Source organism: Nocardiopsis chromatogenes YIM 90109 (genome assembly GCF_000341185.1).
Taxonomy (GTDB): Bacteria; Actinomycetota; Actinomycetes; order Streptosporangiales; family Streptosporangiaceae; genus Nocardiopsis_A; species Nocardiopsis_A chromatogenes.
The window spans coordinates 1-50,357 of record NZ_ANBH01000104.1 but is presented as its reverse complement, the minus strand read 5'-3'; the positions used below and the strand labels follow the sequence as shown (position 1 = coordinate 50,357).

44 protein-coding genes and 2 pseudogenes are annotated in these 50,357 nt (G+C 74.3%); 28 read left to right on the top strand and 18 right to left on the bottom strand.

Going from position 1 to position 50,357, the window contains the following annotated elements; translation table 11 throughout:
• Positions 1-1,116: 1,116 nt before the first annotated feature.
• A pseudogene (locus tag D476_RS32820) lies at positions 1,117-2,355 on the top strand (lysylphosphatidylglycerol synthase domain-containing protein); the annotation flags it as partial.
• 107 nt (positions 2,356-2,462) lie between these two features.
• On the opposite strand, the gene D476_RS0110305 reads toward D476_RS32820, so the two are convergent.
• Positions 2,463-3,179 (bottom strand): creatininase family protein, encoded by a 717-nt coding sequence (locus D476_RS0110305; protein ID WP_017623870.1) that lies wholly within the window; start codon positions 3,177-3,179, stop codon positions 2,463-2,465.
• Between the two features lie 409 nt (positions 3,180-3,588).
• Here D476_RS0110305 and D476_RS0110300 point away from each other — a divergent pair, with 409 nt between their 5' ends.
• Both D476_RS0110300 and D476_RS0110295 read left to right on the top strand, forming a co-directional pair.
• Complete coding sequence (locus D476_RS0110300) at positions 3,589-4,236, top strand: hypothetical protein (protein ID WP_017623869.1); 648 nt, start codon at positions 3,589-3,591, stop codon at positions 4,234-4,236.
• A gap of 105 nt (positions 4,237-4,341) precedes the next feature.
• Positions 4,342-5,085: a PIG-L deacetylase family protein gene (locus D476_RS0110295; protein WP_026123398.1), complete on the top strand. Its 744-nt coding sequence runs from the start codon at positions 4,342-4,344 to the stop codon at positions 5,083-5,085.
• A 222-nt stretch (positions 5,086-5,307) separates the two neighbouring features.
• On the opposite strand, the gene D476_RS0110290 is transcribed toward D476_RS0110295, so the two are convergent.
• Complete coding sequence (locus tag D476_RS0110290) at positions 5,308-6,483, bottom strand: 4-hydroxybenzoate 3-monooxygenase (protein WP_026123397.1); 1,176 nt, start codon at positions 6,481-6,483, stop codon at positions 5,308-5,310.
• A 111-nt stretch (positions 6,484-6,594) separates the two neighbouring features.
• Between D476_RS0110290 and D476_RS0110285 the strand changes: the two genes are divergently transcribed.
• The gene (locus D476_RS0110285; RefSeq protein WP_017623866.1) at positions 6,595-7,458 is read left to right on the top strand and encodes an IclR family transcriptional regulator; all 864 of its coding nucleotides are present in this window, start codon (positions 6,595-6,597) and stop codon (positions 7,456-7,458) included.
• A 355-nt stretch (positions 7,459-7,813) separates the two neighbouring features.
• Here the strand turns inward: D476_RS0110285 and D476_RS32815 are convergent, their stop codons facing one another.
• Entirely contained in the window at positions 7,814-9,046 is a 1,233-nt protein-coding gene (locus D476_RS32815; protein WP_017623864.1) for an AI-2E family transporter, read from the bottom strand.
• A 483-nt stretch (positions 9,047-9,529) separates the two neighbouring features.
• Positions 9,530-10,342 (bottom strand): class I SAM-dependent methyltransferase, encoded by an 813-nt coding sequence (locus D476_RS0110270; protein WP_017623863.1) that lies wholly within the window; start codon positions 10,340-10,342, stop codon positions 9,530-9,532.
• A 70-nt stretch (positions 10,343-10,412) separates the two neighbouring features.
• On the opposite strand from D476_RS0110270, the gene D476_RS0110265 reads away from it, so the two are divergent.
• From D476_RS0110265 to D476_RS0110210, 12 genes are all read left to right on the top strand, one after another.
• Positions 10,413-10,985: a CGNR zinc finger domain-containing protein gene (locus tag D476_RS0110265; protein ID WP_026123396.1), complete on the top strand. Its 573-nt coding sequence runs from the start codon at positions 10,413-10,415 to the stop codon at positions 10,983-10,985.
• Between the two features lie 483 nt (positions 10,986-11,468).
• Positions 11,469-11,771 carry a peptidase inhibitor family I36 protein gene (locus D476_RS32810; RefSeq protein WP_017623861.1) on the top strand — a complete coding sequence of 101 codons (303 nt, stop codon included), beginning with the start codon at positions 11,469-11,471 and terminating at the stop codon, positions 11,769-11,771.
• A gap of 67 nt (positions 11,772-11,838) precedes the next feature.
• Entirely contained in the window at positions 11,839-12,696 is an 858-nt protein-coding gene (locus D476_RS0110255; protein WP_017623860.1) for a hypothetical protein, read from the top strand.
• Between the two features lie 204 nt (positions 12,697-12,900).
• The gene (locus D476_RS0110250) at positions 12,901-13,860 is read left to right on the top strand and encodes an MBL fold metallo-hydrolase (protein WP_017623859.1); all 960 of its coding nucleotides are present in this window, start codon (positions 12,901-12,903) and stop codon (positions 13,858-13,860) included.
• 27 nt (positions 13,861-13,887) lie between these two features.
• Positions 13,888-15,567 (top strand): FAD-dependent monooxygenase, encoded by a 1,680-nt coding sequence (locus D476_RS0110245; protein WP_026123394.1) that lies wholly within the window; start codon positions 13,888-13,890, stop codon positions 15,565-15,567.
• Positions 15,542-16,744 (top strand): homogentisate 1,2-dioxygenase, encoded by a 1,203-nt coding sequence (locus D476_RS0110240; protein WP_017623857.1) that lies wholly within the window; start codon positions 15,542-15,544, stop codon positions 16,742-16,744. The genes D476_RS0110245 and D476_RS0110240 overlap by 26 nt, the downstream gene beginning before the upstream one ends.
• The gene (locus tag D476_RS0110235) at positions 16,741-17,652 is read left to right on the top strand and encodes a hypothetical protein (protein WP_026123393.1); all 912 of its coding nucleotides are present in this window, start codon (positions 16,741-16,743) and stop codon (positions 17,650-17,652) included. The genes D476_RS0110240 and D476_RS0110235 overlap by 4 nt, the downstream gene beginning before the upstream one ends.
• A 53-nt stretch (positions 17,653-17,705) precedes the next feature.
• Positions 17,706-18,929: a fumarylacetoacetase gene (fahA, locus tag D476_RS0110230; RefSeq protein ID WP_026123392.1), complete on the top strand. Its 1,224-nt coding sequence runs from the start codon at positions 17,706-17,708 to the stop codon at positions 18,927-18,929.
• Between the two features lie 154 nt (positions 18,930-19,083).
• Positions 19,084-19,563, top strand: coding sequence for a VOC family protein (locus tag D476_RS0110225; protein ID WP_017623854.1), 480 nt, complete (start codon positions 19,084-19,086; stop codon positions 19,561-19,563).
• Positions 19,564-19,669: 106 nt separating this feature from the next.
• Complete coding sequence (locus D476_RS0110220) at positions 19,670-20,701, top strand: zinc-binding alcohol dehydrogenase family protein (RefSeq protein WP_017623853.1); 1,032 nt, start codon at positions 19,670-19,672, stop codon at positions 20,699-20,701.
• 125 nt (positions 20,702-20,826) lie between these two features.
• The gene (locus tag D476_RS0110215) at positions 20,827-21,381 is read left to right on the top strand and encodes a hypothetical protein (RefSeq protein ID WP_017623852.1); all 555 of its coding nucleotides are present in this window, start codon (positions 20,827-20,829) and stop codon (positions 21,379-21,381) included.
• Between the two features lie 164 nt (positions 21,382-21,545).
• Positions 21,546-22,682, top strand: coding sequence for an alpha/beta fold hydrolase (locus D476_RS0110210; protein ID WP_017623851.1), 1,137 nt, complete (start codon positions 21,546-21,548; stop codon positions 22,680-22,682).
• A gap of 14 nt (positions 22,683-22,696) precedes the next feature.
• Here D476_RS0110210 and D476_RS0110205 read toward each other — a convergent pair whose 3' ends face one another.
• Together D476_RS0110205 and D476_RS32805 are read right to left on the bottom strand one after the other, a co-directional pair.
• Positions 22,697-23,401, bottom strand: a complete 705-nt coding sequence (locus tag D476_RS0110205) for a haloacid dehalogenase type II (protein ID WP_026123391.1) — start codon at positions 23,399-23,401, stop codon at positions 22,697-22,699.
• The gene (locus D476_RS32805) at positions 23,391-24,314 is read right to left on the bottom strand and encodes a S1 family peptidase (RefSeq protein ID WP_083939474.1); all 924 of its coding nucleotides are present in this window, start codon (positions 24,312-24,314) and stop codon (positions 23,391-23,393) included. Before D476_RS32805 ends, D476_RS0110205 begins: the two co-directional genes overlap by 11 nt.
• Positions 24,315-24,503: 189 nt before the next feature.
• Here D476_RS32805 and D476_RS37900 point away from each other — a divergent pair, with 189 nt between their 5' ends.
• Positions 24,504-24,935, top strand: a complete 432-nt coding sequence (locus tag D476_RS37900; protein ID WP_017623848.1) for an AraC family ligand binding domain-containing protein — start codon at positions 24,504-24,506, stop codon at positions 24,933-24,935.
• On the opposite strand, the gene D476_RS0110190 is transcribed toward D476_RS37900, so the two are convergent.
• The gene (locus tag D476_RS0110190; protein WP_017623847.1) at positions 24,928-25,401 is read right to left on the bottom strand and encodes a small multi-drug export protein; all 474 of its coding nucleotides are present in this window, start codon (positions 25,399-25,401) and stop codon (positions 24,928-24,930) included. The genes D476_RS37900 and D476_RS0110190 overlap by 8 nt on opposite strands.
• 300 nt (positions 25,402-25,701) lie before the next feature.
• Here D476_RS0110190 and D476_RS0110185 point away from each other — a divergent pair, with 300 nt between their 5' ends.
• From D476_RS0110185 to D476_RS0110170, 5 genes are all read left to right on the top strand, one after another.
• Positions 25,702-26,841: a sensor histidine kinase gene (locus D476_RS0110185; RefSeq protein WP_017623846.1), complete on the top strand. Its 1,140-nt coding sequence runs from the start codon at positions 25,702-25,704 to the stop codon at positions 26,839-26,841.
• A complete protein-coding gene (locus tag D476_RS0110180) occupies positions 26,838-27,440 on the top strand; it encodes a response regulator transcription factor (protein ID WP_017623845.1) in 603 nt (200 codons plus the stop codon). The genes D476_RS0110185 and D476_RS0110180 overlap by 4 nt, the downstream gene beginning before the upstream one ends.
• Complete coding sequence (locus tag D476_RS40055) at positions 27,431-27,706, top strand: Scr1 family TA system antitoxin-like transcriptional regulator (RefSeq protein WP_394296927.1); 276 nt, start codon at positions 27,431-27,433, stop codon at positions 27,704-27,706. Before D476_RS0110180 ends, D476_RS40055 begins: the two co-directional genes overlap by 10 nt.
• Positions 27,693-27,863, top strand: coding sequence for a DUF397 domain-containing protein (locus tag D476_RS36200; protein WP_017623844.1), 171 nt, complete (start codon positions 27,693-27,695; stop codon positions 27,861-27,863). Before D476_RS40055 ends, D476_RS36200 begins: the two co-directional genes overlap by 14 nt.
• Positions 27,864-28,684: 821 nt before the next feature.
• A complete protein-coding gene (locus tag D476_RS0110170; protein WP_017623843.1) occupies positions 28,685-29,839 on the top strand; it encodes a hypothetical protein in 1,155 nt (384 codons plus the stop codon).
• Between the two features lie 56 nt (positions 29,840-29,895).
• On the opposite strand, the gene D476_RS0110165 is transcribed toward D476_RS0110170, so the two are convergent.
• Together D476_RS0110165 and D476_RS35545 are read right to left on the bottom strand one after the other, a co-directional pair.
• Entirely contained in the window at positions 29,896-30,393 is a 498-nt protein-coding gene (locus D476_RS0110165; RefSeq protein ID WP_017623842.1) for a hypothetical protein, read from the bottom strand.
• Positions 30,394-30,656: 263 nt separating this feature from the next.
• The gene (locus D476_RS35545; protein WP_051061677.1) at positions 30,657-33,875 is read right to left on the bottom strand and encodes a serine/threonine-protein kinase; all 3,219 of its coding nucleotides are present in this window, start codon (positions 33,873-33,875) and stop codon (positions 30,657-30,659) included.
• A gap of 1,147 nt (positions 33,876-35,022) precedes the next feature.
• Between D476_RS35545 and D476_RS39680 the strand changes: the two genes are divergently transcribed.
• Entirely contained in the window at positions 35,023-35,154 is a 132-nt protein-coding gene (locus D476_RS39680; protein ID WP_275041546.1) for a hypothetical protein, read from the top strand.
• 20 nt (positions 35,155-35,174) lie between these two features.
• Here the strand turns inward: D476_RS39680 and D476_RS0110155 are convergent, their stop codons facing one another.
• From D476_RS0110155 to D476_RS0110145, 3 genes are read right to left on the bottom strand one after another with little or no spacing between them, the layout of a single operon-like run.
• Entirely contained in the window at positions 35,175-35,906 is a 732-nt protein-coding gene (locus D476_RS0110155) for a cupin domain-containing protein (RefSeq protein WP_017623841.1), read from the bottom strand.
• Positions 35,903-36,808 carry a DUF6807 domain-containing protein gene (locus D476_RS0110150; RefSeq protein WP_017623840.1) on the bottom strand — a complete coding sequence of 302 codons (906 nt, stop codon included), beginning with the start codon at positions 36,806-36,808 and terminating at the stop codon, positions 35,903-35,905. Before D476_RS0110150 ends, D476_RS0110155 begins: the two co-directional genes overlap by 4 nt.
• Positions 36,801-37,928: a Gfo/Idh/MocA family protein gene (locus D476_RS0110145; protein WP_017623839.1), complete on the bottom strand. Its 1,128-nt coding sequence runs from the start codon at positions 37,926-37,928 to the stop codon at positions 36,801-36,803. The genes D476_RS0110150 and D476_RS0110145 overlap by 8 nt, the downstream gene beginning before the upstream one ends.
• A gap of 153 nt (positions 37,929-38,081) precedes the next feature.
• Between D476_RS0110145 and D476_RS0110140 the strand changes: the two genes are divergently transcribed.
• A complete protein-coding gene (locus D476_RS0110140) occupies positions 38,082-39,071 on the top strand; it encodes a LacI family DNA-binding transcriptional regulator (RefSeq protein WP_017623838.1) in 990 nt (329 codons plus the stop codon).
• Between the two features lie 56 nt (positions 39,072-39,127).
• On the opposite strand, the gene D476_RS39675 is transcribed toward D476_RS0110140, so the two are convergent.
• The 3 genes and pseudogenes from D476_RS39675 to D476_RS0110130 form a co-directional block, all read right to left on the bottom strand.
• Positions 39,128-39,592 (bottom strand): SAM-dependent methyltransferase, encoded by a 465-nt coding sequence (locus D476_RS39675; RefSeq protein WP_204366974.1) that lies wholly within the window; start codon positions 39,590-39,592, stop codon positions 39,128-39,130.
• 115 nt (positions 39,593-39,707) lie between these two features.
• Positions 39,708-40,010: pseudogene (locus D476_RS40050) on the bottom strand (class I SAM-dependent methyltransferase); the annotation flags it as partial.
• Positions 40,011-40,136: 126 nt separating this feature from the next.
• Positions 40,137-40,742 carry a TetR/AcrR family transcriptional regulator gene (locus D476_RS0110130; protein WP_026123389.1) on the bottom strand — a complete coding sequence of 202 codons (606 nt, stop codon included), beginning with the start codon at positions 40,740-40,742 and terminating at the stop codon, positions 40,137-40,139.
• 410 nt (positions 40,743-41,152) lie between these two features.
• Here D476_RS0110130 and D476_RS38450 point away from each other — a divergent pair, with 410 nt between their 5' ends.
• Entirely contained in the window at positions 41,153-41,761 is a 609-nt protein-coding gene (locus tag D476_RS38450; RefSeq protein WP_204366973.1) for a hypothetical protein, read from the top strand.
• A gap of 52 nt (positions 41,762-41,813) precedes the next feature.
• Complete coding sequence (locus tag D476_RS0110120) at positions 41,814-42,704, top strand: hypothetical protein (protein WP_017623833.1); 891 nt, start codon at positions 41,814-41,816, stop codon at positions 42,702-42,704.
• Between the two features lie 628 nt (positions 42,705-43,332).
• Here the strand turns inward: D476_RS0110120 and D476_RS37355 are convergent.
• Positions 43,333-43,779: a hypothetical protein gene (locus D476_RS37355; protein ID WP_152529300.1), complete on the bottom strand. Its 447-nt coding sequence runs from the start codon at positions 43,777-43,779 to the stop codon at positions 43,333-43,335.
• A 569-nt stretch (positions 43,780-44,348) separates the two neighbouring features.
• On the opposite strand from D476_RS37355, the gene D476_RS0110105 reads away from it, so the two are divergent.
• Complete coding sequence (locus D476_RS0110105; RefSeq protein ID WP_239648660.1) at positions 44,349-44,762, top strand: C40 family peptidase; 414 nt, start codon at positions 44,349-44,351, stop codon at positions 44,760-44,762.
• A 94-nt stretch (positions 44,763-44,856) separates the two neighbouring features.
• On the opposite strand, the gene D476_RS0110100 is transcribed toward D476_RS0110105, so the two are convergent.
• Entirely contained in the window at positions 44,857-47,157 is a 2,301-nt protein-coding gene (locus D476_RS0110100) for an FdhF/YdeP family oxidoreductase (protein WP_017623829.1), read from the bottom strand.
• A 375-nt stretch (positions 47,158-47,532) separates the two neighbouring features.
• Here D476_RS0110100 and D476_RS0110095 point away from each other — a divergent pair, with 375 nt between their 5' ends.
• Positions 47,533-48,204 (top strand): GntR family transcriptional regulator, encoded by a 672-nt coding sequence (locus D476_RS0110095; protein WP_083939470.1) that lies wholly within the window; start codon positions 47,533-47,535, stop codon positions 48,202-48,204.
• Between the two features lie 215 nt (positions 48,205-48,419).
• On the opposite strand, the gene D476_RS0110090 is transcribed toward D476_RS0110095, so the two are convergent.
• Positions 48,420-50,006, bottom strand: a complete 1,587-nt coding sequence (locus tag D476_RS0110090) for a BCCT family transporter (RefSeq protein WP_017623827.1) — start codon at positions 50,004-50,006, stop codon at positions 48,420-48,422.
• Between the last annotated feature and the right edge of the window lie 351 nt (positions 50,007-50,357).

Sequence of the window (50,357 nt, the reverse complement as noted above, 5' to 3'; positions counted from 1 at the left end):
GGGCGCTTCCCCGGCCCCGCCTGCCGGGCGGTGAGCCCCTCGCGGTCTGGGCGGGGCGGCGCGGCACCAGGGTTCGCGCTCTTCGACCCCCGGGGCGGCCTCCGGGCCTGCGCAGCGAACCCCGTCAGGGGTGTGAACTGGGAGAATACTCCGCGTTAGGTGCGGGCGGGGGCGGGATGCGCGCCCAGCGACGTTCCTGGCGGCCCCGGAGCGACGAAGAGCGCGATTCCAGAACATGTTCTGCAAACGGTATGCCCGGTTCGTGCCCGATTAGGGGGTTCGGTCCGGGTGCGGCGCCGGGCGCGGGCCCGCCCAGGCGTCCCTGTCGGACCTCCGGGGCCCGCGCGGGGCCGATATCGGCTACACGCGGTGATGCCGGGCCCGGCAAACGGCCACGGTGTGCCGTTTGGGGCCCTTCTGGAGGCAGAACCCGTTCTGGTATCGCGATGAACGCGCACCCGCACCGCCCGCGGGGCCGCCCCGGGCGTCGAACAGTGCGCAGAAGGGGTCCCGGCGGCCAGGGAACCGGGCGAAGCGGACACCGGCCCGGTACCGGCCGCCCCGGAACCCGCCTTCCGGCCCCCACGAGCACCCCGAGGGCATCCTGCGTGGCGGAGCCGCCGCGCAACCGGCAGTCGGGGGCGGCTCCGCCACGCAGGACCACCGACCCCCTCCCGGTGCCCGTTATGTCCGCTTCTCGCTCCCCAGGGGCAACGAGTGTGCAGTTCGGGCCACTCTGGCGCATCCAGTGTGCACTTTCGTGCACACTGGATGCCCGAACCGGCCCTCCCGCGCCCCGGCAGGCCCCGAATCCGGCCCCGGCGGGCGCACCGGCCCGGCGGCCGCCACGAGCGCGGACGAGCACCCGCCCACCCCGCCGCGCCGGCCACCCGGACCACGAGGGGCCCGCCGCCCGGCAAGCAGGGCCCGGAAACCGCCCCGCTCACCCCGTCGCCGCCATCAACGGCGACCACCCGCACGCCCGACACCCGACAGCGCTGCGGCGAGGGCCTCTGACCTTCGTCGTCGCTGCTGCTTTTCCTTGCGCTCCGGCGGCCCGCCGCCCGGCCGGGGCCACCGAGCGGGGCACCTGCTGGGCCGCTGCTTGCCCGGACCATGAGGAGCCCGCCGGACGGCAGACAGGACCCGGGAACCGCCCCGCTCGCGCCGTCCCCGCCCCACCGCACCCACCGCACCGGCCGCGCCCACGCCGCGCGGTCGACAGCGCTGGGGCGAGGGCCTCCGACCTCCGTCGGCGTCGCCTTGCCGCCTGGAACGCCGACGGCCTGGTGGCCGGGTGGGGGCGTGCGCGGGGTGGCGGCTGTTCCACCGCGATGCCATGGCCTGCATCGATCCGGGCCTGCCGGGGCAGGCAAGGAGAGAGGGGCGGTGAATGTTCGCGAATCGGGGCGATCGGTGCGGTTGTCGGTGGCATCATGGCCCCCTGGCCCGCCGCAGGGCGGAGTGCCGGACGGGGGCGCGATGGTGACCGAGCCGACCGATGTGACTGAACCTGAGCACCGGCGGCGCAGCGGGGCGCCGTCCGCATTGTGGCCGTGGGTGCGGGTCCTTGCCGCCTTGGCCGTGCTCGGCGTCCTGGCCTGGCGGCTGGACCTCGCCGCCGTGGCGGCGGCCCTCGGCACGGTCGGCGCCGGACCCGCGGCCGCGGCCACCGCCGCGGCCCTGGCCATCGGCGCCGCCACCACCCTGCTCAGCGCCCGGCGCTGGGTCCTGGTCGCCCGCGCCCTGGGCCTGCCCCTGCGCACCGGGCCCGCCGTCGCCGCCTACTACCGCGCCCTCTTCCTCAACGCCGTCCTGCCCACCGGCGTCCTGGGCGACGTGCACCGCGCCGTCGACCACGGCCGCCGCAGCGGCGCCCTCGGCGCCGGGGTCCGCGCCGTCGTGCTGGAGCGCACCGCCGGGCAGGCGCTCCTCATCGCCGTCGGGGTCCTGCTCCTGGCCGTGCTGCCCGCCTGGTGGGGCCTGCTGGACCCGGAGGCGGCCGCCGTCGCCGTCCTCGCCGCCGCCGCGGGCGCGGCCGCCCTGCTCGCCTGGGCGCGCCGGGGCACCGCGCTGCCGCGCGTGCGCCGCGCCGTGCGGGCCGTTGCCGCCGACGCCCGCGCCACCCTGTTCGCGCGCCGCTTGGGCCCGCGGGTCGCCGTGCTCTCGGCCGCCGTCCTGGGCGGGCACGTCGTCCTCTTCCTGGTGGCCGCCCGCACCGCCGGAGCCGCCGCCCCCGCCGTCGACCTGGTGCCCCCGGCCGTGGTGGCCCTGCTCGCCATGGCCATCCCCGCCAATGCCGCAGGCTGGGGCCCGCGCGAGGCCGCCACGGCCGCCGCGTTCGGCACCGCCGGGCTCGGCGCCGAACTGGGGCTGGCGACCGCCGTCGTCTACGGCCTGCTGGCGCTGGCGGCGAGCCTGCCCGGGGCCGTGGTCCTGGCCCTGAGCCGCCGGGCGGGGGATCAGCCGCCGCGCGGCGACAGCGGCGGCAGCGCAGCGAAGGACGCGCACAGGTCGGCCAGCACCGCCGCGCCCTTGTGCGCCGTGGCCAGCGAGGGGCGCCCCACCACCCCGGACGCGGTGTAGGCGCGCAGCCCCAGCGTCAGCAGGTGCGGCCGGTCCTCGGCGTCGTGGTCGGCATCCGCGTAGCCCGGCCCCACCAGCTCGGGGTGGGCGTGCAGCAGGATCGACGTCTCGACCTCGCCCGCGTGCATATCGGCGTCGGCGCTCGTCTCCAGCCCGGCCGCGCGGCGCGCGGCGGCCCAGTCGGACGGCCCGGGGAACAGCGCCAGCTCCCCGCGCGCCTCCTGCACCGCGTTGCCCAAGGCGTAGTTGCCGCCGTGCCCGTTGACCAGCACCAGCCCCGCCGCACCCGAGCGCCGGACCGAGGCGGCGACGTCGCGCACCACCGCCAGCAGGGTGGACGCCGAGATGCTCACCGTCCCCGGCCAGTCCTCGTGCTCGTGCGAGCAGGACAGCGTCAGCGGCGGGAGTACCTGCACCGGGTGCTGCGCGGCGATCTCCCGGGCGATGGTGCAGGCGATGACGGTGTCGGTGGCCGAGGGCAGGTGGGGGCCGTGCTGCTCGAAACTGCCGATCGGCAGCAGGGCCGTGCGCCCCTGCCGGTGTTCGGCGTCGGCGGAGGTGTCCATGGGCAGCAGGTGCCGGTGAGCGTCCATGGCATCCCGATTACCACAGTGAGCCGGGCCCGCGGCACCGGGCGGGGCGCGGGTCGCGGCCGCGTCACCGGAGCGGTGCCACTTGCGTCCGCCCGGGGCGGCGCGGCGTCCGCGCCGGGCAGGGCGGGTCACCTGCCGGGCGGCCGAAGGCCTCCCGGCGTAGGGCGGTCGCGGCCGCGAGAGGTTCCACCACTCCAGCGGACGCAGCCCGGGGCGCCCCCTGGGGGGCGGTGCGGGGCGCGGTCGGAAGGGCTGTAGTCTGCCGGACGCGTTCGGTGTTCGACCGTTCCGAGCCGCCCCACGAACGCTCGCCCCCCGGAAGCGAGAAAGGACCGCCGTGCCGTCGCCCACCCCTCCTCGCGGTCCCAGGCGTGCCTCCGGGACGGTCAAGGCCGCGGCCTCTGCGGCCGTGCTGTCCCTGCTCGCGGGCGGCTGCGCCGCCGTGCTGCCGTCCTCGGTCCGGGGCGCCGTCGGCGGCGAGGAGTTCGTCGAGTACTCCCTTGAGGAGCTCGGGCGACTCTGCGACGCCCCGGAGGGCCGGTACACCCAGGCGCGGGAGGCGGCGCCCGAGCCCCCGCACACGGTGGCGGTGTTCCTCAACGCGCCCGAGGACGACCGGGCCCCGGACCGGTTCGAGTTGGCGGACCTGGAGGGGGAGTCGTCCGTGTCCAGTCAGAACACGGTGTCCGGCTGGACCCCCGAGGCCGCCGAGGACGTGGAGCTCTTGGCCTGCGTCGAGGGGCAGGGGCCGGGGGAGCGGCTCGGTGAGTGCCTCTACCGGGACTCCTCGTACGACTCGACGAATCCGACACAGCGCACCGTGGCGATGTACTCGCAGCGGTTCACCGTGGACGTGCGGGAGTTGGCCACGGGGGAGCCCGTGCACGAGGCCGAGTTCGAGATCGAGCGGGACCCGGACACCGTCCTGGGCGGGATGTACGGCGGAGCCTGCCCGACGACCCTGGAGGACGGCGCACAGACGCCGAGCGAGCTCTACTCGATCCCCGGCGAGGGCCGCTTGGTGTCGGAGCTGTGGGAGACGGTCGAAGGCCGCTGATGCCCGCTCCGGCCGCACGGTGTCCGCAACCGGCCACGGGGGTTCTCGCCGACGGGCGGGCGCTGGAGCGGGGCCGGGACGGGCCTCGCCGCTAGAGTCGCCCCTATGGCTGCTCACGACATGAACGACAGGCACCTGAAGCCCTTCGACGAGGACTGGACCCGCGCGCTGGCCGTGGTCGCGCACCCGGACGACTTGGAATTCGGTGCCACGTCCGCCATCGCCAAGTGGGTGCGCCAGGGCAAGCAGGTCTCCGAGCTGCTGGTGACCAGGGGCGAGGCCGGGATCGAGACGGTGCCGCCGAACGAGGCCGGTCCGCTGCGTGTGGAGGAGCAGCGCGCGGCCGGGCGCATCGTGGGCGCCGAGCGCGTGGAGTTCCTGGACTTCCCCGACGGCACCCTGGAGTACGGCCTGGACCTGCGCCGCGCGCTGGCGCGCTCCATCCGCGAGCGCCGCCCCGAGGTGGTGCTGTCCATCAACTTCCGCGAGCACTTCCCGGGGCAGGGCTCCTACAACCACGCCGACCACCGGGTGCTCGGGCCCGCCCTGATCGACGCGGTCCGCGACGCCGCCAACACGTGGGTCTTCCCCGAGCTGGCCGAGGAGGGGCTCAAGGCGTGGAAGGGCGTGCGCGCGGTGGCGTTCGCCGCCTCGCCCCGGGCCACCCACTACACCTCTTTCGGGGAGGACGACCTGCGGACGGGGATCGCATCCCTGGACGCCCACGAGGTGTACATGGCGGCGTTGGAGGGCTTCGACCACAAGGCCATGCTCCGCAGGGCCGCCACGGAGGCCGGTGTCCGCAACGGAGTCGACCTCGCGGTGGAGTTCGAGGTCCTGGACGCCTGAGGGGCCGTGCCCGGCCGCCGCCCCCGCCCTGGGCCATCGCAGCTGAGGGCCGCGTAGCGGTCCGCCGCCGCGGTCCGGGGCGGATTCGGGGCTCGCCGCCCCACTCGCCGTTGAGGCCGTGCCCCGGGGCGGCCTGTGCGGCCCCGATCCACCCAGCACTCCCCCGCCGGTCCGCAGAGCAGGGCGTGTCGCGATCCGTGAGGTTCGCCGGGCAGGCGCGCCTCACGCCTCCAACGGCCACCCCGTATACGCCTCGGCCAGGTAGGCCGACCCCGCCCTGCTTCCCGTGACCATATCCAGCTCGCCGAGCTGGCGCCGGATGTCGAACGGGGACGCGTCCGGGGGCGTGTGCAGCATCGAGGTCATCCACCACGAGAAGTGCTGCGCCCGCCAGACCCTCCTCAGAGCCGTCGCGCTGTAGTCGTCCAAGCCCGTCTGAGCGCCGGTCGTGAAGAACTCCGTCAGCGCGCGCGCCAGCACGGCCACGTCGGCCACCGCCAGGTTCAGCCCTTTGGCCCCCGTGGGCGGGACCACGTGCGCGGCGTCCCCGGCGAGGAACAGGCGGCCGTGCCGCATCGGCTCGCACGCGAAGCTGCGCATCGGGATCACCCCCTTCTGGAAGATCGCCCCCTCCTGCAGGGAGAAGCCGCCCCCGGCCACGCGCGCCTGCAGCTCGTCCCAGATCCGCGCATCGCTCCAGGAGTCGGCGTCCTCGTCCGGGGCGCACTGGAAGTACATCCGCTGCACCTTCGGACTGCGCGTGCTGATCAGCGCGAACCCCCGTTCGGAGTGCGCGTAGACCAGCTCCTCCGAGGACGGCGGCGCCTCGGCGAGGATGCCGAACCATCCGAAGGGGTAGGCGCGGAAGTGCTCGGTCCGCGCCGCCTCGGGGATCGACCGGCGGCTGACCCCGTTCGACCCGTCGCACCCGGCCACCACCGCGCACTCCAGCTCCTCCCGCGCCCCGTCGGCGCCGGTGAAGGCGATGGCCGGGCGGTCGCCGCCGATCCCGCGCAGCTCCACCTCAGAGCAGCCGAACCGGATGTCCGCCGATGCGGCCAGGCGCGCGGCGATCAGGTCCTTGAGTACCTCGTGCTGCGGGTAGAGCCACACCGACCGGCCGACCAGCCCGGCGAAGTCGATGCGGTGCGGCGCGCCGCCGAACCGCAGCTCGACCCCGTCGTGGCGGGCGCCCTGGGCGAGCGCGCGGTCGCCGACCCCGTGCCGCACCAGCAGGTCGACGGTCCCCTGTTCCAGGACACCGGCCCTGATGGTCCGCTCGATCTCCTCGCGCGTGCGCGTCTCGACGATCACGGACGCGATGCCCTGTTCGGCGAGCAGGAGGGACAGCACTAGGCCCGCGGGACCGGCTCCGAGGATTCCGACTCGTGTGCGCATGGGGCCACCCAACTAGGTGGTCCGGGTCACGGCTAGTCTGGGCTTCCGTTCAGTGGAAGGCCTCGGGGGCCGGCCGCGGGGGCCCCGCGGCGAGGCCGGAGAGGGGCGCGCATGGCCGCCGACGCCGGGCAGGACGCCCGTTCCGTGACCGGGCGCGCGCTGCGCCTGCTCGCCGCCTTCGATGTGGCCCATCCGGCGCTGACCCTCTCCGAGCTGGCGCGCCGGGCGGACCTGCCGCTGGCGACCGCGCACCGCCTCGCCGGTGAACTGCAGGCGTGGCGGGCACTGGAGCGGGGGAGCGACGGCCGTTTCAGGATCGGCAACCGGTTGTGGGAGATGGGGCTGCTGGCCCCGGTGTCGAGCCGCCTCAGGCAGGTCGCCCTGCCGTTCATGCAGGACCTCTACGAGGCGACACGGGAGAACGTCCACTTGGCGGTCCGGGACGGCTGCGACGCGCTTTACGTGGAGAAGCTGTGCGGGCACCGCTCGGTGCCGATCGTGTCCAGGGTCGGCGGGCGGCTCCCGCTGCACGCGACCGGTGTCGGCAAAGCACTCCTGGCGGGCGCGGACCCGCAGGTGCGCGAGGACTACCTCGACCGGCCCCTGTCGCGCCCCACCGGCTTCACCGTGGTCGAACGCGGCCGCCTGGAGCGCGAGCTGCGGGATGCCGCCAGGCGCGGGTACGCGCTGACGCGCGAGGAGATGACCCTGGGGTCGGTGTCGGTCGCGGTCCCGGTGGGGCCGACCGGTGAGGAAGCGGAGGGTTCGGCCGCCGGATCAGCGCCACCAGAGGCCGCTCTGGGCATCGTGGTCCGGAGCCACAGGGCCGACCCGGCGCGCCTCGTGCCGCCCCTCAAGGCGGCCGCCCAGGCCATCGCGCGCCGTTTGGTGGAGACCGCACGGGACCCCGCCCCCGGGCTGGATCACGAACTTCCGCCGATGCCGGTTCAGCGCCGCGGCGCCCGGGACGCTTGAGCCCGATGCGACGGGGCGAGCGCCGGTTCGATGCCCCCACGGGTGTGGACGAAGCGCTGGCCGAGACCGATCGGCACTGCACCGAGGTCCTGGGGGAGCCCGGCGCGGCCACATGGTCAACCCGGTCGGTGACGTTCGCCGGTGGCCGTCGCGCGTTGGGTCGGCTGTGGCCCCGGCAGGGCGTCCTCACCGGCGGGGGTGAGGTCCCCCTCCTGTAGATCTCCTGCGACGACGAGTTTCGAGTGGGCGACGGACGACGCCTCTCCTCCCGGGTCGCGGCCCCGAGGCGCTGCGTGCGGGCGATGTCAGCCGGGTGCGCGTCGTGCAGAGTGTGCAGGGCGAGTGGCGGGCGGGCTCACGGGTGTTCTTCGGCGGCGCCCCCGCCTTCGCCCTTGTCCTTGCCGCCGGTGCTCTCGGGGGCGCCCTTGGCGGGGGCCGCGGCTGCGGGCGCGGCCTTCGCCCTCGCCTTCGCCTTCGACGGCTCCGGTGCGCCGGCGTCCTTGCGCGCCCCGCCGCCCGCTGCGCCCTCGGCCCCCTCCTCGGCCTGGGCGAACGGGCGCTCGCGCAGCAGTGTCGCCACCACCGCCGCCACCGGGGTGGCCAGGAACATCCCGAGGATTCCGCCGATCACGCCGCCGCAGGCGATGGCCACCAGCACCACGGCGCTGGGCAGGTCCAGCGCCTTTCCGTAGACGCGCGGGGCGAAGATGTGGCTCTCGGCCTGCTGGACCAGCAGCACCACCGCGACCACGATCAGCGCGGTCACCAGGCCCTCGGTGACGAAGGCGACCAGCGCCGCCAGCAGCCCGGAGATGAAGGCGCCGACGATCGGCAGGAACGCGCCCAGGAAGGTGAGCAGGATGAGCGGCGCGGCCAGCGCCGGGTCGATGAGGAACAGCAGCGGGACGCCGATGCCGACCGCGTCGATCAGGCCCACGGTGGCCACGCCGCGGATGTAGCGGCCCACCACCCCGTAGGCGGCCTCGGCCGAGGCGCGCAGGCCCGGCCGGGAGGCGGACGGCAGCAGCGAGTAGCTCCAGTCCATCAGCCGGTCGCCCGAGTGCAGGAAGTACACGGTGAGCACCAGCACCAGCAGCGCCCCCACCAGCACTTCGAGGGCGGCGGTCCCGGCTGTCCACACCCCGGTGACGAGCTGCTGGCGGTTCTGCTCGACCATCCGGGTGACCTCCTGGGAGGCCGAGTCCACCAGGTCGTTGAGGAGAAGCGGGTCCAGGCCCAGGGCGTAGGCGTACTCCTGCAGGGTGGCGGGCACCTGGCCGAGGCTCTCGATCAGGTCCTCGGTCCCCGAGATCGCCGGTCGCACGACCAGCGTGACGACGCCGCCGAGCACGATGAGGGCGCCCAGGAAGGCGCCGGTGGTGGCCGGGCCGCGTCCCAGCCCGAGGCGCCGCAGGCGCAGGACCAGGGGCATCAGCAGCGAGGTGAGGAAGACGGCGAGGATCACGGGGACGGAGACGACCTTGACGTAGGCCAGCCCCCACAGCAGCAGGACGATGACGGTTCCGATGAGCAGGATCCGCCAGGCGGCGTCGCCGAGCCGGTAGAGCAGGGACGGGTCGTCTTTCACGGGTGGTCCTCGGTTTCCAGCGGTGCCCGGGCGCCGAGCGGGGCGGTCGAACGGGTAGGGGCGGGTCACGGGGGAGGGCGGGACCGGCGGCGCCGGGCGCCCTCCGCCTTCGGTCGTACCCGACCGCCGCCCTTTCGTGTGCCCGGCCGCGCGGCGTTTCGCGATTTCTTTGCCCGGCGGGTGCCGGTCTTCTCCGCATCCGTCCAGGTGGGGGCCGGTCCGTCCGGCGGTGGTCCGGTACCGGGTCCGCACGCGGCCGACCGGAGGTGCGCCGTGCCGCCCTGAGAGCCCGTGCCGTCTGTGCCCCCCGCCCAGGCGGGACGGAATCCGCCGTCGGACGGGCGCCGGTCGGGGTTCCGGGGCTGGTCCGGGCCCGCCCCAGAGCCACAACAGCGTGCCGACCCGGTCGGACGGGTGCCGCACCCCCGCGGCGGACGCGACCCGACGCGCTCCTTCCTCCCGCTCGACCCGCACCGCCATCGGTCAGCGCACCGCCACCACCATGTGGTCGTCGCCCGCCTGCCACACGACCCCGGCCGAGGAGTACCCGGCCCCGCTCAGCAGCTCCACGTGGTCGGCGGCCGACAGCAGGTTGCTGCCGTGGTGGTGTTCGGCGGCGCCCGTGGGCGCGTCCTCGGTGGTCTGCGGGGTCGGGCGCTTCTCGGCCCGCAGGGGCGCCAGCCGGTCGTCGGCCAGGGCGGCGTCCCACCACGGCCCCCACTCCTCGCGCTCCCCGCGGCCCCCGGCCTCGGCGCGTCCGGTGCGCCCGCGCCCGACCGCGGCGGCCAGCGCGTTCATGCGCGCCTCGGGCAGCGGCATGTGGTCGGCGTTGGCGAACACGCCGCCGGGGGCGGTGCGCGCGGCCAGCGACCGGTAGAGGGCGGCCAGGGCCTCGCGTCCCATCCAGTGGAGCGCCGTGGTGGACACGGCCGCGTGCACGACCGGCGGAAGCGCCTCGGTCCAGGACGGGTCGGCCAGGTCGGCGCGGACCCAGCGCGCGGTGTCCCCGTAGTGCGCCTCGGCCAGGCCCAGCAGCAGGGGGTCGGCGTCGACGCCGATGAACGCGGCACCCGGCAGGCGCTCGGCGAGCCGCGCGGTCAACGACCCCGGGCCGCACCCCAGGTCGACGACGACGGGGGCCTCGACGCCCTCCAGGGCGGCGGCGACGACGTCGGCGTGCACGGCGAAGCGCTCCTCGCGGAAGGGGATGTACCCCTCCTGCTGGGCGTCCCAGCGCGCGACCCACTCGGCCGCGGCGTCGGCCGGGACACGGGGGGTCTGGTCGGTTGCGGTCACGCGTCCTCCATAACCATCGATATCGTTTTCGACAGTGACGAACCTACGGCGTGAGGAAGTGACCGGTCAAGTGGATTTCGACAGTCACATGAGCGGTGTGGTGGAGGCGGCCGTGCGCGCCGTGAACCTGCTGGTCCCAGGGGAGCGGGGCGGCCGCCCGCACGACGGGTCCGCCACTCCGGACGCGCTCGCCGACGCGCTCGCCGAGGCCGGGCGGCAGTACGCCCGCGACCTTCCCTCCCCTGGGGAGATCGAGGAACTGCGCGGCCTCGCCCGCCGCATGTACAGGGTCTTCGCCGAGGTCGAGGCCGGGGACATGGACGCGGCCTGCGAGGGCGCCAACGCCCTCATGGGCGACACCGGAGCGATGCCGGTGCTGGCCCGGCACAACGACGAGCCGTGGCACCTGCACTTCCACGCCGTCGACGCGCGCTGGGCGGTGGGCTGGGCCGCCGCCATGGCGACGGGGCTGGCCGTGGTCCTGGGCAGCGCGTCGGCCGAGCGCCTGGGCATCTGCTCGGCGGAGCGGTGCGACCGGGTGTTCGCCGACACCTCGCGCAACGGCACGCGCCGGTTCTGCTCGACCGCCTGCCAGAACCGGACGAAGGCGGCGGCCTTCCGCGCGCGCAGGCGGGAGGGCTGATCCCTCTGAGGGGCAGGCCGACCGTGTACCCCGACACCCCGGCCACCCCCTGATGGGAGGCGGGCGGGAGGGGTGAGAGCGGGGTCGTCGCCGCCCGCCGCCACCGGCAGACCGCTCCAGAACGGGCGCGACCGGGTCCGGCGGCGGAACCGGCCCCCGCCGCCGAATCGCCGCCGGGGCCGGCCGCTGCGACGGCCGCCGGACCGCCCCGCTCCGCCGCAGGGCGGAAAGCGGGGACCGGAAGTCCCGAACGCCTCATTCGAGCAATTAGCCCGAAAAAAAAGGGGGGCGCGGCTATTGTCGGGCGCATTTGTTCCCGACCCTTGAAGGGGGCCCTTGTGGTGCTCGGAGCCTGTGTGTAGCGTCAATTCCGCTGCCTGTGGACATCGCTGCGGGGGAGCGTGCCCCCGAAAGGAAAATGTGCCGTGCTGAAAAAGATCGCGATCATCGCGAGCGTCGGCGTCCTCGGATTCTCCGGAANGAATGGTCGGGACGGCGGCCGCCGCCGACTTCCACGTCTACGAACACGACGATTTCAACGGCCGCAACCAGGAGTTCAACGGAAGCGACCGCAATCTGGCGAACAACTACTTCGACGGCGGCGGCGCCATGAACGACCACATCAGCTCCATGAAGAACCACGCCGACCACGGAATCTCCATGTACCAGCACGGTGGGAGCAGCTGTGGAGGCATCACCTACTACGCCCGTGCCAACTCCGAGGACCGGGACCTGACCAACAACGACTTCGACAACCGCGCGAGCTGCATCATCTTCCACGGCTGAGAGGCGGTCGAGAGGAACCGTGTCGAAACGGTCCGGGAACAGGGGGACGGGAGCCGCGGGTCGGTCCGTGCGCGGATTCGGCGCGGCCCTCGCCCTCCTGGCCGCGGCGGGCTGCGCCGCGGGCTCCGGGGCGGCCGGGGAGGACGGTTCCGTCCCGGTCGCCCCGGAGGTGTACGCCCTGCACGTCCCCTTCGACGAGTACCGGCTCTCCGTGGTGGACCACCAGGAGGTCGCGTACGCACGGGACCTGCTCATGCGCGCGTGCATGCGCGGCCTCGGCAGGGAGTGGGAGGTCCTCGAGCCGCCGGTGCGCGACCCCGCGCCGGCGGACCGGCGGCGGTACGGCCTGATCGAGCCGCAGGTCGCCGCCCGCTACGGGTACCACATGCCCCCGCCCGCGCCGGAGACGCGAGAGCGCCTGCGGGTGCACGACGAGCGCGAGGAGCTGTCCCCCGGGGACGAGCGCGCCGCCTTCGGCGGCGAGGGCGAGGACGGCGAGGGCGGGTGCCGGGGGCGGGCGGAGGACCGGTTGCGCGAGGATGTGCCCCCGCCCGCCGAATCGCGTGTGTTCGCCTACGAGTCCGAGGCCTTCGAGGCCTCGATGGAGGATCCCGCGGTCGAGCGCGTCTTCGGTGCCTGGAGCGCGTGCATGCAGGACGGCGGGTTCGACTACGCCGACCCGATGGAGGTCCTGGGCGATCCCGCGTGGGCGCGGTCGGAGCGCCCGACCGACCACGAGATCGCCGCCGCCGAGGCCGACGTCCGGTGCAAGCGCGCCACCCGCCTGGTCGAGGTGTGGTCCGGGGCCGAGAGCCGGATCCAGCTCGAGGCCGTTCATGCGGAACCCGATGTGTTCGAGGGGTTCGCGCAGGCCAAGAGCGCCGAGCTCGCGGCCGCCCGCGAGGTCATCGCCGAATACGGCTGACCTCCCCGGGCGCGTCCGCCGCGTGCGGGAGGCGCCGGGCGCGGCGGCGCACCCGAAACATAAATGTCGCAAATGCCGAACCGAGGTTTCTTGTGCTTTACCTATAGGTGTGACGGGTGCCACCTTGGGTCGCAGGCGTGATCCGCGCCTCACCGCCGCGACCCCCGGCCGCGCAGAACGCGGCCCCGGACAGGAGGACCCGCAATGGCCAAGCCGTTCGCGTCATCGGCCGACCTGGACGACAAGGAGCAGACCCTCGAGGTCCTCGCCGACGGCGTCTACGCGCTCACCGCCGAGGGCGACCCCAACATCGGCGCGATCGAAGGCGAGGACTTCCTCGTCTGCTTCGAGGCGATGGCCACCCCCACCGCCGCCCGGGAATGGCTGGCCCGGCTGCGCGAGCACACCGACAAGCCCATCCGCTACCTGGTGCTCTCGCACTACCACGCGGTGCGCGTGCTGGGCGCCAGCGCCTTCGGCGCCGACGCGGTCATCGCCCACGAGAGGACCCGGCACCTCATCGCCGAGCGCGGCAAGGAGGACTGGGCCAGCGAGTTCGCCCGCATGCCGCGCCTGGCCAAGGACCCCGACTCGGTCCCCGGCCTGACCTGGCCCACCGTCACCTTCGCCGACCGGATGACCATCGACCTGGGCGGCGACCGCGGCGAACTCGTCCTGGAGCACGTCGGGCGCGGCCACACCGAGGGCGACATCGTCGCCTGGCTGCCCCGCCACCGCATCCTGTACGCCGGGGACCTGGTCGAAGCCGAGGCGGCCCTGTACACCGGCGACGCCTTCCACCGCGACTGGGCGGGCGCCACCCTCGACCGCGTCGCCGCCTACGGCGCCGACATGCTCATCGGCGGGCGCGGCCCGGTCACCCGGGGCCGCGCGGCCGTCGACGCCGCCGTCGAGCAGACCCGCACCTTCCTGGAGGTCATGCTCGACCGGGTCGGCGCGGTGCACGCGCGCGGCGGCACCCTCAAGGAGGCCTTCGAGGCCACCCACGCCGCGCTGGCCCCCGACTACGGCCACTGGCCCATCTTCGAGCACTGCCTGCCCTTCGACGTCTCCCGCCTGTGGGACGAGCTCTCCGGGATCGAGCGGCCGGTCATCTGGACCGCCGAGCGGGACCGCGAGGTCTGGGCCCAGTTGCAGGACTGACGCAGGACCGACGGAGGCCAGCCCCCCATGCCGAACCGACACCACCCCCCGTGCACGGGCGCACCCGTGCTCGTCCTCGGCGCCGGACCCGTCGGGCAGACCGCCGCGCTCCTGCTGGCCCACTGGGGCCTGGAGGCGGTCCTGCTCGACCGGCGCCCCGAACGCGACGCGGTCGGCTCCAAGGCCATCGTCCAGCAGCGCGACGTGCTGGACATCTGGGAGACCGCGGGCGCCGGGACCGTCGCCGACGAGGGCCTGACCTGGGACACCGCCCGCACCTTCTACCGGGACGACGAACTGTTCGCCGTGCGCCTGCGCGACCGCGGCGCCAGCCCGCTGCCGCCCTTCGTCAACATCTCCCAGGCCCGCACCGAGGAGATCCTCGACGGCGCCCTGGAGCGCGCGGGCATCCCGGTGCGCTGGGGCCACGACGTCACCGCCGTCGAACAGGACGAGGACGGGGTCACCGCCGTGTGCGCCACCCCCGAGGGCACGGTGCGGCTGCGCGGCGCCTACGCCGTGGCCTGCACCGGCGCCCACGGCGGCGCGGTGCGCCGCGCCCTCGGCGCCGACCTGCGCGGCAGCAGCTTCGAGGACCGCTTCCTCATCTGCGACATCCGCGCCGACCTGCCCGGCTGGGAGCGCGAGCGCCGCTTCTACTTCGACCCCGCCTGGAACCCCGGCCGCCAGGTGCTCATCCACCCCTGCCCCGGCTCGGTCTACCGGATCGACTGGCAGGTGCCGCCCGACTTCGACCTGGAGCGCGAGGAGGCCGACGGCGGCCTGGACCGGCGCGTGCGGCAGATCATCGGCGACCGCCCCTACGAGGTGGTGTGGCGCTCGGTCTACCGGTTCCACACGCGCGTGGCCGACCGCATGCGCTCCGGCCGGGTGCTGCTGGCCGGGGACAGCGCCCACCTGGTGGCCCCCTTCGGGGCCCGCGGGCTCAACTCCGGTGTGCAGGACGCCGAGAACGCGGCCTGGAAGATCGCCTTCGCCCTGCGCGGCTGGGGCGATGAGGAGGCCCTGCTGGACAGCTACGCCCGCGAGCGCGGCGCCGCCGCCCGGGAGAACGCCGACGTCACCTCCGCCACCATGCGGTTCCTGGTCCCGCCCGGCCCCGCGGAGGCGGCCCACCGCGAGAGCGTCCTGCGGCGCGCCCTCACCGACCCGCACGCCCGCGAGGAGGTCGACTCCGGACGGCTGGCCGAGGCCTTCTGGTACACCGACTCACCGCTGACCACCCCCCACGCCGGGCGCGTCTTCGGCGGCCGCCCGCCCCGGGGGAGCGCGCCCGAGCCCTGCCCGGGGGTGCTCGTGCCCGACGCCCCGGTCACCGTCCCCGGCCGCCCCGACATCGAGCGGCTGCGCCCCCTGGCGCGCGAGGGCCTCACCTTCCTGGTCGGCGGCGCCGCCGACCCGGGGGCCGTCCTCGCCGCCGCCCGGGCCGCCGCCACCGCCCCCGTCGCGGCCTACCGCATCACCGACATCGACGCCGAGGGCGCCCTGGACCGCGCACTGGAGCCGCACCCGGGCGAGGCCTGGCTGCTGCGGCCCGATGCCCACATCGCGGCCGTCGTCGACGCCGCCGACCCCGCGGCGATCGCCGCCGCCGTGCGCACCGCCCTGGGCGGCCGCCGCGGCACGGCCGCCCCCCACGCCCCGAGAGAGGAGACCACCGATGGCGTACTACCGGCGAGCGGGTGAGGTGCCGCGCACGCGGCACACGCGGCACCCCAACCCCGACGGCGGCCTGTACTACGAGGAGCTGATGGGCGAGGAGGGCTTCTCCTCCGACTCCTCGCTGCTGTACCACCGCAACATCCCGTCGGCCATCGTCGACGCCCGGGTGTGGGAGGTGCCCGACCAGACGCGCACCTCCAACGCCCCGCTGGCCCCGCGCCACCTGAAGCTGCACGGCCTCTTCGGCGACGCGTGGAAGAACACCGACACCGTCACCGGCCGCAGGCTCGTCCTGGGCAACGACGACGTGCGCATCTCCTATGTGGCCGCCGGAGCCCCCTCCGCGCTGTACCGCAACTCCATCGGGGACGAATGCGTGTACGTGGAGTCCGGGCGCGCCACCGTGCAGACCGTGTTCGGTGAACTGCGCGCCGCCCAGGGCGACTACATCGTCATCCCCCGGGGGACGACGCACCGGTGGCTCCCCGAGGGCGATGAGCCGCTCCGGGCCTACGCCATCGAGGCCAACAGCCACATCGCGCCGCCCAAGCGCTACCTGTCGCGCTACGGCCAGTTCCTTGAGCACGCGCCCTACTGCGAGCGCGACCTGCGCGGCCCCGAGGAACCGCTGCTCCTCGACGGCACCGACGTGGACGTGCTCATCAAGCACCGCGGAAACGGGCCCGGCGGCATCGCCGGGACCCGCTACACCTACCCGCAGCACCCCTTCGACGTGGTCGGCTGGGACGGCTGCCTGTACCCCTACGCCTTCAACGTCGCCGACTTCCAGCCCATCACCGGCCGCGTCCACCAGCCGCCGCCCGTCCACCAGGTCTTCGAGGGCCACAACTTCGTGGTGTGCAACTTCGTGCCGCGCAAGGTCGACTACCACCCCGAGTCGATCCCGGTGCCCTACTACCACTCCAACGTCGACTCCGACGAGGTCATGTTCTACTGCGGCGGCGACTACGAGGCCCGCAAGGGCTCGGGCATCGGCCAGGGGTCGGTGTCGCTGCACCCCGGCGGCCACTCGCACGGCCCCCAGCCCGGCGCCTACGAGCGCAGCGTCGGCGTGCAGGCCTTCGACGAGCTGGCGGTCATGGTCGACACCTTCCGCCCGCTGGACCTGGGCGAGGGCGGGGCCGCCGCCGAGGACCCCTCCTACGCCTGGACGTGGGCGGGCCGGGGGCCGCGGGGATGAGCGCGCCCCCGCTGTTCGCCCGCATGCTCGACGACGCCGCCCTCTTCCCGCCCGGCAACGCCCCCATGGGGCGCGCGGTCCCGCACCACCGCGCGCTCCGGCAGGGGCCCAGGGCGGACTACGTCGGGCCGTTCATCGTGGCCGACGCCTGGCTGGGGGACCTGGAGTCCGCGCTCGCCGAGGAGGCGGCGGGAGGAGCCGGGCCGACGGAGGCACTGGAGGTCACCGTCACCGTCCCGGGGGGCCCAGCGGCCATCGGCCCCGCCCTGCAGCGCGCGCGGCGGATGCCGCGGGTGCGCGTCGTCGGGGCCGAAGCGGCCGCCGTCCCCGCCAACGCCCCCGGGGGATCGGCCGGGGGCGACCCCGTGGCGGCCGTTCGCGCGGCCGCCCGGGCCCTCACCGAACACCTGCCCGACGGCGCCCTGGGCCACGTCGAGGTGCCGCGCCCGGCCGACCCCGCCCCGGCGATGGCGGCCCTGGCCGCGGCCGGGCACCGCGCCAAGTTCCGCACCGGCGGCACCACCGCCGACGCCTTCCCCTCGGAGGCCGGGCTCGCCGCCCGCATCGCCGCCGCCGTCGGCGCCGGGGTGCCCTTCAAGTGCACGGCCGGACTGCACAACGCCGTCCGCCACACCGCCGCCGACACCGGGTTCGAGCACCACGGCTTCCTCAACGTGCTGCTCGCCGCGGACGCGCTGCTGCGCGGCGCGCGCGTCGGCGAGGCCGGGGGAGTACTGGGCGAACGCGACGGGAAGACCCTCGCCCGGGAGGCGTGGGCGGTCCTGGGCGACGAACGGCGCTCGCGTGCGGTGCGCGCCGCCTTCACCGGGTTCGGCACCTGCAGCGTGGACGAGCCGCTGGAGGACCTGGAAGCGCTGGGGCTGCCGCCCGGCACCCCGCCCCGATGACCCCCGATCCCGGCGGGGCCGCCCCGACCCGACGACACCAGGAGGACCACGAGGTGCCCGAAAGCTGGCTCGACATCGCGCCGGACTCACCGTTCGGCCTGCACAACCTGCCCTACGGGGTGTTCAGCGAACCCGGCGGCCCCGGCCCGCGGGCCGGGGTGGCCGTGGGCGCGTACGTGCTCGACCTGGGGGCGGCGGCCCGGGCGGCCGGGTCCCCGTTCGCCGACGCGGTCTCCGGCCCCTCCCTGGACGGCCTGCTGGCCGCCGGGCGGCCGGTGTGGGAGCAGGTGCGCGCCACCGTGCTGCGCTGGCTCACCGACCCCGCGCGCGAGGAGGACGTGCGCCCCCACCTCATCGGGCGCGACCGCGTGCGCATGCACATGCCCTTCACCGTCGGCGACTACGTCGACTTCTACTCCTCCGAGCACCACGCCACCAACGTCGGGCGCATCTTCCGGCCCGACTCGGCGCCCCTGACCCCCAACTGGAAGCACCTGCCCATCGGCTACCACGGGCGCGCCGGGACGGTCGTCCCCTCGGGGTCGCCCGTCGTCCGCCCGTGCGGCCAGCGCAAGGGGCCGGACGACCCCGCCCCCGTGTTCGGCCCCTCGCGGCGCCTGGACATCGAGGCCGAGGTGGGGTTCGTGGTCGGCGCCCCCAGCGGGCGCGGCGGGCGCGTGCCCGTCGGCGGCTTCGCCGACCACGTCTTCGGGGTGTTCCTGGTCAACGACTGGTCCGCGCGCGACCTGCAGGCCTGGGAGTACGTCCCGCTGGGGCCGTTCCTGGGCAAGTCGTTCGCCACCTCGGTGTCCCCGTGGGTCGTGCCGCTGCAGGCGCTGGAGGCGGCGCGCGTGGAACCCCCGGAGCGCGACCCGGAGCCGCTGGAGTACCTGCGCGACGCCAAGGACGAGCCGTGGGGGCTGGACCTGGAGCTGGAGGTGCGGATCAACGGGCATGTGGTCGCCCGGCCGCCGTTCGCGCAGATGTACTGGACCCCCGCCCAGCAGCTCGCCCACATGACCGTCAACGGCGCCTCGGTGCGCACCGGGGACATGTACGCCTCGGGCACCGTCAGCGGCCCCGAGCGGGGGCAGCGCGGGTGCCTGCTGGAGCTGACGTGGGGCGGCAAGGAGCCCCTGAAGCTGCCCGACGGCTCCGAGCGCGCGTTCCTGGAGGACGGGGACACGGTCGCCATCAGTGCGACGGCGCCCGGCCCGGACGGGTCGGTCATCGGGTTCGGCGAGGTGACCGGGAGCGTCCGGCCCGCCGAGGAGTGACCCGGAGCGGTCCACGGGGGGCGGGGCGGCGGCGTCCCGCCCCCGGCCGCCCCGTCCGCCACGGCGTGGTGTCAGGCCGATGAGTTCCGGGCATCGCACAGGTCCTATCCGTGAGCGCGCGCGAAAGAGGCGCGACGGACACGAGGAGGACGGCATGTCCAGAGACGGACTCACCACCTGCCTGTGGTTCAACGGACAGGCCGAACAGGCGGCGCACTACTACACCTCGATCTTCCCCGACTCCTCCCTGGGGCCGGCCACCGCCCAGCCGGAGGGGATGCCCTCGCCGCCCTCCGACGTGATGCTCGTCGAATTCACCATCAAGGGCGAGAGCTTCGTCGCCCTGAACGGCGGGCCGGAGTTCGCCTTCAACGAGGCGGTCTCCTTCCAGATCCACTGCGACGACCAGGACGAAGTGGACTACTACTGGGACCGCCTGACCGCCGACGGCGGCGAGGAGGGCCCGTGCGGCTGGCTCAAGGACAAGTTCGGGGTCTCCTGGCAGGTCATCCCCACGGCCCTGCTGGAGATGATGGGCGGGTCCGACGCCGCCCGTGTGCAGCGCGCCGCCGAGGCGATGCTCCAGATGAAGCGGCTCGACATCGCGGCGCTGGAGAAGGCCTACAACGGCTGACCCCCGCCGCCCGGCGCATCGGCCCTCGACACACCCTCCCCGCCTGCCCGAAAGTGGGAGGCGGGGACCCGCCCGCGGGCGCGGGACCAGGAACGGGGGCAGCACGATGGCGCCGACGATTCCCGAGACCATGGACGCCTGGGTGGTCGACCGGCCGGGCCCGGTCTCCCGGCACCCCCTGCACTCCGCCCGGCTGCCGGTGCCCGAGCCGGTCGGCCGGGAGCTTCTGGTGCGCATCGAGGCGTGCGCGGTGTGCCGGACCGACCTGCACCTGGCCGAGGGCGACCTGCTGCCGCGCCGCCCCCGCACGGTCCCCGGGCACGAGGCGGTGGGACGCGTGGCCGCGTGGGGGCCGCACGCCCGGCCGCGCGAGGAGGGGGAGCGGGTCGGTATCGCCTGGCTGCGGGGGACGTGCGGGCGGTGCCGGTACTGCGCGCGCGGGGCGGAGAACCTGTGCCCGTCGTCGCTGTACACCGGCTGGGACGCCGACGGCGGATACGCCGAGTACGCGGTGGTCGACGACCGGTACGCCTACCGGCTTCCCCTCGACGCCGACCCGGTGGCGCTGGCGCCGCTGCTGTGCGCGGGCATCATCGGCTACCGCGCGCTGGAGCGGGCCGAGCCGCCCGACGGCGCGCGCGTGGGGATCTACGGCTTCGGCGCGTCGGCCCACCTGGCCGCGCAGGTGGCGCTCGCCAAGGGGGCGACGGTGCACGTGGTGACCCGCTCGGCACGCGCGCGGCGGCTGGCCGCGGAGCTGGGGTGCGCGTCGGCGTCGCCGCCGGCCGAGGGGCCGCCCGAACTCCTGGACTCGGCGGTGCTGTTCGCGCCCGCGGGGGAGCTGGTGCCCAAGGCGCTGGAGTCCCTGGACCGCGGGGGCACACTGGCGGTCGCCGGGATCCACCTGTCGGACGTCCCGGCGCTGAACTACCAGGGGCACCTGTTCCAGGAGCGGACGCTGAGGAGCGTCACGGCGAACACGAGGGCCGACGGCAGGGCGTTCCTCGACTTCGCGGTGGCCCACGGCATCCGGGTGGAGACCGAGCGGTACCCGCTGTCGCGGGCGGACGCGGCCCTGGAGGCGCTGGCCGCGGGCTCGGTCAACGGGGCGGCCGTGCTGGTCCCCGGGGAGGGCTGAGCCGCCCGGCCGACCCGGGCGGCGCCGTCCGCCCCGACCGTGGACCCCTGTCCGTGCACCACACTCCTTTTTGACATGTCACAGTGGACGGTCTAGCTTCGTGGGGTGCCGTCGGAGGGGGAAGAATGCGCGGGCTGACCGGATTCCTGCCGTGGATCGTCTACGGCTTCATCGCCACCGGCGACGAGTGGAGATGGGGCGGGCTCGTCGGCCTCGGGACCGCCCTGGCCCTCATCGCCTGGGACCGGGCCCAGGGCCGGGGATGGGACGAGACCCTGGTCGAGACCACGGCCGCCGCCTTCTTCGCCCTCGTCGTCCTCTACTCGCTCCTGTGGCCCGACTCCGAGCTGCCCCGCTACGGGCCCGCCCTGCTCAACGCGGCCCTGGCGCTCATGGCCTGGGGGTCGCTGGCCCTGCGCACGCCCTTCACCCTCGGCATCGCCCGGACCATGGCGCCCGAGGAGGTCCACGGCACCGACGCGTTCCGCGCCCTGAACACCGTCGTCACCCGGTTCTGGGCGGTGTGCTTCACCGCCGCGGCGATCGCCCTGGCCGTCGTGCTCTACCTGGACCCCTATGCCACGGCGCTGGTCATCGCCATCAAGACGGCCACCTTCGCCGTGCCGATCGCCTTCACCGTCCGGTACCCGAAGGCCGTGCGGCGGCGCATGCACGCCTGAGCGCCCGCAGGCCCGGATCCGGCCGGTGCCGCCCACGGCGCGGGAGCACCCCGTGCGCTAGTCTCCGGTCCGGTGGNGGGGCCCCCCCCCCCCCGTGGCCGCCACGGCGGGACGGCCCTGCGCCGTCCGCGCCGCCAGGCCCGCGATCGCTAGGAGACCGAGCCATGCCCGCTGAGATCCCCGCCCGCGCCGCCCGCGAGATGGCCGCCCTGCTGGGCGGGCGCCCGGAGGCCCTGGACGCCCTGGACGCGGTCGCGCCCCGCACCGCCGACGCCCTGGCCGCCGGGTTCGCCGACGTCCTCAGCGAGAGCGGCCTGGGGCGGGCCGAACGCGAGATCGCCACCCTCGCCGCCCTGATCGCCCTCGGCGACACCGGTCCGCAGCTCGCCGTGCACACCGCCGCCGCCCGCAACGCCGGCGTCGACGACTCCGAGATCGCCCTGCTGGTGCACCACCTGGTCCCCTACGTCGGATTCCCCCGGGTCCTCCAGGCGGTCGGGGCGATGGGGCTGATCCGGGTGCCGCCCGAGCACGACGTCGGCCTCGGCGCCCACACCACCCGCGTCACCGACCGCCCCGCCGCCGGGGAGGAGGAGCGCGACCCCCTCGTCCTTCTGCACGCGTTCGCCCTCGACCGGCGGATGTGGAGCCGCGTCCTGGACCTGCTGCCCGCCGACCGCCGCGTCATCGCCTGCGACCTGCGCGGCCACGGCCGGGCCGCCGACGCCCCGCCGCCCGCCACCCTGCACGACCACGCCGACGACCTGGCCGCACTGCTCGACCGGCTGGAGGTGCCCGCCGCCCACGTGGCCGGGCTGTCGCTGGGCGGGGCCATCGCCCAGACGTTCGCCCTGGACCACCCCGGCCGCGTGGCCCGCCTGGACCTGCTGGCCACCGTCGCCGACCCCAAGGAGGGGTTCGAAGAGCGCGCCCGCAGCGGCGAGGCCGACGGCATGGCCGCGCAGATCGCCCCGACCCTGGCGCGCTGGTTCACCCCGGAGACGCTGGCGGAGAACCCCTGGGCGGTCCGGTACGCGCGCGACCGGATCGCGCGCACGGCACCGGCGGACTGGGCGGCCAACCTGCGCGCGCTGGCCACCGTCGACACCCGCGCCCGCCTGTCGGAGATCGCCGTGCCGACCCGCGTCGTGGCGGGCGGGGAGGACCGGTTGACACCGGCCGACGACGTGCGCACCATCGCCGACGACATCCCGGGGGCCGAGTACACCGTCATCCCCGGGGCGCCCCACATGATCGCCCTGCAGAAGCCCGACGAACTCGCGGCCCTGCTGGCGCGCTGACCCCGGCCGGCCCGTCAGCCCGTCAGCGCGCGGGCCAGCTCCACGGCGTCGTCGGCGACGAGGTCGACGTCGGACGGCGTGGGGACCGGGGCGGCCTCGGGACCCCACTCCAGCGGACGCGGAATATAGGCGGTGCGGAACCCGGCCCCGGCGGCCCCTTCGAGGTCGTCGGGGTGGCAGGCCACCATGAGCAGCCGTCCCGGCTCGATCCCCAGCAGCTCGGCGGCCCGGAGGTAGACCCGCCGGTCGGGCTTGTAGGTCCGGGCCAGCTCGGCCGACAGGATGCAGTCGAAGCGCAGCCCGGCCTGCTTGGTGAGCCGGGCGAGCTGGCCCACCCCGCCGTTGGACAGCGCCGAGGTGATCACCGGGGAGCCGTGGAGCATCTCCAGGCCCGCGGGGGCGTCGGGCCAGGGGCGGAGGCGGTGCCAGGCCAGCACGAGCCGTTCCCGGTCGGCCTCCCCGATCGCGTCCAGGCCGCGCTCGGCCAGGACCTCGTCGAGCATGACCCGGTGGAGCCCGTCCAACGACCGCCAGGGGGCCGCACCGGAGACGACCGCGCCGAGGGTGGGGACGTACTTCCTCCGCCAGTCGTCGGTGACGGCATGCCAGTCGGCCCGCACCCCGACCCGGTCGCCGACGGAGGCCAGCTCGCCGCTGACCCCCGACCGCCAGTCGGTCATCGTTCCGAACACATCGAAAAGCGCCGCGTCAATGTCCATGGCGCCATTCTGGCAATCGGGGCCCGCGTGCACCGGGGCCCAGATGGTCGTCGATGGCGTGGGCGAACGCGGGGACCTCGCTGAACAGCGAGTACAGGCGGGACAGGTCGGGCGGCGGCCCGTCGATCGGGATCTGGTCGTGCACGACCCCGACGAGCCTGCCGTCGACGACGAGCGGCCCGCCGCTGTCGCCGGGGCCGATGGCCGGGCCGCCAGAGGAGAATCCGGCGCCCGCGAAGTGCGCCGGGTCGTACAGCAGGCCGTACGCCTCCGCGCTCCGCGTCCACGTGTCGTCGTCGAGGATCGGGACGCGCGCCTTCATCAGCACCGGGGAGCCCTCGCGGGGGCGGCCGACGTCGGTCGCGCCCCACCCCAGGACCGTGCCCGTGCGGCCGGGGTCGGTGAGGTCGCCGTCGCCGGGGCGGGCCAGGGGCAGCGTCGGGAGCGGAAGCGGCCGGTCCAGGGTGACCACGGCGACGTCGCCGCCGGGGCGCGGAGTCAGGTCGCTGCCGGGTTCGGGTTCGGGGACGACCTGGTCGTGGCTCCACACCGCCACCGCCTCGCGCGTCCACCCCGCGTCGGTGCGCAGGTCGGTGCGTCCGGCGACGACCTGCAGGCCCTCGCGGTCCTCGGGCTCGTCCACGCAGTGCGCGGCGGTGACGACTTTATCCGGCCGGACCAGGGCGCCTCCGCAGTGCTGCCCGCCGGGCCGGCCGGGGAAGTCCTCGGGATCGGTGAGCGCGACCATCCAAGGGTGGTCCGCGACGGACGCGGGCGAGCCGTCGACGATCCTGGTCTCCGCACCACCGCCGGACGCTGCGTCGGCGTGCGCAGTGCCGGACGCGCCGACGACGAGGGCCAGGGAGGCGCTAATCGCCAGGGACCCTGTTCTGGACACCGCGTCAGCGGGCATTTCCGTCCTCTCGTGTCGCAGGAAGGGCGATGCCGCCTCACGGTAGATGAGCATGCCGCCTTAAGGTGCCGTCCGTCCGGAAGCGGTCGAGCCCTCGGCGGCCCTCGGACCTCCGGAGGCCGGCGCGGGGGACAGTGCTCTGTGACCCGTGTCATACAGCCCCGCGCCGCCGTCTGCGAGCATGCGCCGGTGGACACGGGAGGCGAGCACGCGCGGCTGTGGACCGCGGCCGGAAGCGGGCAGGCCGAACTCCTCGCCGCCCGCTTCCAGCGCTTCTCCTTCGACCGGCACAGCCACGAACAGCTCTCCGTCGGCGTGATCGAGCAGGGCGCCGAAGGGCTGCACATGTCCGGCGGCACGGTCGTCATCCCCGCCGGACGGCTCGTGGTCCTCAACCCCGGGCAGGTGCACACCGGGTTCGCGGCGGCCGACTCCGGGTGGCGGTACCGCATGTTCTCCTTCGACACCGCCATGGCCGCCGAGCTCGCCCGCGAGCACATGGGGACCGGCGACGTCTGGTTCCCCGAGAAGGCCGTCACCGACCCCGGGCTGTTCGCTCGGCTGCGTCGCGTCCACCGCGAGCAGGAGCGCGCCGCTGACGCCCTGACCGCGTTCAGTTGATGAACGTGACGCCGACGGCGGCGAGGCCGCCCAGCGCGACGCCCCACACGATGATCGAGACCGTCTGCCAGAAGATCACCGCGTTGCGGGGCGCGCCGAAGGAGATGGTCGCCGCCGAGGTGAACTGGCTCGGCAGGGCCAGCGGCCCCAGGAGGGCCACCCCGGCGACACCGTAGCGCTCGAAGCGCTGCTTGAGCTTGGCGCGGCGGGGCGTGAGCGGGCGCTCGGGGCGGGAGCCGCGCACCCGCGAGCGGAGCCCGTGGGCCAGATACACCGCGACCAGCATCGAGGCCACGTTCCCGACGATGGCCGCGGGGATGGCGACCAGCGGCGGGAGCCCGGCCAGGACGCCGATCACCGAGCCGGTGTACGACTCGACGAACGGGATCACGCCCAGCCCGATCACCGCGATCCACTGCACCGCGGGCGGCAGCGTGTCGGTGAAGGCCTGGAGCTCTGCGTACATCGGTGGCGCCTCTTTCGATCGCACGGGTGCCCGTCCGGCCGCGTCGGGCGGCGGAACGGGGGGAAGACGGGGGCGCGGCGCCACGGTGGCGTGGTGGCGCCGCGTCCGAAGCCACCGTCGCCCATCGGGGCGGGTGTTGTGCAGAGCGGTTTCGTCACCTCTTTCCCATGATGTTTGTCCTGGGTCCACCCATGACGTGGCGTCACTGGCGGCGCTGCAGGGGCGGCGGGAGACTGGGGGCGCCCCGCCGCCCGGAGCGGACGGCGGGAACGGGCGGGGTCGGGGAGGAAGGGGGACCGCGTGACGGGGGAGCGGGCCGGTGCGACGCAGAGCAGGCTGCGCCTGCTCAACCTGAGGACCGTCATGGGCTCGATCTCAGCGGTCGGTGCGCTGCTCGTGGCGATCGACGCCGGGTCGTGGCAGGTCGCGGTGGTGCTCGCCGCCGGTCTGGTGACGGCCCTGCTGGTGGCCGGGCAGTGGGCCGTGGGCCGCTACTCGCCGTACGCGTTCTCGGGGTTGGCCGTGACGGCGGCCGTGTGGGTGGCCGGGGCGCTGGCGGCGGACGTACCGACGGGGGTCTACGCCTTCGCCGTCGTGGCGACCGTCATCGCCTATGAGGTGCCGCGTCTCCGGCGGGCGGTGGCCGTGGGCTCGGGGGCCGCGGTCGTCGCCGTCGTCGCCGTGAAACTGGCGACGGGGAGCGAAGGCGTTACGGAGGTGCTGCTCCGCTACGCCGTCGTCATGCCGTGCATCGCCACGCCCGGCGTCGTCCTGACGGCCCTGGCCTACGCGGTCCACGACGTAATCGGAGAGCTGGAGCGTGCGCAGGAACGCGAGGCCGAGCTGGCCGTCATGCGCGAGCGGGTGCGCTTCGCCGGGGATCTCCACGATATCCAGGGGCACACGCTGCACGTGGTCCGGCTGAAGGTCGCACTGGCGAAGAGGCTGCTGGACGGCGGCCACGGCGACCCGGTGCGCGCCGGGGAGGAGCTGGACGAGGTGCACGGGCTCGTCGGGGACACGATCGCGCGGACCAAGGAGCTCGCCTACGCCCAGCGGCGGCTGAACTTCTCCGCGGAGCTGGAGAACGCGAAGAACCTCTTCGAGGCGGCGGGCATCCGGGTGGAGGTCGAGCGGACAGGGGAGGTCGATGCGCGCGCGGGGGAGAGGCTGGGGCAGGTCCTCAGGGAGGCGACGACCAACATCCTGCGCCATGCGGAGGCCGGACACGTATGGATCACCGTCTCGGAGGCGGGGCTCACGGTCGCCAACGACGGGGCGGACGGCGTGGGGACGGCGGCGCTGGGCGGGCTCGCCGTCCTGCGCGATCGCCTGGCCGCCGAAGGGGGAGAACTGACGGTGGAGCAGAAGGACGGGGTGTTCCGGACGGCCGCGGCGTTCCCGGGCGCTCCCGCACAGGAAAGGGCGACCGACCGATGACCACCGTGGTACTCGCCGACGACGAGGCGCTCCTCCGGAAGGCGATGGCCGCCCTGCTCCCGATGGACGGCGGGATCACCGTCCTCGCGGAGGCGGAGAACGGCGAGGAGGCGGTCACGGCGACGCTGCGCCACCGGCCCGACGTGCTCGTCATCGACCTGGAGATGCCCGGGACGGACGGGTTGGGCGCGGTGTCGGAGGTGCGGCGGGAGCTGCCGGAGCAGGCGGTCCTGATGCTGACGCGGCACGCGCGGCCGGGGGTGCTCCGCAAGGCGCTGAAGCTGGGCGTGCAGGGATTCGTGAGCAAGTCGGCCGAGCCGGGGCACATCGCGGAGGTGATCGGAGCGCTGCATGAGGGGAGACGGTGGATCGACCCGGAGGTGTCGGCGCTGGCGGTGATCGACGACTGCCCGCTGACGGACCGGGAGATCGACGTATTGCGTGCGACGAGGGACGGCTACTCGGCGGCGGACACGGCGGCGAGACTGCACCTGGCGGAGGGCACGGTGCGGAACTACCTGTCGAACGCGATGCAGAAGACCCAGACCCGCACCCGCCACGAGGCGGCCCGCCACGCTCACGAGCACGATTGGCTGTAGGGGCCCTTGCCCGCAGAGGAAGCGCCTTCCCTCCCCGAGTCTCGCAATCCATTTGCCCCGGGGCCTTGGAGGGGGCGTTCCGGGTCGTTCGGACGGATGGAGGGCAGCATCTGGGGTACGCGGAGTACGTGGCTGGGCAATCACTGATCAGCAAACCCTCCGCTGTGGGGAGGCTGCTGACGTTCTTCGAGGACTTACAGGCGGCGTCGCTGAACACGGATGCGTCGGTGCGCCTGCTGGAAGAGGTACGGGATGAACTGGCATAAGAGCAGCTACAGCGGCACGAACGCCAACTGCGTCGAGGTTGCCGAAGGCGCGTGCACCCTCGTGCGCGATACGCAGAACCGGGAGCGCGGGTACCTGGCGTTCCCCGCCGACGAGTGGGGCGCCTTCCTCCGGGCCGTCAACGCCGAAGACCGGTAGAACACGAAGAGTGACCCCCGCACCGGTGTGGTGCGGGGGTCACGTGTCGGCGGGGGCTGGACCTGCTCTACCGGGAGTGCGTCCCTCATGGCTGCGGCGTGTTCCGTGAGGGTGTCCAGCAGTTCTCCAAGAGCGGGTAATGGGGAGAGAGTAAGCCCATGCCTTGGGCATGGTCGGGGCGGCGCCCAAGGGGGCGCCCTCTCGCGTATCGGTGGCGTGCGCTGTCGGTGTACCTTCTCACCTGCGAATTTCCATCAGTGTCGAAGCGAGTTGAGGCGCGATCGCGCGGACGGTGAGAATTCGCTGTTCAGGGGCGTCGTGACGCCCCTGCCCCCATCACGATGAGAGAAGGCCACGTGTACCCGACCGGTCCACAACAGCCGCAGGGGCCGCAGTCCGGGCCGCAGCCTGGGCAGAGCGGCCAGCAGCCACCGTCCGGGGACCCGCCCCAGATGCCCCCGCCCTTCACCGAGCAGCCGCCTTCGGACGCCTCGTCCGGCCCCGTCCCGCTGCCCGGATCCGGCCCCGGAGCGCCCCCGGGGCCTCCGCCCGGCGGCCCCGGTGCGCCTCCCGGCCCGCCAGGCTCCGGCGGGCCTGCGCCGGGCGGCCCGTACGGCCCCTCGCCCGAGGGAGGTCCCTACGGCGGCGCTCCCCAGGGGCCGGGACCGTACGGTCCCCCGCCGGGAGGGCCGCCGCCTCCTGGTCCCCCCGGTGGGGCGCCGCACGGCCCTCCCGGAGGGCCGCACGGCGCGCCCGCCGGCGGTGCTCCCAAGAAGAAGGGGTCCGGCGGGCTCATCGCGGTCCTGATCGCCGTCCCGCTGGTGCTCGTGCTGGTCGGTGGTGCCGCAGGCGTGTGGTTCTTCACCGACATCCCGTTCCGGATGGGCATCCCCGGGGCCGCGCCCCGCGGCGGCGGTGACGGCTTCGAGGGCCCCAAGGCCATCGGCGACTCCGGTGTCCCCTCCGAGTGGAACAGCGGGGACTACACCTTGCGGTCCATGGAGAGCAGCGAAGCGGCCGACCTGCGCCTGCCGGGGGAGGTGCAGGAGTTCCAGAACGGCGACCTCACCGTGGAGGTCCAGGCGGTCGAGCCCCTGGCGCTCGACTCCTCGGCCATTCCCCCGAACATGTACGCCACGCACCCGGGACTGGAGGACGGCTTCACCGCCTACGCCGTCACCCTGAAGGCCCTCAATACCACCGGCCAGGAACTCGACATTACCTCCATGTCGGACAAGGCCGGCGCTGGCGAGCTGATGTCCGAGATACCGCTGCTGAACGAGTCGTCGGACATCTGGCCGAGCCGTCTCGACCCCGGTGCGGCGGCCGAGATCCGGCGCACCTACGCGGTGCCGACCAACTACGACTACGCGTCCGCAGTCCTTGAGGTGCGTGGGCCCGGGATCGGCCCCGGGCCGGACGACTACCGCAACGACCAGGAGTTCCCCGGCTTCTTCAGCTACTGGCAGCTCACCCTGGACTCCGGCGCCGTCACCGGCCCGCTGGCCGACGACGTTCCCGGAGCCGAGGCGGACGGTGTCGATGACCTTGAGGGGCTGTACGAGGCCACCGACGTCTGGCGGGGGATGGGCTACAGCCGGATGCTCGCCCTGCACGGGACGCCCCTTGCGCTGGGAATAACGAGCAGCCCCACCTGGAACAATGACGCGAGCACGGACGACACCGACGCCTTCCGGTTCGATTACCAGATGGAGAGCCCCTACAAGGCCCGGTCCTGGGAGTTCACAGAGCCCGGGTTCCGCGTCTTCTACGGCGACGAGTTGAAGGAGGCCGACCTCTACACCCCGGACGACGCCCCTTCCGCCCCCGACCGGATCAATGCGGGCCAGGAGTGGGACGGCATGATCGGCTTCAAGACGGCCGAGGGGTTCGAGGGCCCCGTGATCGTCGAGGTCACCGGCCCCGGGACGGTGAACGGCGAGCAGCCGGTCAGGTACTGGTACCTGGAGGTCTGACACGGGACCGGACGGCCGTGCGCCGGGACCCCTGGGGCCCGGCGCACGGCGGGGCCTCACCACCAGTAGGTGCCGTTGCCCCCGCTGACGCAGCCGTCGCCCGGGTTCACCACGATGCAGGCGCGGAAGGCGCGCGCCGAGGAGGACGACGTCGGGTAGCCGCGCGTGTAGATGCGCGCGCCGATCCGCCAGGCGTTGTACAGGTCCCAGCGCCGGTCGCCGTTGTTGTCCACCTCGAACCGGATCCAGTGGTCCGCGTTGGCGTTGAGCGCGCGGCCCCACCCGTACTGGGTGCCGTTGTAGGTGCCGAACCGGATCTGGGCCGTCCCCCGGCTGAAGCTGTAGGCCAGCGACGTCCGCGGGTTGGGCACGACCGCCGGGTCGTAGAGCCAGGTCTGCTGCGCGGAGGCGCCCTCGCCGGAGCGCGCCCCCGTCCGCTCGTCGGCGCTCTCGGCCGCGGCGGGCGAGGCGAGCAGGGCGAGTGCGGTGGCGGCGGCCGCGGCGACGGCGGCGGTGCGGCGCAGGGCGCCGGGGAGGCGGTTCCTCGTGTGCATGGTGTATCCGCTCCTTAGCGCGGCCGGGTGGGCCCGGCCGACGGGGGACGGCGACCGCTCAGAGCGGGTCGCGGTCACCGAGGACACCGGAATCCTACGTAGCGCATTCGAGTGATCACAATAGGTTGCCGAGAAGGGGATTGCAGCGCCGGGTGACCGGAGCGTGCCGACATCACACCAGGTCAGAGGTGATTCATCGGATCGCGGGTCCACCCGCCCGAAGGACCGCCGGGGCGGGGCGGGCGGCGCGCCCCGCGGCCGCATCAGCCCTGCGGGTTCCTCGGTGACCGGGGCGCCACCTCGGTCGCCGCCCCGTCGGACGGGGAGGGTGCGCCCGCCTCCCGCCGTCCGCCGGACGGCGGCACCGCCTGCGCCGCCCCCTCCGCACCCGTGGGCGGTGCCACCCGGGTCTCCTCCACCCGGGTCCCTTCCACACGTGTCGGCGGTACACCATCGGGCGGGGCGCCATGGTCGGGCGCGGCGCCGGGGACCCCCGGGGGCGCCACACGGGTCGGCGGCACCCCCGAAGGCGGCCCACCGGGCATCGGCGTCCCACCCTGCGGCGGCGGGCCCGTGTACATGGGAGGACCGAAACGGGTGGGAGGCGGCCCGTAGAGGGCACCCATCGGCGGCGCGCCCGCAGGCGGGCCCACGGGGTGCCCGGCGAAGCCCGTCGGCGGTCCCGCCGGGTGGCCGCCCGGCGCCATCGCAGCCGGCGCGGTCCCGTACCAGGTGTGCGGAACGGGCCCGCCCTGAGGATGGGCCGCCCGGTATGCACCGGGGCGGGCCCCGCGGTGGCGCAGGCGCTCGCCGAGCCAGGTCCCCGCGACGTAGACGACGGGGAAGAGGACCAGCATCGACGTCCACGCGCTGCCCTCGGGGGCGGTGGAGGCGAGGTGCTCGGTCAGGGCCCCGGCCCAGGGGAAGGCGGGCATGTCCTCCAGCGGGAGCGTCTCGGGCAGGACCAGCACCACCGCCGTGGCGCCGATCCAGAGCAGGTGGCCGCCGGTCCACCGCCACAGCGCGTACGCGAGCCCGCCGACCGCCGCCGCGGAGAACGGCAGCAGCGTGAACAGCGCCATGGCGTCCGGCAGGCGGTACTCGGAGGGCCGGGCGTCGCCCGTGGCGACCGCCCACCCGGCCAAGAGCAGGTACAGCGACCATGTGCCCAGCCACACGAGCGCGGTCAGCCCGGCGACGGCCGCCGCCGTTCGCACCCGGGGGCGGGCGTTGGGCAGGAGCGGGACGGGGGCGGTCCACGGCCGGGCCGCCGCCAGGGCCACCAGGGTCCAGATGAACAGGCCCAGTGCGGCCACCCCGCCCAGGAAGACCACGGCGCCCAGGGCGGTGGGGAAGGCGCCGACCTCGTCGGCCGCCCCGACCAGCGGCGCGGACACCACGGGCGGCGGCGGTACCGGGAACCCGTCCAGGAACGCCGAGGCGATGTGCATCAGCGTCAGCAGCGCGGTCCCGAAGAAGAACGCGCCCAGCCGCCGCCACGGCGGGGCCAGGGCGACCACCAGGGCGGCAGCGGCGGCCACGGGCCAGATCTGCAGCTGGAGGGAGAAGGCCCCGCCGAACTCCGTCCGCGCCTCCACGGGAGGGTGGGCGACGGGTTCGGGCGCGGTGAGTCCGTGCACCACGGACTGCAGCGCCAGTATCAGCCACCAGAAGAACAGCACCTGGACGAACGCCCGCACGGCACCGCTGCGCACACGGTCGCGCAGCACCGGCCGCGGGTCGGCGCGGCGCCGCCACGCGGCGCCCGCGGTGCGGCGCGCGGCCGGGGCCAGCAGCCGGACCGTGACCAGCAGTGCCAACCCATCGTCACTGCCGGGGTCGGCGGCCGCCGCCTCGGACAGCAGCGCCCTCCACCACGGCAGGACCAGGCCGGACCAGCCCCGCAGCGCCTCGCGGCGCACCTCGGCCCGCAGGTCCGCGGGGCCTCCGGGCCGCGCGGAGGCGTCGATGGCGCCGACGGCCAGGGCCACCGCGAGGTTGCGCTCGGCCGGTCCGGCCTGCATGCCGAGTGCGTCGGCCTTGAGCAGCGCGCGGTCGATGACGGTACGGGCCCGCAGGCCGACGTTCTCCAGGCGGGTGCAGCGCCGCCCGCAGCCGGTGTGGCCGCACCGGTGGGCGGCGGTGATCAGGGGGATCTCGTTGACGACGATCTCGGCGAGCACCCCGTGGCCCTGCGGCCCCTCGGCGGCCAGGGCGTGCAGCCCCTCGATGCTCGCGTCGCGGCCGCGGTGGACGGGGCCGTCGTCGGGGCGGAAGGCGGCGGCGAACGCCGTGGCGGCGACGGCGGCCTGCTCCGCGCTGAGGATGCCGGTGAGGTGGTCGCGGTCGTAGGCGGTGTCGCCGGTCTCCTCCAGCCAGGCCCGCAGCCGGGCCGCCCCGTCGCGGCGCAGCCAGTCCTCGGTGCGGGCGGGGTGCCGCACGAACAGAGCGGCCAGGTCGGCGGGGGCGTGCACGGCCTCCCCGGCGAAGGAGATCGGGCGGACCCCGCCCGTGGTGCGCAGCGGGGAGCTGGGAAGGTCGGCGGAATCGTCGGCCACCGGGACCGACCAGCCCGCGTCGATGACCCGGGTGGCCAGCCGCGTCGCGTGCTCCCGGGCGCCGTCCTCTCCGCCTCCGTCGTCGGGGACGGGCGCCCCGCCGGTGACGGCGGCCAGCACGGTGAGTGCGTCGGGGCGCCCGGCCGGATCCCGGTTCAGCGCGGCGGCCACCGGCCCGGCGAGGACGTCTGGGAGCGCGTCGGCCGCGCCGTCGGGCTCCTCGTTGACGGTGCGGTAGCGCAGGACCTCGACCGGCCCGGCCCCGTAGGGAGGGCGGCCGCTCGCGGCATAGGCGACCAGCTCGCCCCAGCAGAACATGTCGGATGCGGACCCGGCGCGCTCGCCGTCGTACCGTTCGGGGCTGATCCAGCCGGGGGTGCCCACGACCAGGTCGGTGTGGGTCATGGAGGACTCGTCGAGCGCCTGGGCGATGCCGAAGTCCAGGACCTTGGGCCCGTCCGGGGCGAGGATGATGTTGTCCGGCTTGAGGTCGCGGTGGACGATGCCCTCGCCGTGGATCGCGGCCAGCGCCTCGGCCAGGCCGGCGGCGAAGGCCACCAGGGCGCCTCCGGTCAGTGGGCCGTGCTCGGTGAGGTAGGTGCGCAGTGTGGGGCCGGAGATGTAGGCGACGGCGAGCCAGGGCGCCGCGGCGCCGGTGTCGGCGTCCAGCACCGGCGCGACGCAGCGGCCGCGGACCCGGCGGGCGAGGGCGACCTCGCGGGCGAAGCGGGAGCGGTATCCGGGGTCGGCGGCGTACTCGGCGCGCACCGACTTGACGGCGGCCGGGAGCCCGGAGCGGTCATGGCCCAGGTAGACGACGCCCATGCCGCCCGCGCCGAGCCGCCCTAAGAGGCGGAAGGCGCCGATCCCGGCGGGATCGTCGGCCTTCAGCGGCGCCAGTCGTGCGGGGGGTGCGTCGGGCATGCGCCGGACTTCCTTGGGTCGGGGGCGTCATCACCGGTTATACCGAACCGGGGGGATCGAGCCGAATCGGACGACTCGCCCACAGGGGCCCTCTGGGGCGTGGGCCTCCCTGCCGGGCCGGGCACGGCCTCGGCTGCGGTCGTCGGCGCGGTCCCGAAGCGCAAGGACCGCCCTCGCGCCGCCCCGGACGCCGGTGCCCTGCGGAATACCGTCACCGCCGCGTCCTGAGCCTGGGCCGCCTGCGGCGCCGGTACGCCCGTCGGGGCCGGGAACGGCTCGCCCCGCGAGGTCCCCGGGAGCCGGAGCGGCCTGCGTGCGGTCCTCCCGCCGTACCCGCGGCGCCGGTGGGCCGTGCAGGACAGCGGCACGTCACGGCGGATCCCGTGGGTGACTGGGGGACTGACCACTGAGGTCGGTGACAGCCACCCCGCCTGACACACGCCAAGAGGGCCTCCGGTATCGGTGCGGATGTCTGACGTCCCACCGCCCCGGAGGGCCCCCGCACCACCCGCGCCAATGCCCAACGACCCCCAACGGGCGCCTGGCCCCGGCCCGCGGCGTCGTCGAGGACGGACGGCCCCCGCACCGGGCCGCCGAGCCCTTCCAGACCAGCCACACCACCGCCCGCTGGCGGCCCCCCGCGTCGCCCACCTGACAGCGGTGCAACGGCTCGGGGCGATGCCTGTCACCGACCTGAGCCAGCGGCTCCTCTGAGAGACCGCGCAAGTCCTGAGCCGTAGCAGACGTGTGGGGCGGAGGGGCGGCGGGTGAACGCCTGACACGCACCCGGGGGATCCAAGCCCTCTGCCTAGGCAGTGCGGCCCGTCGGCCTTCCGCCCCGCACGAGGGGCACCGCGCCGGGTTCCCGACCGGCATCGGGGGTCCCGGGGCGCGAAGCCCCGGGTACCACCAGACCCCGACCACACTCGCCCACAGCGCACGGCCCGCAGTGATCCGAGGAGCGTTTCCCACGATCGGTTGACACCTTGCACTGCTCGGATGTCTCTCAGGACAGAACGGCTCGATCGCTGATGGGAGACTCCGCATCGGCTGCGGACACGGCGAGGGGCGCCCGTGGTCGGTGTGTGCGGGCCGGGTGCGCCCAGGGGGCGGGGCGGTGGTCTGGACCCTGAGAGGCCGGAGCGCCGTGCCGAGTGCACCCCCCGGGGGACTATGGGCCGGGGTGTGCCGGAAGGTGTGCGCGCTCTACGCCGCGATCCGGCGCGACCGGCTGACCGGTGCCCCAGTCAAGGGGGCGCTGGTGGCCCACCACCACTGACCGGTGCCCGCATATCCCATCTAGCGCCTGTCCTCCCGCGGCCGCCACTTGCGCAGCCGCCCGCACATGCCGAAGCGCCGGGGCCCGGGCAGCGGCTCGGTGCGCACCACGGCCGCCTCTTCCATGAGCCCCGGGGCGCCCTCGGCGAGGGAGGCCAACTGGCGCCGTGTCCGCTGCGCCTCCCGTGCCGCGCCCTCGCGCCAGATCCGCTCCCACTCGGCCACCCGGGGGCGCACCAGCTCCGCGGCCGACCGGTGGAAGCGGCGGAGGGCCTCCGCGCCCTCCCGCTGCACGGAGGCGCGCAGCTCCAGGTAGCCCTCCATCGCGAGGTCCCTACGCGCCTCGGCCGCGGCGGCCTGTTGCGCCTCCGGAGCGTCCTGGGGCAGGCGCGCCGCCGCCCCGTAGGACCCGGGGTCGGCCAGAACCCTCTCCGGGAACGTGAAGACCGCGTCTCCGGCCTCGGGCAGCCCCGAGTTCTGCATGAGCGTGACGATCTCCAGGCCGCCGGAGTTCACCAGCCGGTGCACGGTCCCCGGCGTGAACCACAGGAGGGTCCCGGGCTCCAAGGTGTCGGCCTGCGCGCCCTCGGGGGTGAGGGTGTGCACCTCACCGCGGCCCGCGACCACGACGTAGGCCTCCGACGAGGCGGTGTGCATGTGGGGCGTGCCCCCGTGCAGGCCGTCCGCGGCCTGCCAGTCGTAGACCTTCAACCCGCTGGCGGCGACCGCCCCGGGGAACGACGGTGTGCTCATGGTGCATACTCCTGGGCGAGTTCGCGGGCCTGCTCGGCGGTGCACTCCCAATCGGCGACGACGACCCGGTGCCACAGCTCCAGGCTCTCCCCCGGGTCCAGGAAGAGCGGCTCGTCGAAGGCGGGGGAGGGGCAGAACGCCGGGAAGGCCTCCGAGCGCGCGAACCACGTGATCGGGATCGCGCCGCTCGTCGTCCCGGCGAAGGCGAGGACGGTGGCGCCGCCGTCGATCTCGTCGTGGCGGCCGGCGAAGGCGATCCACTCCGACCGGGTCCCCATCACCGCGTCCCCGCCGTGCCCCGACGCGCTGTGAACGGCGCACCCGGTCCAGGCCCGCGGGCCGCGCCAGAACAGCCCGGTATAGCCCGCGGCCGGGCGGCCGTGTGTGGTGGGGCTGCCCAGTTCGAGCGTCGCGCCCCGGACGTTGGTCAGCGACGTCGCGAAGTCCAGCGCCCAGGTTCCGCGGTGCGCGTCCACCCCGTGGAAGCGGTGCGTGCGCACCTCCTCGATCCACCGCCGCCCGGTCGAGGCGGTCCAGGAGAGGTGCTCGGTGAACGCGCCGCCGCCCCCGTCCCCGCCCAGGCCCTCGAACCGCTCATGGGCGATGGTGCCCAGGTTGTCGAGCCACACGTAGCCCCGGCCGTGCACGTAGGTCGGGCCGCCCCAGAAGTTCTCCCCCGACACGTGCGACCAGGTCATCTGCAGGCCCTTGTGCCAGCGGTGGTCCCAGGGGCGCACCGCCGTGACCGGGGCGCCGTCCAGGGTGCGCAGCGGGTGCAGGTGGGGCTTGGGCGCCTCCTCGGCGGGGGCCGCGGGGTCCAGGACGTAGCGGGCGATCTCGGTCCCTCCGGCCGTGACGGACAGGGCGTCGCCGTCCCGGACGGCCTTCGGCTGCTCATACACGGCTGCGCACCTCCAGGGCGGAGGCGGCCGCGGCGGGGTCGCCTCCGTGCATCGCGTGGTAGAAAGCGCTTTCTGGGCCGACCTGGGAACGCCGGACCGTGCCGCCGCCCAGCGCCGACCGGTACATTCCGGCGATGAGCTCCAGGACCCGCCGCCCGTCCCGGCCGCAGGCGCGGGGCCGCTCCCCGCGCTCCATCGCGTCCAGCAGCGACTCCAGCTGCGCCCGGTGCGAGCTGGGCACGTCCTCCTCCGGCGGCCACGACGCGGTCGCGGCCGCCCCCTGCGGGGTCGGCGCGGGTGTCCACCGCCAGTGCCCGTTGCCGTAGCCGTACAGGTGCTCCAGCTCCACCGTGGCGTGCTCGAAGTCGAAGCGCAGGTAGCTGGTCTCCCGAGGGGAGAGCAGGCTGTTGGCCACCGACACCGTCGCGCCGGAGGCGAAGCGGACGATGGCCATCGCCACGTCCTCGGTCTCGGTCTCCCGCGCCGCGGTGGACATCACCGCCGTCACCTCCGTCCAGTCCCCGAGCAGGGACAGCGCCAGGTCCATCTGGTGGATGCCGTGGCCCATGGTCGGGCCGCCCCCCTCGGTCTCCCAGCGGCCGCGCCAGGGCGTCTCGAAGTAGGCGGGGGAGCGGTACCAGAGCGTGTGGCACACCCCCGCCAGCGGGCGGCCGAGGGTGCCGTCGGCGATGCGCCGCCGCAGGTGCTCGGCGCCGGAGCCGAACCGGTGCTGGAACACGTAGGCGGCGTAGGGGCCCTCTGCGCCCTCGTGCCGCATCACCGCGTCGTACTCGGCGAGGGACAGCGCGGGCGGCTTCTCGCACCAGACCCAGGCGCCGGCATCCAGGCTCGCGGTCACCGCCTCCCGGTGGGCGGCGGGCGGGGTGCAGGCGAGGACGAGGTCGGGCGCCTCGGCGGCGAGCATGGCCTCAAGGGCGGTGTAGCGCCCGGGGACGCCCCATTCGGCGGCGGTCGCGGCCAGCAGCTCCTCGTCGGGTTCGACGAGGGCCACCGCCTCCGCCCGGCCGGACAGGGCGGCGAGCGCGGGAAGGTGGCGTCCGCGGGCGATGCCGCCGCACCCGACGACGGCCGCGCGGATCGGTGGACGGGGTCGGGACACGGGGCCTCCTCGGGGGCCGACCGAAAGGTGAACGTTCACCATCGAGTGTCGCGGCTACGGTAGTGATCGTTCACAAAAGCCGTCAAGGCGGCTTCCGCACACGGATCGGGGGGTTCGATGAGCGCGTCCGGCGCACCGCACCACAGGCCGACCATGAAGGAGGTGGCCCGCGCGGCGGGGGTCTCGCACCAGACCGTCTCCCGCTACCTGCGCTTTGAGGGGGAAGGGCTCAAGGAGGCCACCCGGGCCCGCGTGGACGCCGCGATCAGGGAGCTGGGGTACCGGCCCAACCTCATCGCCCGCTCGATGCGCACCCGCCGCACGGGGCGCCTGGCGATCCTGCTGCCCAGCGTGGCCGCCTCCAGCCCGGTCCGCACGCTGGTCGGCGCCATCGCCGCCGCCCGCGCCGCCGGGTACGCCGCCGAGGTGCTCAGCGTCGAGGGCGGCGCGGGGGAGCGGGCCGAGCGCCTGGCCGACCTCGCCGGGTCCGGGCAGGTCGAGGGCGTCCTGTCGCTGGCGCCGGCCGCGCTCGGCGACGGCGCCCCGCCGGAGGGGGAGGCGGCCGTGATCGTCTCCGCGGGCTACGACGACCGCATGCGCGGCATCGGTGAGCTGGCCGACGGCTCACCGGTCGCCGACCTGGTGGCGGGCCTGGCCGCGCAGGGGCACCGGCGGTTCCTGCACGTGGCGGGGGACCGGGAGTTCGCCTCGGCGCGCGGGCGCAGGCGGGCCTACCTGGAGACCGTCGAGCGCCTGGGCCTGGAGTCGCACGGCGTGGCCGACGGCGACTGGTCGGCCGAGTCCGGGCGCGCGGCGGTTTGGGACCTGCCCGAGGACTCCGGCGTCACCGCCGTCATCGCGGGCAACGACGCGGTCGCCGCGGGCGCGGTGCGCGGCGCCCTGGAGCGCGGCTGGAGCGTGCCCGGCGACATCAGCGTGACCGGCTGGGACGACGACCCGGTGGCCGCCTACCTGTCCCCGGCCCTGACCACGGTCGCCGTCGACCTGGAACGGCTCGGGGCCCAGGCCATGGAACGCCTGATCGCCGCGGTGCGCGGAACCGGGGCCGAGGCCCCGGACGAACCGCTCAACCGCATCATCTGGCGCGAGTCGACCGGCCCGGCCCCACGACACGGCCGGTGACGCGGGGCCGGCCACCTCTGGGAAGGCGCCCGCGGACAGGGGCCGCTGAGGACGGCTCAGGCCTTGAGGCGGGCCGTGCACAGCCAACCGCGGCCGCTTCCGGGGCGGGCGGGGTCGAAGGCCGGGGGTGCGGGGCGGCCGAACCCTCCTGCCGCCTCGGCGACGTCCCGGACCTCGGGCGTCCACCCGTGCTGCGTGAGCCAGGGCCCCGGCTCTCCAGGACCGCCCTGCCACAGCGCCACCAGTTCCTCGGCCACCTGCGCCCTCGCGGACCGGAGGGCATCGGTGTCCTCGGCATGGTCGAACGCCAGGAAGCCGCCGGGGGCGGAATTCGCCGTGATGCGTTCCAGGAGGAGGTTCGCACCCTCGGAGGGGAGCGCGTACAGCAGCCCCTCGGCCAGCCACGCCGTCGGACGCTGGGTGTCGAAGCCCGCCTCCGCGAGGGCGTTCGGCCAGTCGTGCCTCAGGTCCGCCGCCACCGCGACGCACCGGCACCGCGGGTCGGCCCCCTGGTCGGCCAGGACCGCCTTCTTGAAGGCGAGGACGTCGGCCGAGTCGACCTCGANGGGTGGGCCGGGGGGGCCAGTCGAGGCGGTAGGCGCGGGTGTCCATGCCGGAGGCCAGGAGCACCACCTGGAGGCGGCCTTCCCGGGAGGCGGCCAGCAGGGCGTCGTCCAGAAAGCGCGTGCGGACGGCGACCTGGTCGGCCACCAGGTGGTGGAACGCGGTGAAGGGCGAGGAGGTGCCGGTGGTGCGGTCGGCGGCCCACGGCGAGTCGCCGTCGGGGACCGCGGCGAGGAAGCGCTCGGCGTAGGGGGCGTCGAACAGGCGGTCCGGACGCCTGCTCTCCTGGGCGCGCAGGAGAGCCACGCCCAGGGCGGTCCCGCCGATCCCGGTGAGCGCCCGCGGAAGGTCGGGGGTGTCGGAGGTGTGCGGCATGGGGTCCCTCGTCTCCGGTCGAACCAATAAAGAGAGCGAACGTTCGTTCTTTTTTAGAAGACCACGGGGGAGGCGCGGCGTCAAGAGGGAACGCGGCGTTCTCTGAGGGTGGGTCTGGGCGCCGGGTCAGCCGTCCGCGGCGGACCCCGCCAACAGCGTGCGGATCCCGGCCCGGAACGCCCCCGGGTCGGCGTCGCCGTAGACGGCCCGCTGGACCAGGTAGCCGTCGACCAGGGCGATCAATACGTCGGCGACCTGTGCGGCGGGGGCGCCCGAGGGTAGGTTCCCGCGTTCCCGGTGGCGTTCTACCAGGTCGGCGAGGACGTCCCGGGCGCCGTCGCGCACCTGCGCCAGGTGCTCGGCGAGCGCGGGGGAGCGGAGGGCCTCGGCCCAGATCTGCACGAGCAGCGCCGCCGACTCCCGGCTCCCGGACAGCGGCGGCCGGTCGGTCTGGAGGACGAGGTCGAGGACGCCGTCCAGGCCGGGAGGCTCCCCGTCGCGGCGGTCCGCGAAAGTGGCGGACACCTCGGACAGGGCCTCGGCGGCGATCGCGGCGATGATGGCGTCCTTGCCGTCGAAGTAGCGGTAGACCGCGCCGGGGGACAGCCCTGCCTCGGCGAAGAGGTGCTGCATGGAGGTGGCATGGAAGCCGTCCCTGGTGAAGCAGCGGCGAGCGGCGTCGAGGATCTGCCGTCGCCGTGCTTCCAGGTGCTCGGGAGAGGTGCGGGGCATGGGCCAATGGTAGGAGCGGCGTGCGCGGCGCCGCCGTCCCGTCGCCGGTTCCCCGGCCGCACGCCCGGATACCGGACGTTATCCGGATCTGCCTCGCGCACGGGAAGAGATCCGGAATGACGTATTCACCGGTATATTCCGTTTTTGTTGTCGCATGGGGCGCGCTCAATGGCGGCCATGAAATGCAAAGTTCCGTGCGGTGTTGCGGATCACGGTGAATGCGTCTGCATCGACCAGGTGTGATGACCGAATGTGGTCACCGGGTGCGATCGATCGCCGACGGCTCATTGGCCATTCGCATGGTGGAGCCTACGATGGTTCCGGTCGGCTCTCCCTCCCTGTTGGAAACGGCCGGCATTGAGTGTGGAAGAGGAAAGGCGATGTGATCGAAAAGAGGTGCCTTGGGAATTATGAAGACGAATCGGTTCTTTCTCGCAGGTGCGGCGCTGGTGCTCGCCGTGGGCACGGCCGGTATGGCGGGCGGACCGGCCGGGGCGGCCGCGTCGTCGCCCTCCGACGGTTTCGCCTCGCCGGAGGAGGCGGTGCCGGGCGTCGCGCCCCCCGGGGCCGGGGACGGCGCCGTCTACCTCGACGGCGAAGGCCGGGAGATCGCCATGCCCGAAGGCCCTGAGCCCTCGGATGCAGGGGAGGGGGCGCAGGCCCAGCGGTTCCCCTGCACGCCGGTCAGCGGACGGGATTACCCCCACCGGTCCAGTACCGGCATCGTGATCTCCGGCCACGGGTGGTGGAAGAAGGGGGACTGCAGCAATGACCGCGCCGACGTGTACAACTGCCTCTACGAGTGGTACACGGACAACAGCTGGCGCCAGAAGGCGTGCTCGCCCACGAAGAGGCTCAAGCCGGGCGGCGGCAGCGCCAACCGGACGGTGGCGCGCCACGACTGCGACAACACCGCCCGTACCTCGTGGCGCAACCACGTGGACGTCGACGTCGTCGGCGAGTGGGACACCGGCGAGTGGCCCTACCGGCAGGCCGACGAGGACTGCCGCGTGTTCTAGCGCCACCGGCGGGTAGCGTCCTCGGAGCAGAACCGCGCGGAAAGGCTGTGGCGTGCCGGACGACAGCACGGCGGCGCGGCCGGGCACGGCGCCCACCGGTCAGAGGACCGCGGGCACCATGTTCGCCGCCCTTTACGGAGAACTGGCCTGGCACCCCTGGCACGGGCCGGAAGCGGAGCAGGACGCCTACGTGCTGTTCCTCGACCGCTCGCTCGCCATGGGGTGGCTGGACGACACGTCGGCCGGTGTTCTGGGCGGCCCCGAGGACCGCCGCCCGGGCGCACCCGGCCTGTGGGGCATGAACGATGCCGGATGGGACCACCCTCTGGCGGCCTCCGGCGCCGGGCTCGTCTCCTGGTTCCAGGTCGCGGCGAGCGCGGTCGCCGCGGACCGGCCGCTGCCGGTGCAGCCGTTCCTGCGCTGCGCCGGGGACGCGACGGCCCGGGCCGGGAGGCTGGCCCTGTCAGGCGTCCAGGTCCTGCTGCCGGTGCACGGGATCGACGCGTCGGCCCGGCCCGCCCACGCGCGGGTGCCGGCGGTGGTGACGGCCGGCTGGTTCACCGCGCGCGCTCCGGGCTCCAGGGCGGCGGTCGAGGTCATCGTCAGCAGCGGGCGGGATCCGTCGATCGTGGAGGCCGGAGGGGAGCTGGTCGAGCGCATCGGCCGGTTGGACCAGGACGTGTTCCTCTGCAACTCCTCACAGGCCGTCGGCCAGGAGGCCGTCCCGCCCACGCCGTTCGACGACGCGTTCTGGAACGGTCCGCCCGTCCACAGCCTCGCCCTGCGGGGCGGCCTCGCCGAATGGTCGCTGGAGGCGGTCGGCTGGTTGGCCGAGGCCGTCGTGGACATCGCCTCCGGCCTCGGCGTCCGCTCGCCCCTCTTCTTCACCGCGACGCGAGCACCGGGAACGCGGGGGTGGAGCAGCCCGCCGTCTTCACGGTGACGGGCGACCGTGTCGACCACCGATTCCTGGGGCACGTCGGCCGACCCCGACCGCACCTCGTGGACCAGCCGCGACAGTCGCCCCTCCCACACCACGCGCGCGATCCTCGCCCGCCAGTGGCGCGGACCCGGCGTCGCGAAGCCGTCGACCAGGGCCACCATGTCGGAAGCGAGCCGGGCCGCATCGGCCGAGGAGAGCGGGATACCCGCCCAGCGCGCGACTCCGGAGGCGATGGCGTTCGCCGCCTCGCGGAGCAGCACCGCGGGAAAACGTCGCTCCCGAGCAGGCGGAGCGGGGGACGGGGGCGGCCCCTCCCCTGCAACCCGGGCCGTTCCCCGTAAACGGCCACCACGGCGACCACGGCCGCGGTGTTCCACAGTGCGCGGGCGACCACGGTCGCCGTGAGGCGGCGGGTCAGCAGGAAGAGGGCCGTGTCGACCAGGCCGGCGAGGACGATGGCGACGGCGTCGAGGGCCGAGGCGGGGCAGATGCAGGGGTGTCGTGAGCTGCGCGGCCCGAACGGGGAGGTGGTGGCGTGGTTGTCACAGGATCGGCGCCCGTCCTCCGGAGAGAACGGGCGCTTCGTCGTCCCCTGCTCGGACCCGTGCGGCCTTGAGGGGGATGGGGGTTACCACCAGGAGGTGCGGTTCGTGGTCTCCGAACAGTTGTATTTGTTGGACGGCAGGATGCAGGCACGGAACGCTACGAGGCTGCTCGAGAAGGTGACGTGGCCTTCCGTCCACCCGTACCCCGGGCCCGTGATGTAGTGGATGGACCGGTCATTGGGGACGCGGTCACCGTCGGTGTCGACCTCGAACCGCAGTTTTCGGCCGTTGCTGGAGTTCACGACGCGTCCCCAGCCGTACTGGCGCCCCTGGTAGTGGCCGTAGCGGATCTGGACGGTTCCGAGGGGGGTGTTCACCGACCGTGCGGTTTGCGGGTTGCCGATGCTCGCGACCTGCCCCTCGTTGATCCAGGTCGGGGCTGCGGTCGCGGGGGAGGCGGTGGCCACGCCGGCGCCCATGAGGAATGCGGTCGCCGCTGCTGTTGCCGACGCCTTCTTGAGGATGTTCATCGTGCTCCTTCGCGGTGGGGCCGCCCTGGGGCGGCGCGAACGCACTGTTGAGCACACCATGTCGCGTGACGATTGCAAAAAGTTAAATTCGAGGTGGCTTCGGGCCAGTGTGACCAGTGGCGGCCATCTGCCTCGGTCGGGGCAACCTCCGGCATCGGCGCGCGTCCCCCCCGTCCTCTGGGAAGCACGGCCCGACGGTCGCCCCAGCGCCGCGAACACCGAGGACATCGAAGCCGGCCTCGACGCCTACGGGCAGGCCATGTTCACCCGCATGAGCCGGGCCGGCGGGGAGACGGCCGAGCACCTCGAAGAGACTTCGGCGACGCCGTCTCCGACAGCCTCCTCGCGCCGGTCCCCGGCCGCCGGGAAGACCGCTGAACCGGCGGCTTCCCTCCCGTCATCCCCCGGCGCGGATGCTATGGAGGCCCCACCCAGAGTCCACCGGTTGGGCCCGATCTACGGTGTTCCCGTGTGAAAGAAGGACCCAACCGGTGACACGAAAGGGCCCCATGGAACACCCCCTGAATCCTTCCACTACCCGGCGCACGCCCGTCCGCCTGCTCTGTGCCGTGCTCCTCGCCCTGTTCCTCCCGCTGTCGGCCACCGCGACGGCACACGCCTCAACGCCTGAACAAGGGGAGGCGGCGGTGGCGTTCGCGCGCGAACAGATCGGAAAGCCCTACGTCTGGGGAGCGACGGGACCCGACGCCTGGGACGCTTCCGGTCTAACGCAGGGCGCCTGGCGCGAGGCCGGTATCGAGATCCCCCGCACGACCTACGGCCAGGCCGACCTGCCCCACAAGGTCCAGCGCGACGAGCTGCGCCCCGGCGACATCCTGGTCTTCTACAACGGGGGGCACGTGGCCCTGTACACCGGCGAGGGCCGGATGGTGCACGCCTCCCGCCCGAGCCGCCCCATCCAGGAACTGCAGCTGAACGACTACTGGTGGTCCAACCTGACCTCGGCGGTACGCCCCGACTGAGCACGGAGAAGAGGAGCCCCTGCCGAGCCGCGATGGTTCGGCAGGGGCTCGTCGCCGACAGGCCCCTACCGGTCAGGGGCGAAGCGTGGGGGCCCTAGAGGCCGGAATCCGCTTCGAAGCGGACCACAACGGACTTGGAGGTGGGCGTGTTGGACACCTCCGCGGTGGAGTCCAGCGGTACCAGCACGTTGGTCTCCGGGTAGTACGCGGCCGCGGAACCCCTGGCAGTGGGGTACTCCACCACCAGGAAGTGGGGTGCGCGGCGCTCCACGCCGTCCTCCCACTCGCTGACCAGGTCCACATATTCACCGGACTTCAGGCCGAGCTCGGCGCGGTCCTCGGGGTTGACCAGAACCACCCGGCGCCCGTTGTGGATGCCCCGGTACCGGTCGTCCAACCCGTAGATCGTGGTGTTGAACTGGTCGTGCGAGCGCAGCGTCTGCAGCAGCAGGCGGCCCTCGGGGACCACCGGGGCCGACAGGCCGTTGCAGGTGAAATTGGCCTTGCCCGTCGCGGTGGGGAAGGCGCGGCCGTCCCGGGGCGCGTGCGGCAGGCGGAAGCCGCCCGGCCTGCGCACGCGCCCGTTGTAGTCCTCGAACCCCGGCACCACCCGCTCGATGCTCTCCCGGATCCGGTCGTAGTCGGCGAACTCCTGCCACGGCACGGCCTCGTCCTCGCCCAGCAGGTGGGCGGCGAGCCCGCGCACGATGTCGACCTCCGAGCGCATGTCCGGCGACAGCGGCTCCACCCGGCCGCGCGAGGCGTGCACCTCGCCCATGGAGTCCTCGACGCTGACGAACCGCTCCCGTCCCTCGTGCACATCCAGGTCGGTGCGCCCGAGCGCGGGCAGGATCAGGGCGTGCTCCCCGGTCACCGCGTGCGACCGGTTGAGCTTCGTCGACACCTGCACCGTCAGGCGGCACCGGCGCATGGCCTCCTCGGTCGCCGCCGTGTCGGGCGTGGCCGAGACGAAGTTGCCGCCCATCGCGAAGAACACCTTGGCGCGCCCGTCGCGCATCGCCCGGATGGCGTCGACCGTGTCCACCCCGTGCTCGCGCGGGGGCTCGAACCCGAACTCGTCCCTGAGCGCGTCCAGGAACTCCGCCGGGGGCCGCTCCCAGATGCCCATGGTCCGGTCGCCCTGGACGTTGCTGTGCCCGCGCACCGGGCACACCCCCGCGCCCTCGCGGCCCACGTTGCCGCGCAGCAGCAGGAAGTTGACGACCTCCCGGATGGTGGCGACCGAGTTGCGGTGCTGGGTCAGCCCCATGGCCCAGCAGACCACGATCCTCTCGGAGGCCAGCACCATCGCCGCCGCCTCCTCGACCTGCTCGCGGCCCAGCCCGGTCGCGGCTCCGACGCGGTCCCAGAACTCGTCCTCCCCGTGGTCGAGGAGGGCCTTGGTGTAGGCATCGAAGCCGTGGGTGTGCTCGGCGATGAAGTCGTGGTCGATCACCCCGCCCCTCTGCTCGTCGATCTGCAGCAGCAGCCGGTTCAGCGCACTGAACAGGGCCAGGTCCCCGCCGACCTTGACCTGGAGGAACAGGTCGGTCAGTTGGGTGCCCGAGCCGACGATCCCGCGCGCGGTCTGCGGGTTGCGGAAGCGCTGCAGCCCCGCCTCGGGCAGCGGGTTGACCGTCATGATCCGCGCCCCGGCGTGCTTGGCCTTCTCCAGCGCGGTGAGCATCCGGGGGTGGTTGGTGCCGGGGTTCTGCCCGGCGACGATGATCAGGTCGGCCCGGTAGAGGTCGTCGAGGGTGACGCTGCCCTTGCCCACGCCCAGCGTCTCGCTCAGCGCCGACCCCGACGACTCGTGGCACATGTTCGAGCAGTCCGGCAGGTTGTTGGTGCCGAAGCGGCGCGCGAGCAGCTGGTAGCAGAACGCCGCCTCGTTGCTGGTGCGCCCGGAGGTGTAGAACAGGGCCTCGTCCGGCGAGTCCAGCCCCTTGAGCTCGTCGGCGATGATGGCGAAGGCCTCGTCCCACCCGATGGGCGCGTAGTGGTCGGCGCCGGGCGCGGCGTACACCGGCCCGGTGAGGCGCCCCTGCTGCCCGAGCCAGTACCCGCTGCGCCCGGCCAGGTCGGCGATGGAGTGCTCGGCGAAGAAGCCGGGCCCCACCGCGCGGCGGGTCGACTCCTCGGCCACCGCCTTGGCGCCGTTCTCGCAGAACTCGGCGGGGTGGCGGTGCCCCGGCTCGGGCCAGGCGCAGCCCGGGCAGTCGAACCCCTTCTTCTGGTTGACCGCGGTCAGCGTCAGCAGGCCGCGCTTGGCCCCCGACTGCTGCCCGACGACCTTCATGCTGTTGGCGATCGCGGGGATGCCCACGGCCGAGCGCTTGGGCTCGGACACGCTGGGGGCGTCCTGGCGCGGATCGTCGATGGGCGGATTGGACATGGCGGCCCCCTGAGGTACAGCTGGCGGTGCTGTTCACTTTCCATTTTTCCAGGCCGGGCGCCCGTTGATCACGGCGGATCGGCACGGAGGCGGTGCGGTGCGCCGCAGCCCCCGGCGCCCCGCCCCGCGCGCGGCACCGGCTCGGCGGGCCCGGGGCGTCCGGGCGGGCACGGGGCCGCGCGCACGCGACCCTACGCCTCCGGGGAAGGGGCGCCACCTGGCCGATCGGGCGGCGGCGCCCGGCCGAACGGACGGGTGCCGCCGGGCGCCGCGGGGACCCGCCGCGGGCGCCGCCCCGGAAGACCTGCGCGAACGCGGCGCGGGTGTCGCGCTGTCGCCGACGACTGATGTTTCAGATTGGCCTATCATGGCCCCATGCTGAATACCGAAGGCGGAGCCGCGAAGAAGTCCCCGAGGAAGAAGAATGCGTCACTTTCGGCGACCGCCTACTTCGCGATTCGCGACATGCTCGTCACGACCCGCATCGCCCCCGGGGCGCCGGTGCACGAGGAAGAGCTGACGCGCACGCTCGGGGTGGGGCGCACCCCCGTGCGCGAGGCGATCAAGCGGCTCGAATCGGAAAGGCTCGTGAAGGTCTATCCCCGGCGCGGCGTATTCGCGACCGAAGTGCAGTTGTCCGACCTTTCCCTGCTCACCGAGGTCCGCGCCCCCCTCGAAGGCGAGGCCGCCTTTCAGACGGCCCGGCGCGCGACCGCCCGGCAGCGGTCCGACCTGCGCACCCTCCGTGACGAGGCCGAAGAGTACGGGCGCGACGCCGAGGCCCAGATGGTGTTCGACAGCAGGGTGCACCGGGCGATCTACGAGTGCTCCCACAACACCTACCTGGAGGCCACCCTCACGCTCTATTACAACCTGATGCTGAGGATCTGGTACCTCTACATCGACCGCCTTCCCGGAGTGACCGACCATGTCGGCGAACTCGTGCCCCTCTTGGAGACGATGGTCGACGGCGAGGACGAACGCGCCCGCCAACTCGCGGTCGAACACATCCGGGGATTCGAGAAGGCCGTCCTCTCCGTGCTGTGAAGTAATGGCTTAACAGGAGAACGCCGGCCGCGGTGTTCTCCGGATCCCGGGGAGCGCAATGTCCCGTGCGTTTCCCACCGCCGTTCCGCGGGGGGTGACCACGGGGGCGGTAGGCGCACGGGGCCGGGGCGGCGCCGCATTCCGAGTGAATGAATCGTGGTCGCGGCGGCGGCAGGGGCGGCGCCGCCGCGACCACGAATCTGATCGGGGTCCGATCAGCGGGCGCCGCGCGGCGGGGAGGGGTCCGGGGAGAACTCGCCGCGCAACTCGCGGTACAGGCCGGTGCACGCCGCCACCAGCAGGGCCAGGAACGGCAGGGCGATGACGAGCGAGGCCGTCTGGATCGCCGACAGCCCGCCCGCCAGGAGCAGGACGGCCGCGGTCAGAGCGATCACCGCGCCCCACAGCACGACGAGCGGGCGGTGCGGGTGGAGCGCGCCGCGCTGGCACATCATCGCCAGGACGACCGACGCCGAATCGGCGCTGCTGACGAAGAACAGCGCGATCAGGACCATCACGGCGACCGAGGTGAGCCCGGCCAGCGGCAGGTGGTCGAACAGGGCGAACAGGGCGCCCTCCTCACCGGAGGAGGCCAGCGCCTCCGCCAGCGGGGCCTCGCCGGAGAGCTGCATGTGGATCCCCGTGCCGCCCATCACCGCGAACCAGGCCAGGCTCAGCGCCGTGGGCACCACGAGCACGCCGACCACGAACTCGCGGATCGTGCGCCCGCGGGAGATACGGGCGATGAAGGCGCCCACGAAGGGGGCCCACGACATCCACCACGCCCAGTAGAATACGGTCCACTCGGTCAGCCACTCCTCGCCGCCGTAGACCCCGGTGCGCGAGGCCATCGGGACGATGTGCGCGGCGTACCCGCCGACCGTCTCGACGAGCGTCTGCAGGACCGGCACGCTCGGCCCGGCCACGAACACGAACGCGACCAGCAGCCCGGCCAGGGCGGCGTTGACGGTCGAGATGTGCTTGATCCCGCGGTGCAGGCCGGTCACCGCCGACAGCACGAACAGCACCATCAGCCCGGTGATGACCGCGATCGCCACGGCGGTGTTCTCGGGGACCCCGAACGTCGAGGCCAGCCCGCTGTTGATCTGCAGCGCGCCCAGCCCCAGGGAGGTCGCCGCGCCGAAGGTGGTGAGGAAGACGACGAAGGCGTCGACGGCGCGGGACGGCGCGCTGGAGGACGGCCGGCCGGGCAGCACGATCGAGCTCAGCAGGTTGGGGCGGCCCCTGCGGAACATCCCGTAGGCCAGCGCGAGCCCCACCAGGGCGTACAGCGACCACGGGTGCAGGCCCCAGTGGAAGACGGAGTACTCCATCGCCAGCCGCGAGGCCTGCGGGGAGTTGGGAGCGGCGGCGCCCAGCGGCGGCTCGGCCAGGTGCGACAGCGGCTCGGCGACCCCCCAGAACACCAGGCCGATCCCCATCCCCGAGGCGAACAGCATCGCGGTCCAGGCGACCGTCCCGAACTCGGGGCGCTCGCCGTCCTCGCCCAGGCGGATGCGCCCGTAGCGGGAGAAGGCGAGGAACAGGGCGAACACGACGAGCGCGGAGGCCACCAGGCCGTAGAGCCACCCGGTGGAGTGCAGGACGCGGTCGAGGAGGCCCTCAGCGCTCGCCGCCAGGGAATCGGCGTCGATCACCCCCCACACCACGAAGGCCAGGCACAGGGTCAGGGCGGTCCCCAGGACCACCGGGTCGATGCGGTGGTCCGGCGGGGGCGCCGGTCGGTCGCGGCCGGCGGCCGCCGGGGTATGGAGCGGGGCGGATTGGTCTTTGCGCAGCATGGGGGGTGCATTCCTTTCGCTCGGAAGGGGTTCTCCGGTCTCAGAGGTNCCGCCCGGGGGCGCCCCGCGCCGATCGCGGGAATGTCGGCCTCGGATCGGCCGGGAGGAGGCCGACACCCCCGGGATCGGCGCGGGCACGGCCCGTCCGCGGCCGATGGGGCGGACTCCGGAGGCGCCCGGGGGCCCACCGCCCGCGTGGCCGGCCGCGCCCCGGCGCGGCGGTGTTCGGGCGGGGCCGGCCGTCCGAAGGACGCGGCGGGCGCCGGGGACAGGGGCGCGCGGGCGGCGGCGGCCGGCCCGCGGCGGGGGCGCCGGAACGGGGGAGGAGGGTCGTGGAACGGGGCGGGCGGC

Bases quoted from the DNA above. Each gene is read 5' to 3' on its own strand.
- D476_RS0110180 (WP_017623845.1), top strand. From the start codon at position 26,838: ATGACCACCGTGGTACTCGCCGACGACGAGGCGCTCCTCCGGAAGGCG.
- D476_RS0110220 (WP_017623853.1), top strand. From the start codon at position 19,670: ATGGCGCCGACGATTCCCGAGACCATGGACGCCTGGGTGGTCGACCGG.
- D476_RS0110290 (WP_026123397.1), bottom strand. From the start codon at position 6,483: ATGCGCACACGAGTCGGAATCCTCGGAGCCGGTCCCGCGGGCCTAGTG.
- D476_RS37355 (WP_152529300.1), bottom strand. From the start codon at position 43,779: ATGAACATCCTCAAGAAGGCGTCGGCAACAGCAGCGGCGACCGCATTC.
- D476_RS32805 (WP_083939474.1), bottom strand. From the start codon at position 24,314: ATGCCCGCTGACGCGGTGTCCAGAACAGGGTCCCTGGCGATTAGCGCC.
- D476_RS36200 (WP_017623844.1), top strand. From the start codon at position 27,693: ATGAACTGGCATAAGAGCAGCTACAGCGGCACGAACGCCAACTGCGTC.
- D476_RS0110210 (WP_017623851.1), top strand. From the start codon at position 21,546: ATGCCCGCTGAGATCCCCGCCCGCGCCGCCCGCGAGATGGCCGCCCTG.
- D476_RS0110240 (WP_017623857.1), top strand. From the start codon at position 15,542: ATGGCGTACTACCGGCGAGCGGGTGAGGTGCCGCGCACGCGGCACACG.
- D476_RS0110165 (WP_017623842.1), bottom strand. From the start codon at position 30,393: ATGCACACGAGGAACCGCCTCCCCGGCGCCCTGCGCCGCACCGCCGCC.
- D476_RS0110215 (WP_017623852.1), top strand. From the start codon at position 20,827: ATGCGCGGGCTGACCGGATTCCTGCCGTGGATCGTCTACGGCTTCATC.
- D476_RS32810 (WP_017623861.1), top strand. From the start codon at position 11,469: ATGGTCGGGACGGCGGCCGCCGCCGACTTCCACGTCTACGAACACGAC.
- D476_RS38450 (WP_204366973.1), top strand. From the start codon at position 41,153: ATGAAGACGAATCGGTTCTTTCTCGCAGGTGCGGCGCTGGTGCTCGCC.
- D476_RS35545 (WP_051061677.1), bottom strand. From the start codon at position 33,875: ATGCCCGACGCACCCCCCGCACGACTGGCGCCGCTGAAGGCCGACGAT.
- D476_RS0110225 (WP_017623854.1), top strand. From the start codon at position 19,084: ATGTCCAGAGACGGACTCACCACCTGCCTGTGGTTCAACGGACAGGCC.
- D476_RS0110295 (WP_026123398.1), top strand. From the start codon at position 4,342: ATGGCTGCTCACGACATGAACGACAGGCACCTGAAGCCCTTCGACGAG.
- D476_RS0110155 (WP_017623841.1), bottom strand. From the start codon at position 35,906: ATGAGCACACCGTCGTTCCCCGGGGCGGTCGCCGCCAGCGGGTTGAAG.
- D476_RS0110250 (WP_017623859.1), top strand. From the start codon at position 12,901: ATGGCCAAGCCGTTCGCGTCATCGGCCGACCTGGACGACAAGGAGCAG.
- D476_RS0110305 (WP_017623870.1), bottom strand. From the start codon at position 3,179: ATGGACGCTCACCGGCACCTGCTGCCCATGGACACCTCCGCCGACGCC.
- D476_RS0110130 (WP_026123389.1), bottom strand. From the start codon at position 40,742: ATGCCCCGCACCTCTCCCGAGCACCTGGAAGCACGGCGACGGCAGATC.
- D476_RS0110090 (WP_017623827.1), bottom strand. From the start codon at position 50,006: ATGCTGCGCAAAGACCAATCCGCCCCGCTCCATACCCCGGCGGCCGCC.
- D476_RS0110095 (WP_083939470.1), top strand. From the start codon at position 47,533: ATGCTGAATACCGAAGGCGGAGCCGCGAAGAAGTCCCCGAGGAAGAAG.
- D476_RS0110285 (WP_017623866.1), top strand. From the start codon at position 6,595: ATGGCCGCCGACGCCGGGCAGGACGCCCGTTCCGTGACCGGGCGCGCG.
- D476_RS0110235 (WP_026123393.1), top strand. From the start codon at position 16,741: ATGAGCGCGCCCCCGCTGTTCGCCCGCATGCTCGACGACGCCGCCCTC.
- D476_RS0110245 (WP_026123394.1), top strand. From the start codon at position 13,888: ATGCCGAACCGACACCACCCCCCGTGCACGGGCGCACCCGTGCTCGTC.
- D476_RS0110190 (WP_017623847.1), bottom strand. From the start codon at position 25,401: ATGTACGCAGAGCTCCAGGCCTTCACCGACACGCTGCCGCCCGCGGTG.
- D476_RS0110205 (WP_026123391.1), bottom strand. From the start codon at position 23,401: ATGGACATTGACGCGGCGCTTTTCGATGTGTTCGGAACGATGACCGAC.
- D476_RS0110140 (WP_017623838.1), top strand. From the start codon at position 38,082: ATGAAGGAGGTGGCCCGCGCGGCGGGGGTCTCGCACCAGACCGTCTCC.
- D476_RS0110100 (WP_017623829.1), bottom strand. From the start codon at position 47,157: ATGTCCAATCCGCCCATCGACGATCCGCGCCAGGACGCCCCCAGCGTG.